Raw genomic sequence first — 57671 nt, forward strand, 5'->3', positions numbered from 1 at the left:
CAGGTCCTGACCGAGCAGTGTGATCGTCTTCAGCGACGACGCCCCGAGCGCCGTGGGGTACTCACGATCCGTGCCGGACTCAGGCACTGGGGGATCCGTCTCGGACATATTCGGCTCCATCACGCCCCACTTCCTTCCACGGAACCGGCGGGACCGGCGGGACCGGCGGGACCGGCGGGACCGGCGGGACCGGCGGGACCGGCGAGCCACTTGCGCAGCTCCGCGCCGTGCTCGTCGAGCTCCGGTGGCGGCAGCGTATAGCGGACCGGCGTCTCTGAGAACCGGATCGGATGCCGCGTGGTCGGCACCGCCCGCTCTCCTGCCCCCACTTCGACGACGGGCTCCAGCCCGAACCGCTCGGCCATGGCGAACCCGCCGTCGATGGTGTTGATCGGCCCGCTCGGCACCCCGGCCTCGACCAGCAGCTCGAACCACTCGACCGCCCCACGGGTGGCCAGCCGCTCGACCAGGATCGGCCGCAGCTCGTCCCGGCGCGCGGTGCGGTCGGCGTTGCGGGCGAAGCGCGGGTCGTCGGCGATCTCGGGGATCCCGAGCACTTCGCACAACTTGCGGAACTGGCCGTCGTTGGCGGCGGTGACGATGAGGTCATTGTCGGCGGTCGGCAGCGGCTCGTAGGGGAACACGCTCGGATGCGCGTTCCCCATCCGGTACGGCACGACGCCACCCGCGACGTACGCGGCGCTGTGGTTCACCAGCCCGGTCAGCGCCGACGACAGCAGATTGACCTCGACCTGCTGTCCCTGCCCGGTGATCTCGCGGTGGCGCAGCGCGGCGAGGATCCCGATGACGGCGTGGTTGCCCGCCATCACGTCGAACACGGAGATCCCGGCCCGGTACGGCGGCCCGTCCGGATCGCCGGTGAGGCTCATCAGCCCCGACATGGCCTGGACCATGAGGTCATAGCCGGGCACCCGGGCCCCGGCACCCGACCCGAACCCGCTGATGGAGGCGTACACGACGCCGGGGTTCGCGGCCCTGACCGAGGCGTAGTCGAGGCCGTACTTGGCCAGCCCGCCGGGCCGGAAGTTCTCGATCAGCACGTCCGCGCGCCGGGCCAGCTCCCTGGCCGCCTCGGCGTCGGCCTCGTCCCGCAGGTCGAGCGCGATCGACCGTTTCCCCCGGTTGACCCCGAGATAGTACGTCGACACCTCGCCTCGTACCGGCGGCGTCCAGGACCGCGTGTCGTCCCCGGCAGGCCCCTCGACCTTGACCACGTCGGCGCCCAGGTCGGCCAGCAACATCGTGGCGTACGGCCCGGCCAGGATCCGGGAGAAGTCGGCCACCAGCACGCCGGACAGCGGCCCGCCCCCCGCCGGCCCGTTCGCTACGGCGTCCTCTGCCATCCGGCTCCCTTCCAGTACGAGCGTTCGCTACACGGACGACTGTCCGTAATCGTGATTCTGGCATACACCCGGACCCCGGCCCAAGCACAGAGGAGACCCTTGACACCGTTCGCGGCAACCGTAGAGTTACGGCGAACAACATGACCGTGCAGCGGACAACCGTTCGGAAGATCGGAGTTCAGCGATGAGCGAGCAAACCGGGTTCGAGGCCGGACGGCCTGTGGTGCTGCGCGGCGGCACGGTGCTGCCGATGGACGGCGGGCGCACGGTGCTCGAACGCACCGACGTCCTGGTGACCGGCGACTGGATCGCCGCCGTCGGGCCCGATCTGGAGGCGCCCGAGGACGCCGTCACGATCGACGCGTCGGACGGCATCGTCATGCCCGGCATGATCGACACCCACCGGCACATGTGGCAGACCGCGTTGCGCGGGTACGGCGCCGACTGGACGCTCACGCAGTACTTCGTCTGGTTCTACCTGGAGCACGGGAAGCTGTTCCGGCCGGAGGACATCCACGCGGGCAACACCCTCGCCGCGATCGAGGCGCTGGACGCCGGCGTCACGACCGTCGTCGACTGGTCGCACGGCCTGCAGACCGTGGACCACGCCGACGCCGCCGTCGACGCGCTGCAGTCGGTGCCGGGCCGGTACGTGCTCGCGTACGGCAACATCCAGCAGCCCCCCGCCGAGTGGACGGCCGCGCCCGAGTTCCGTGACTTCGTGCGCCGCCGGATCACCGGCGACGACCTGCTCGGCTTCCAGCTCGCCTTCGACGTGCTGGGCGACCCGGCCTTCCCGGAGAAGCCCGCGTTCGAGGTGGCGCGGGAGCTCGACGCGCCGGTCACCACGCACGCCGGCGTCTGGGGCGCGACCAGCGACGACGGCATCCGGCTCATGTACGAGCACGGCTTCATGACCCCGCGGAACATCTACGTGCACGCCGCGTCGTTGTCGGCCGACTCCTATCACCGCATCGCCGCCACCGGGGGCTCCGTCTCGGTCTCCACGGAGAGCGAGCAGAGCGCCGGCCAGGGGTACCCGCCCACGTGGGCGGTACGCGCCCACGGCATCCCGGTGTCGTTGTCCATGGACACCAGCGTGTGGTGGAGCGGCGACCTGTTCTCCGCCATGCGCACCACCCTCGGCGCCGACCGCTCCCGAGAGCACCTGGAGGCCCACGCCAAGGGCGACACCGTCACACACTGTGGTCTGCGCGCCGACCAGGTCGTCGACTGGGCCACCCGCGGCGGCGCCCACGCGCTCGGCCGCGACGACCTGGGCGTGATCGCGGCAGGCAAGAAGGCCGACCTGGTGCTCATCAAGAACGACCGTTCACCGGTCTCGTTCCCGGTGCTCCACCCGTACGGCCACGTCGCCTTCCAGGCGCAGCGCGGCGACGTGCACACTGTCCTGGTCAACGGGCGGGTGGTCAAGCACGAGCACAAATTGCTCGGCGTCGACCTGGCCACGGCGCGCCGCCAAGTCGAGCAGACGATCGACTACCTTCGCACGGAAATGGGCGAGGACGCCTGGAACAAGGGCATGAACCCAGACATCCCCGCGACGAAGATCCTCGACAATCCATACACCTACACCGACTACCGCAGCGACGCGACACACCGCCTCTAAGAGCTATCCCGTAATGGAGGGATAGTCCGGCCCGTGGGCACGTCTGTCCGGCGTGGTCCCGGGCCCGTGGGGTGCGGGTGGGGTCTCATCCGGGGTCGGCGTGGCACGGGTTGCGGAATTTCGCCGAGCAGAGGCCGCCCTTGTTGCCCGTGGCGGGGTGTGGGGATGGCTGCCGCCTGACCCGCGTCCGCCACCGTCGAGACGGCGGTGGTGGGGGTGGGATCGATCGCGGTTGACTCGGACAGGGCTTCTTGCAGCCCTTGCATCGTGTAGCTGGTGAGCAGCCGCTCCGCGTGGGAGTAGTCGACGCAGGCTGTGGCCAGGTCGGCCGGGTCGCTGTGGGTGACGCAGGAGGCCAGCAGCGCCGAGATCAGGTCACGGGGCGCGGTCAGGCCGCAGATCGGGCAGGCATGGGTGCGTTCCCGCAATGATTTGGGGACGCGGGTGCCGCAGGGGCAGTGCTGGGACATGGCGGTCGTGGTGGTGGAGGCGCGTAGCAGTGTGCCGCCCGCCGCGATGGCTTCGCGTTCAATCGCGGCGATGAGCTGACCGGGGGTGAACGCGGCCAGCGTCCGCCCCCACAGGCGGAACCAGGTGCGGATGTCACAGTCTTCGACGACCAGGCGAGTGCCGTGGACAGCGACCAGGTCGGCGGCGACCTGGCGGGCACGGGCTTTGCGGGCGGCCGTCCGGGTGACGGCGGCGGCCGCGTGTATGGCGCGCAGCTTGCGGTAGCCGCTGGACAGGGTGTCGGTGTGGTAGGCGGCGTTGCGGGGTTTCCCGGCCGCATTCGCCACCCGCCCCCCACGGGGGACGGTGATCTGGCGGGCGGGCAGGTCGGCCTCTTGACGGCGGCGAGCGCGTTTGGCCTGCCGTCTGGACGGCTCGTACCGGTCGGGGTTGCCGGCGCGGCGGGAGCGATCCAGGGCGCGGGAGCGCCGTTTGGCTTTGCGCCGATCGCCGGCGAGGCGGGCGTGTTCGGCGGGGGTGAGCGTGACCTGGTCGGCGCGAACGGGCCCATCGGCCGGGTCACCGGTGGCGGGGGCGGAGACGACCGACAGGTTGGAGACGTTGCCGTCAATGCCGGCCCGCCGCTGCAACCCCACCGCTCGCGCGCGGCGCTGCCGGGTGGCCGGGCTGGCGTATCCGGTGTCGAGGATCATCAGATGCGCCTCGTAGGTCCAGCCGCCGGGCGCGGACGGGTCGCGGCGGCGGACGAGGTCGATTTTGTGCCAAAGCTGCGGCCGGGCCAGGTAGTGGGCCAGGTAAGGCGCTCGGCCCGCGCCCTGGGGGAGGCGGACGGGCAGCACGAGGTCGCCGCGGCCGCTGCGGGGGCCGCCGGTGTAGACGACGGCCAGGGGGCCGGTGTGGTCCCACCAGGACGCGGGCCGGGTACGGGTTTTCCCGGTGGTCACGCTCCCTGTGGTCATGGTGCTCGTGGTGGTTGTGAGGGTGATGCGGCCGGTGGGGGCACCCGGCGGGCGAAGGCGCCGGGGCTGGGCGAGCACCGAGGCCGTCGGCGGGAGCGTCAGCGCCGCTGCCACCCACGCCTCCGTCCCCGGCGCCGGCCCGGATCCGGGCCTCGGCTGGGCGGTCAGGTGGGAGATGAGGTCTGGGTGTGGGTAGGCGGCCAGATGCCCGTCCAGGGTGCCGTGCAGGCGGAAGGTCTCCCATTTACGCGCCGTGGTGTGGGAGCGGGCCCGGCCGGGGATGCGGGTAAACGCCCAGAACGAGCCGGTCTTCGGCCGCCCGGCGTGCTTGCCCCTGCTGTCGGCGAACAGATGCCGGTCCACCCCCGTCCACACCTCATCCGCGATGTGCAGGGCGAGAGCCTTGGTCAGGTGGTGCAGCAGATACCCGGAGTTGTCCAGATGGGCGTAGGCGGCGTGTTCCAGGGCGACGCGGGTCAGCCCGAGCGTGGCCCGCCACTCCTTGGGGTCGGCCTGACGGCGGTAGGTGCCCGCCCAGTAGGCGTCGACCCGGGCGCGGGCGTCACGCTGCAATGCCCGTTTCAACGACCAAGCGGCGGCAAACAACTGCTCGACCCGGTCGCGAGTCTGCGGGTCGTCGACGATCAGAGGCAGGCGGATCACCGAGACCGGCTGGTCCTTGTCGCGTTTCCAAGCGCGGGTTTTGTTCTTGCCCCGGAACCGGCGGTGCGCCGGCTCGGCGCGGGGTGACCCGGGCGAGGACGAGGGCGGGACTGTCCCACCTGCCACTTGGTGCTCTCCCGTCACGCTCACATCACCCAGCGTGACACACCTGCTCGGTAAACGTCCAGCAAGTATTCGGGAACATGTTCGCGTGCCGGCCCAGCCGACGGAACCCGATCGCGATCTCTTTGCCGAAGCCCAACATGCGACTGGGTCAGCCTCGTGCGCGCCCCGGGACGTCCAGGCGTGGACCGGACTGTCCGGCCCGCAACTCCAGACATCGATCAGCCGGTTGCCCGACCGTCATCCCGACGCCGGGCGGGCCGCCCCTGGGCCTGGCCTACCCCGACCGGGTCTTCCTCGTCGTGCTCGCTTTCCGCACCAACCTCACCATGATCCAGCTCGGTACGCTGTTCGGTGTCTCCGAATCCGCGCTCTGCCAGATGATCGCCGATCTCGCTCCGCACCCGGCCGCGCTGCTCGCTCCGCCGCCACTTCCTGGCGTCAGCTCAAGGCTGCAGCATGTCAGAGCGCTTCAACGGCAGGGAGCCGTCGAGCGGCGCGGCACCAAGGTCGGCGTGAGGGAGAAGTCGACCGCCGCCGTACGGCCCTGGATGCGTTCAAGGAGCAGGCGGCCCGCCGTTCTGCCCATGATGGCGCCGTCTTGATCGACGGTGGTCAGGGAGATGTGAGCGAGGCCGGACATGCGGGTGTTGTCGTAGCCGGCCAGGGAGATGTCGGAGGGGACGGCGAGACCGGCCTCATAGAGGGCCGCGAGTGCGCCGAAGGCGGCCAGGTCGGCGCCGGCGAAGATGGCGGTGGGGCGCGGCTCGCGGGCCAGCAGGACACGCGCCGCCGCATAGCCGCCCTCCTCCGTGTAGGCGGTGGCGGCGACGGCGATCTCGCCGGCCAGGCCATGCTCGGCCATGACCCGCCGGTAGGTCCGTTCCCTGATGGTGTGCTGCAGCGCCCCGGGCCTGCCGCGGCTGGCGTCACGCTGCCCGATGTGGGCGATATGGCGGTGCCCGAGCGCGATCAGATGACTCACGACCAGTTCGGCGCCCACCTCGTCGTCATCGTGGACCGAGTCGTAGAGGGCTGACTTCTCGTGTGGGCCGAGCACGACAGTCGGCGTGCCCGTGGCTACCTCTTCCAGCTCCCCTTTGGAGCCGAGCGGCGCGATCATCAGGATGCCGTCCACCTGGCGGTCCACCAGCGCGTCGATCGCCATGCGCTCCCCCTCCGGATCCTTGCCGCCCTGGACGAGGATGGCCTGGTAGTCGGTGCCGCCGAGCTGCGTCATGAGGCCGTCGAGGATCTCGGCGAAGAACGGGTTGCTGATGTGCGGCAGGAGCACACCGATGGTGAACGTGTGGCCGCGCATGGCCCGCGCCGCGTTACGCGGGCGGTAGCCGAGCTCGTCGATGGCGACCCGGACGCGGTCGCGCATGGCCGCGCTGACGCCGTAGGCGTTACGCAGCACCTTCGACACCGCGGTGGTGGAGACTTGAGCGCGGCTCGCCACGTCGGCGATCGTGATCCGGCGCCCTCGAGCGGCCCCGCCCATACGCCCGCCTTCCCGTCGGAACCCGTTCGGACAGTACGGTTCAACCATCGGAAAGTCGTGGATAACGTTACCCATTTCCGGTAGGGAAAACCCTCCGGAGACGGAATTTCCCCGTGTCACGATTGGGAATCGTTCCCCAAATTCGCCCTTGACGACTCCCGTATGTGACGCCTACGTTAACTGGCATCGGGGGCGTTTAAAACGATTCAACGGACCCGGAGGGGCGTTGTGAAGACCTCGTACCGCGTACTGGGAGCGGCCGTGGCCGTTCTCGCGACAGCGGCCCTGACCTCCTGCGGCTCGGGCTCAGGCGCCGAGCCCGCCACAGACGGCACCACCACCCTGACGTTTCTCGTGGACAACGGCCCAGGAACCGTCAACTCGGCCAAGGCGCTCACGGAAGCCTTCATGAAGGCCAACCCCAAGATCAAGATCGAGACCGAGACGCGGCCGGGCGGCAGCGAGGGCGACAACATCGTCAAGACCCGGCTCTCGACCGGCGACATGACCGACATGTTCTGGTACAACTCCGGTTCGCTGCTCCAAGCGCTCAACCCCGCCCAGACCCTCGTCGACCTCACCGGCGATCCGGTGCTGCAGAACGTGCAGAAGGACTTCCTGCCGGTGGTGAGCCAGGCGGGCAAGGCGTACGGCGTGCCGGGCGGCACCGCCTTGGGCGGCGGCATCCTCTACAACCGCAAGATCTACGACAAGCTCGGCCTGAAGCCGCCCACGACCTGGGCGGAGTTCATGGCCAACAACGACAAGATCAAGGCGGCCGGGATCACGCCGATGATCGCCACGTTCAAGGACACCTGGACGTCACAGCTGCTCGTGCTCGGCGACTTCTACAACGTCCAGGCGGCGGACCCGACCTTCGCGCAGAACTACACCGCCAACAAGGCCAAGTTCGCCACCACCCCGGCCGCCATGGCGGGCTTCCAGCATCTGGCGGAGGTGCACAGCAAGGGCTACCTCAACAAGGGTTTCGGCTCGGCCACCAACGACCAGGGCATGAAGATGCTGATCGAGGGCCAGGGCGCGCACTACCCGATGCTCAGCGCCACGTTGCCGCCCCTGGTGGCCACCATGCCGCAGGCCGCCACCGACGTCGGCTTCTTCGCCATCCCCGGCACCGACGCCGCCAAGAACGGCGCCACGCTCTGGGAGCCGGCCGGCATCTACATCCCCAAGACCACCAAGAACCTGGAGACGGCCAAGAAGTTCCTGGCCTTCGTCGCCTCGCCTGCGGGCGCCGACGCCGTCAGCAAGCTCGTCCAGCCGTCCGGGCCGTACCGGATCCAGGGCGCCAAGCTGCCCGAGGACGCCATCCAGGTGGCCAAGGACCTGCAAGCGTACGTCGACAAGGGAGCGACCGCGCCCGCGCTGGAGTTCGTCTCCCCGGTCAAGGGCCCGTCGCTGGAGCAGATCACCGTCGCCGTCGGCTCCGGGCTGACGCCGCCCGCCGAGGGCGCCACCCAGTACGACAAGGACGTGGAGAAGCAGGCCCAGCAGTTGGGGCTCGCAGGATGGTGACCAAGCAGCACGCCGGGCCCCGCACGGGGCCCGGCCCGGCCCGCGAGAAGAAGCACGTTCACGCGTCGAAGCAGCGTGCGGCCTACCCGTACGCGCTCTACGTGCCGGCCGCCGTCGTCTACCTGGTGATCTTCCTGGTGCCGACGGTGATGGCCTTCTACTTCGCGCTGACCCGCTGGACGTTGTTCGACAGCACCTTCGTCGGGCTGCAGAACTTCCGCGACTTCTTCGCCGAGCAGAACCTGCGCATCGGCTTCGCCAACACCCTCATCTACGCGGTGGTCACCAGCGGGCTGAAGGTGGTGCTCGGGCTGCTGCTGGGCGTGCTGCTCACTTCGAGGCTGCGGCTGCGCGGCTTCCTGCGCTCGGTGGTGTTCTTCCCCGTGCTGGTGTCCACGGTGGCGGTGGGCTTCACCTTCAGCGCGCTGCTGCGGCCGGACACCGGCCTGGTCAACAAGGCCCTCGCCCTGGTCGGCGTCGACGGTCCCGACTGGCTGGGCGACGCCAACACGGCGCTGCTGTCGGTGGCGCTGGTGGACGTGTGGAAGGGCGTGGGCATCGCCACCGTCATCTACATCGCCGGCATCATGTCCATCCCGCGCGACTACTACCAGGCGGTGGCCGTGGACGGTGGCGGCGCCTGGCACCGCTTCCGGCACGTGACGCTGCCCTTGAGCTGGCCGGCCACGTATTCGGTGATCCTGCTGTCGTTCATCGGCGGCCTGCGCTCGTTCGACCTGATCTGGACGATGACGCGGGGTGGGCCCGGCTTCACCAGCGACACCATCGCCTCGATCATCTACAAGCAGTACCAGGCCGGCTTCTTCGGCCTGTCCACCGCGGGCAACGTCATCCTGTTCGTCGTCGTCACCGCCATCGTCGTGCCGCTCAACTACTTCCTCGGCAAGAGGCAGGTCGCCGCATGAGAGCGCTCAAGAGATTCAGCGCGGAGACGATCGCGCTCCTCGTGGCCACCGTGGTCTTCCTGATCCCGTTCTCGTTCATGCTGCTGACCGCGGTCAAGGACCAGGTGCAGTCCGCCGACCTGGACTTCGCCTGGCCCACCAGCTGGCCCGTGGTCCGGAACTTCATCGAGGTCATCGAGGCGCGCGACTACCTGCTGCTGCGGGCCTACGTCAACAGCACGATCCTCACCGTCGCGTCCGTCGCGCTGATCGTGGTGTTCGCCGCGATGGCCGCGTTCGTGCTGCAGCGCCGCGTCGGCAAGGTCGGCAAGGTGGCCGACTTCCTGGTGCTGTCGGGGCTGGTCATCCCGCCCGCGATCGTCCCCACGATCTGGCTGCTGCAGGGGCTCGGCCTGTTCAAGACCCTGCACGGGCTGATCCTCGTCGAGGTCGCCTACGGCCTGTCGTACGCGGTGCTGCTCTTCCGCGCCTTCATCGCGGCCATCCCGCGCGAGCTGGACGAGGCCGCCATGATCGACGGCTGCACGGGGTTCACGCTCTTCTTCCGCGTGATCTTCCCGCTGCTCAAGCCGGTCACCATCACCGTGATCCTGACCAGCTCGGTGGCCGTCTTCAACGACTTCGTCAACCCGCTGTACTTCCTGCCCGGCGACGACAACGCCACCGTGCAGCTGACCCTCTACAACTTCCAGAGCCTCTACAACACGCAGTGGAACCTGCTGTTCATGGACATCGTCCTGATCACGATCCCGCCGCTGCTGATGTTCGTCTTCTTCAACCGCAAGATCGTCGACGGCATGACCGCCGGCGCCATCAAGGGATGACATGACTTCTTCGTTTCACGTCCACGCCCCTACCTTCGAGCATCACCGGCACCCGCTCGGCATCGGCGAACCCGCCCCTCGCCTGTCCTGGGCCGTCACCACCGACATCCCCGGCTGGCGGCAGCAGGCGTACGAGATCGAGCTGAGCGACGGCACGGCGACCGGACGGGTCGAGTCCGGCGAGTCGGCGCTGGTGCCCTGGCCGGGCGCGGAGCTGGGCTCGCGCGAGCGGCGCGGCGCGCGGGTGCGCGTGCACGGCGCCGACGGCTCGGCCGGCGACTGGAGCGCCTGGTCGTACGTGGAGGCGGGGCTGCTCGAGCCCGGCGAGTGGCGTGCGGAGGCGGCGGCACCGCCCCTCGACCTGCTGGGTGTGCCGGACGGGCCCGCGCTGCTCCTCCGCCGCGACTTCACCCTGCGCGGCCCCGTCGAGCGGGCCCGCCTGTACGTCACCGCGCACGGCACGTACGAGGTCGAGCTCAACGGCCGGGTGGTCGGCGACGACGTGCTCGCCCCCGGCTGGAGCAGCTACGGCCACCGGCTGCGCTACCGCACCCACGACGTCACGGACCTCCTGCGCGAGGGAGGCAACGCCATCGGCGCGACCCTGGCCGACGGCTGGCACCGGGGCCGGCTCGGCTTCATGGGCGGCAAGACCGACATCTACGGCGACCGCACCGCGCTGATCGCCCAGCTGGAGATCACCTACGCCGACGGCGCCACCGACACCGTCGTCACCGACGGCGCATGGCGCTGCACCCCCGGCCCCGTCACGGCGGCGAGCCTGTACGACGGTGAGAAGCACGACGCCCGCCTGCTGCCGCGCGGCTGGTCGGAGCCCGGCTTCGACGACGCCTCCTGGCTGCCCGCCGACGTGCTACGGCACGACCCGGACCGGCTGGTGGCCCCGACGGGCCCGCCCGTGCGCCGGGTGGAGACGCTGAGCCCGGTCGAGGTGCTGACCGGGCCGTCCGGGGAGACGATCCTCGACTTCGGCCAGAACGTCTCCGGCCGCCTGCGCATCCGCGTGCAGGGCCCGGCCGGGCACACCGTCACGCTCCGGCACGCCGAGGTGCTGGAGAACGGCGCCCTGGCGCTGCGCCCGCTGCGTAACGCGGCCGCGCTCGACCAGTACACGCTGCGCGGCGACGGCACGCCCGAGGAGTGGGAGCCCCGCTTCACCCTGCACGGCTTCCGCTACGCGCAGGTGGACGACTGGCCGGGCGAGCTTGACCCGGCCGACGTCCAGGCCGTCGTCTGCCACACCGACATGCGGCCCATCGGCACCTTCGACTCCTCCGACCCGCTGCTGAACCGCCTGCACGACAACGTCCGGTGGAGCATGCGCGGCAACTTCGTCGACCTGCCCACCGACTGCCCGCAGCGGGACGAGCGGCTTGGCTGGACCGGTGACATCCAGGTCTTCGCCCCCGCGGCGGCCTTCCTGTACGAGTGCACGGGGCCGCTGGCGTCCTGGCTCGCCGACCTGGCCGCCGAGCAGGCCGAACTCGGCACGGTCCCGCCGTACGTGCCGTGGGTGTCGTTGTTGTTCCCGCCTGCTCCGGCCGCGGCCTGGGGCGACGCCGCGGTGATCGTCCCGTGGGTGCTCTACCAGCGCTCCGGCGACCTCGGGCTGCTGCGCGCGCAGTACCCGAGCATGACGGCGTGGGTGGACCAGGTGGCCGGGTTGACCGGCGGCGACCACCTGTGGGACGAGGGCTTCCAGTTCGGCGACTGGCTCGACCCCGCCGCTCCCCCGGACAATCCGGGCAAGGCGCGGACCGACCACGCGCTCGTCGCCACCGCCTACCACGCATGGACCGCCTCCATCGTGGCCGGCACGGCGGCGCTGCTCGGCCGCTCCTCCGACGCCGAGCACTACAACGTGCTGGCGAGGGAGGTGCGCGCGGCCTTCCGCCGCGAGTTCGTCACCCCGTCCGGGCGGCTGGCCTGCGACACCCAGACGGCCTACGCCCTCGCCCTGTCCCTGGACCTGCTGGACGGGCCGGAGCAGCGGGAGCGGGCCGGGCGCCGGCTGGTCCAGCTCGTCGCCCAGGACGACCACCGCATCGGCACGGGCTTCGTCGGCACGCCGCTCATCTGCGACGCGCTGTGCTCGGTAGGCGCGTACGACACCGCGTACGCGCTGCTCACGCAGCGCAACTGCCCGTCGTGGTTGTACCCGGTGACCATGGGCGCCACCACGATCTGGGAACGCTGGGACAGCATGCTGCCCGACGGCACGGTCAACCCGGGCGAGATGACCTCCTTCAACCACTACGCCCTCGGCGCTGTGGCCGACTTCCTGCACCGCACGGTCGCCGGCTTGGCGCCTGCCGCGCCCGGCTACCGTGAGCTGCTCGTACGGCCGTACCCCGGAGGCGGCCTGACCCGCGCGAGCGCCGCGCTGGAGACGCCCTACGGCCGGGCGGAGGCAGGCTGGGAACGCGCCGGCGGGCGGATGGAGCTGCGCGTGGTCGTCCCGCCGAACGCCACGGCCACCGTTCACCTGCCCGCGGAGCCCGAGCAGGCCATCGTCGTCGGGTCCGGGGAGCACGTCTTCGCGTGCGCTTTCCGCGACCCGGCTGACGACCCCGCGCCGGGGGCCCGAATCGGCTGACGAATCGTCATCATGGAAATTTAATGATGACCGCTTAGGTTCGTGGGCGTGCTTTTACAGGAGGCCGCCGCGAACGAGGCGGTGCCGGGCCGGCCCCGGCGAAAATGGGCCGCGCGGCTGACCGCAGGGGTCGCGGCGTTGTTCGCCGTGGGGACGGCCGTGCGGCTGGGCGGGCTGGAGTCGGGGGTCCTGCTCGTGCCGCTGGTCTCGTTCACGCCGTACTTCGCGCTCGCCGCGCTGGTCGTGCTGGCGGTGGCGGTCGCCACCCGCAGCAGGGCCGCGATCGCCGTCATGCTGGCGGTGTGCGCCTGCCTGGCCTGGTGCGTCGTGCCGCGGGCGATCGCGACGTCCGGCCCCGCCGAGGGGCGGCCGCTGCGGGTGCTGACCGCCAACCTCAACGGCGGGCGCGGGGACGCCCAGGTGATCGTCGACCTGGTGCGCAGGTTGAACGTGGATGTGCTCAGCCTGCAGGAGCTGACGTGGTCGGCGCGCGACCGGCTGGCGGCGGCGGGGCTCGAGGGGCTGCTGCCGTACCAGGTGGCCAAGCCGGAGACGTGGGGTCCGGTGGGCAGCGGCGTGTACGCGCGTTACCCATTGCGGGAACGTTCCGGGGTGTTCCAGCCGGTCGGGCACCACATGCCGGTGGCGGAGGTGGCGCTGCCCGGCGGGTCGGCCGTGGAGGTCGTGGTCGTGCACCCGGTGGCGCCGGTCCCCAGGACGGTGCCGGAGTGGGAGGCCGGGGTCGGCACGCTGCCGCCCGCGCCGTCGTCGGGCCCGCCGCGGATACTGGCGGGCGACTTCAACGCCACGCTCGACCACGCCGTGTTCCGGGGGCTGCTGGCCACCGGTTACACGGACGCGGCGGCGGCCACCGGTCAGGGATTGGTGCCGACCTGGCCGATGCGCAGGTTCCCGCCTCTGGTGGCCATCGACCATGTGCTCACCGACGGCCGGGCCGGTGCGACCGCCGTGGAGATCCACGACGTGCCGGGCTCGGACCACCGGGCGCTCTTCGCCGACCTGCGGGTACGGCCCTGAGGCACGGCCGACGGTAACGCTTCACTGAGAATCAAGTCCGCGACCACCGCTCGGGCGGCCGTCCGTGCGATGCTCTCAGCCAAACGAATCATGAGGAGACCAGGTGCCTTCGGATAGCGGGAAGTCGATGTGGGGGCGGCCGATCCGGATGATCGCCGCCTCCGCGGTCGCGGTGGTCTTAGCGAGCTGCGGATCCGCAGCCTCCCCCGGCGCGGATCCCGCGACCTCCGCGGCGAAGCAGTCGCCGGCGCAGTCGCCTTCCGAGGTCCAGAAGCCGCCGGACGTGGAGCCCGACTGGCCGCGCTGGGGGTTCACACACACGGGGACCAGCGCCAACAACATCACCCCGCAGTTCGAGCAGACCGTGGCCCAATCGCTGGCCCGCACCCCCATGTTGCAGAACCAGCACATCATGGGCTTCGGTGCGCTCAACCCACAGCCGCGGCGGCAGGAATACTTCTGGGAGGACCTCGACAGCCGCGTGGGCTTCATGAAGCAGTCCGGCGGCACGTCGATCATCACGCTCTGCTGCGCCCCCGACTGGATGAAGGGCGGCCCCGAGGGACCGACCTCGCAGGAGGGCTGGGCGGAGCACCTGGAGGACGCCCCCTACCCGCAGCACTTCGACGATTACGCCAAGCTGGCGGCGACCGTGGCCGAGCGATACAAGGACGTCGACTACTTCCTGGTCTGGAACGAGTTCAAGGGCTTCTGGAAGGACCACTCCAAGCCCGCGGACTACAAGGGCTACACGGAGCTGTACAACAAGGTCTACGACGCGGTGAAGGCGGTCCGTCCCGACGCCAAGATCGGCGGCCCGTACCTCGGGTTCGACAGCAACAAGAGTGGCGACTCCGAGCTACGCGGCGACTGGGGCGTGGTCAACCAGAACGTTCTGGACGCCTTCAACTACTGGTACGAGAACAAGAAGGGCGCCGACTTCATCGTCGTCGACGGTGCCTCGCCGACCGATGCCCACGAGCTGCTGCCTGACGAGTTCGGCGCGCTGAGCAAGTTCAGCGCGGTCACCGAGTGGCTGCGGAAGAAGACCAACGACATGCCGATCTGGTGGTCGGAGTGGTATTTCGTGCCCGAGGACGGCACCGACTGGCCCGAGGACAAGCGGCTCGCCGTCCAGGCCGCCTCCATGATCGAGTTCGCCAAGAGCGGCGCCGCCACCGCGCTGTACTGGAACCCGCAGGCCAAGGAGGGTGCCTGCCAGGGTTGCCTGTGGAACCCGAAGTCCGGCGCCCCGCTCCCGACCGGGCAGCTGGTGAGCAACTTCGCCAAGTGGTTCCCGGCCGGGGCCGAGCTCGAGGACGTCTCCCCCTCGGACCCGAAGGTCCGGGTGCTGGCCCAGCCCGAGCAGCTGCTGCTGGTCAACACGACGGACGCGCAGGTCGCCACGACGGTGGACGGCAAAGAGCACACGCTGAAGCCGTACGAGATCAAGTGGAGCGGTCGCTAGGCCCCACTGCCGCGAACCCGCCGGAATTGGCGGGTTCGCGGAAAACCGACCGTCGCTACACCTCCTTCAGCCGGGCGATCAGCGCCTGGGCGTCCCGTACGAGGGCGGCGCGGACGGCCGCGTCCCGCACGTTGTCCCGCTTCTCGGCCACCTTGACGAACTGCCGCAGTGCGTCGATCGCCGGTGCCGGCTTGCCCCGCGTCTCGTGCCATTCGGCCAGGTCGAGCAGCTTCAGCAGGTCGGCGGCGGCCTTGCGGGTCACGGAGCCGCTCTCGGCGAAGCGGGCCACGAGCGTCCGCAGGTCGGCGTACGAGGTCGTGGTCGAGAACGTCACCGTCTGCGTCGTGCTCCGCCCGGCCTTGTCCGTGGCGGTCCCGACCAGTTGGTGCTCACCGAGTGGCAGCGTCCACAGCTGGACCGGCGTGCCGGACGGGACCGACGTGCCGTCGATCTTGGCGGTGACGCCGTCGACGCCTGAGACCGCGTCCGTGGCCGTGAGGACCGGGGTGACCGAGGCCGAGTCGCCGTACGGCTTGGCCTCCACTCCGCTCATCGTCAGCACCGGATCCGACTTGTCGATCTTCACGGTGACGCTGCCGACCGGGGACACGTTGCCGCCGTTGTCGGTGGCCCGGTAGCGGACCTCCTTGGCGCCCTCGGCGCTGAGCGTCACGGGGTTGTTGGCGTTGGCCCAGGTGGCGCCGCCGTCGAGCGAGTACTGGCGGCTCGCGACGGTGCCGTCGTCGGTGGCGGTGACCGTGAGCGTGACGTTGCCGGTGTACCAGCCGTTCTGTCCGTTCGGCTGGGCCGGGTTGAGCGCGGCCGTGACGGTGGGCGGGCTGGTGTCGGCGACACCGTCGCCGAGGAAGGTGAAGACGTCCACGACCACGCCTCCTGTCGAGGTGACGTACAGCCGCCCGCTGCCCGCCGGGGCCGCCCCGAACGAGGTCGTCACCGTCTGCCACCCGTCACCGGACGGCACCTCGACGGTGGCGAACGGCTCGGCGGTCGCCGAGCCCCAGCGCAGCGAGAGCGTCCCGGCGCCGGTGGCCCTGGTGCGCAGCCCGCTGATGCCGGTGAAGTTGACCGGGTCGTAGGCGATCCAGTCGCCGGCGTCGAACGAGGTGACCTTGGCCCGGCCGGACGCGGTGTCGTCGGGCGTGGTCGTCACGCCGCTGCTCTCGTCGGCGTGTTCGGCCTGCGCCTGCTTCGGGTTGAGCACGAGGGCGGCCTCGCCGAGCGCGCCCGGGATGTCGCCGTTGCCGTTGTCGCGGTAGGTGACGACCACGACGCCGTAGATGTTCTCCGTCTCTCCGTGTTCGGGCGCGTTCGCCGGAGTCGGCCAGGCGCCGGCGCAGCCCGTGCCAGTGGTCTCCGGGTGGGCGTGCGTGTCGTGGCCGAGCCCGAACGCCCACTGGACGCGGCCGCACACGGGCGTGTTCCCGTCCTCGGCGTCCGACACCCCGACCTTGTACGGCACCGCGTCGCCCCAGTCGAAGAACGCCCCGTCCGGCGGCGTCTGAACGGTCACCTCGGGCGCGGTGTTGCCCACGGTGACCTCGGTCGAGGTGAGCCCTGCCCGGCCGCCGGAGTCGGTGACCCGCAGCCGTGCCACGTACTGCCCCAGCTCGGTGTAGGTGTGTGTGGCCGTCGCCCCGGTGGCGTCGAACGTGCCGTCGCCGTCGAAGTCCCATTCGTACGTCAACGCCCCGGGCTCAGTGTCGGTCGAGCCGCTCGCGTCGAACGCGACCGTGAGCGGCGCCCCGCTGCTCGACGTCGGCGCGGCCTCCATGCGCGCCTGAGGTGTCTTGTTGGCGGGCGTGTAGTCGATGCGGTAGAGCCCGGCGTCCGGGTTGGCGCGGAAGAACCCGTCGCCGTAGTCGAGCACGTACAGGGAGCCGTCGGGGCCGAACTCGATGTCCATCGGACTGTCGGTGATCGGCTGCGCCGCCGTCCGCAGCGCGCTGTTGGGCAGGAAGTGCTCCAGCGCGGTCACGGGCCCGTCCGGGTACGTGACAGTGAAGGCCGCCAGGTAGTCCTGCGAGAACTCGGCGAAGAACGCCTTGCCGTCCCAGTACTGCGGGAACTTGCCTGGCGCCGGATTCGCCGCGTCGTAGTGGTAGATCGGGCCGCCCATCGGCCCTTGCCCGCCCTGCGGCTCGAAGTCGGTCAGTCCGGCCCATGCGGCGGGCTGGTGGGTGTTGTTGTCCCCGTAGTACAGGTCTGCCGGCACGGCGGCCGGGATCTGGGTGAGGCCGGTGTTCCAGCGGGAGGTGTTCTGCGGCCCGGCCGCGCAGTCGAACCACGGCCCCGGCTGCACGGTCGCGAAGTCCCAGTCGTTGTAGTTGAAGTGGTTGCCCGTGCAGTACGGCCAGCCACTGTTCATGGGCTTGATGAGCGGTGTGACGTTCCACTCGACGTAGCCCAGGGGTCCCCGGTTGGGGTCGCCGGCGCCGGCATCGGGCCCGTAGTCGGCCCACGACAGGGTGCCGGTCGCCGCGTCCACGTCGATGCGGAACGGGTTGCGCACCCCCATGACGAAGATCTCCGGCCGGGTCTTGTCCGTCCCCGGCGGGAACAGGTTGCCCTCCGGGATCGTGTACGTGCCGTCGCCGGCCACCTTGAACCGAAGGATCTTGCCGCGCAGGTCGTTGGTGTTGCCCGCGCCGCGCCGGGCGTCGAAGCCGGGGTTCATGCCGGGCGCGTCGTTGTTGGGCGCGAACCCGTTGGCCCCTGGCGTGCCGGCCGGCGTGTTGTCGCCGGTGGCGAGGTAGAGGTTGCCGTCGGCGTCCCAGTCGAGGTCGCCGGCGACGTGGCAACACTGCCCGCGCTGCGTCTCGACCTTGATGATGACCTGCTCGGTGGACAGGTCCAGGGCGCTGCCCGTCCACTTGAAGCGGGACAGCTGGTTGTAGCCCTTCCACTGGTTCCAGTACGTGTCGTCGGCGCCGGCAGGCAGCGAGGTGGGCGCCGAGCCGGTCGGGGTCGTCTCCGGGTACGGCGCGGTCATGGTCTTGGGCGCGTAGTAGACGTACACCCACTTGTTGGCGGCGAAGTCCGGGTCGATCGCGATCGTCTGGAGCCCGTCCTCGGAGTTGCCGTAGACCGGGATGGTGTTGATGATCTTCGTGACGCCGGTGGCGGGGTCGGTCAGGCGGATGTCGCCGTTGCGGGCGGTGTGCAGGACTCGCCGGTCCGGCAGGACCGCGAGGTCGATGGGCTCGCCCACGTTCTTGGTCAGGGTGATCTTCTCGTAGCTCGACCACACGGTGGCCGGATCCTGCGCCCGCGCGGGCGCGGCGGGTAACGCGAGGGTCGCGGCGGCCACCAGGGCGGCCGTCATCGCTCGGGTAAAGTGCATGACGATGCTGCTCCTTGGAGGGAGGAGTGTCGGGACCCGGGCCGCTACGGTGGTCCGCAGGCAGCGGTGTCTGCGCCTACACCTGCCGCGGCAACGGCAGGGGATCACGTAGCGGTCCGGCTGTGTTCAGGCGCGCAACTCGGCCATGTTGGCGTAGCTCAGCTCTGCGTAGCGCAGGGACTGGGCCGGGTCGGCCCCGGGTGCGTTGTCCTGCTCGTACATCGGGTTGTGGAAGCCCATGTGCCGCAGTCTGGCGAAGAAGCGGCGGTAGTCGATGTCGCCGGTGCCGAACGGCACCATGTCGTAGCCGTTGGGCACGGCCGGGTTGGACGTGCCGTCCTTGGCGTGGAACAGCGGAAATCGCAGCTCCCGTGCGCGCACGGTGGCGAGCGGGTCGAAGATGTTCGTCTGTGTCGAGCCGTCGGGCGCGGTGAAGGTGCGGTGTTTGAACTGGGCGACGTGCGCCCAGAAGATGTCCATCTCGAAGTGCACGCGCCTGGGGTCGCTGATCTCGAAGAAGTACTCCAGCTTGCGCACGCCGGAGGACCGGGTGGGCCGCCCCTGCGCGTCGAGCGGGCCGCTGTCCAGCAGGAACGCGTACGCCGCGTCGTGGTTGTGGGTGTAGAGCTTGACCCCGGCCTCGCACGCGATCCGGCCGAGCTCGTTCCACTTCTCCGCCGCGACGTCCCAGTCGCTCTTGTACGGGCTGTTGGTGGGGTCGGCTCCGGTGCCCACGTGGCCCAGGCCGAGGATGTTGGCAATCTCCAGGACTTGCTTGAACCGGTCGAGGTCGGCGGTGCTCAACGGCCACGAACCGGGGATGAACCCGTGGTTGCCCTCGGCCTCGAGCCCGTTGTCGTCGAGCCAGGTCCGCAGCAGCCTGGCGCCCTCGACGGTCTCCAAGTTCGCGCCGCCTTCGGAGCCGGCGTGCTGACGGTAGCCGGCGAACTCGACCTGCTTGTAGCCGATGTCGGCGAGCGTCTCCAGCACCCGGCGGAAGCCGGACGGCAGGGTCGTGGACGCGGGGTCGCGGGAGATCGCGTCGCGGACGGTGTAGAGGATGATGCCGCGTTTGCCCGGCGGGATCAGCGGCTGTCGGGTGGCGGCCTGCGCGGGCTCCGCCAGCGATACGGCGGCCGCGGCGGCGACGCCGGTGGTGGCCGCGAACAACTGGCGGCGGTTGAGTCCTAAGCGGCGGCCAAGCGCCTCTTCGTGCTCATGGAGGTGGCTCACGCGGGGTTTCCCTTCCTTGAAGGACGCGTGCGCCGACCACGTCACGGCGGATCCGTGCCCGGCCCTCGCCGGCATGCCACCGCCGCGTGAGCCAGGAACGATCTCATTGGTACTACGCCCGCGTGACGCGGTCAATGGTGGTCATTTAGTGAGGAACCGGTCGATCGTGTCGGGCGAGAGCACATGCTCGACCACCATGGCCGCGGCGCCGATCACGCCCGACCGGTCGCCCAGCTCGCTCACCCTGATGCTGAGATGCTGCGTGGCCAGGGGCAGCGACCGGCTGTAGATCGTCTCCCGCACGCCCGCGAGCACCTGCTCCCCGGCCTCCGCGAGGTCGCCGCCGATCACAATGATCGACGGGTTGAAGAAGTTCACGATCGACGCCATGACGGTGCCGACCTCGCGGCCCGCCTGCCTGACCAGCCGAGTGGCCCTGAGGTCGCCGGCCCGCATGAGCGCCACCACGTCCCTGCTGCCCCGCGCCTCGACACCGGCGGCACGCAGCGCCGCCGCCATCGACGCGCCACCGGCCACCGCCTCCAGGCAGCCGGTGTTGCCGCACCGGCACGGCGCGTCCGAGGCCGGCACCCGTACGTGGCCGACGTCTCCCGCCGCACCCTGCGCGCCCCGGTGCAGCCGGCGGCCGGAGATGATGCCGCAGCCGATGCCGGTGCCCATCTTGATGAAGATCAAGTGATCGGCTTCCGGCCGCGCGGCCCAGTGCTCGCCGAGAGCCATGATGTTCACGTCATTGTCGACCAGGACGGGAGCGCCCAGCCTGGCGCCGAGCCACTCCGGCACGGCGAAGCCGTCCCAGCCTGGCATGATCGGCGGACTCGCCGGCCGTCCCGAGGCGTGCTCGACCGGCCCCGGCAGGCCGACGCCCACCCCGCACACCTGCACCGGGTCGCGGCCCGTCGCGGCGAGCAACTCGTGGAAGGCGTCCACGACGCAGCCGAGCGTGCGCTCGGGACCCTGGTCGACGGGTAGCTCCACGGCCCGCTCCGCGAGCACGGTCATGCCGAGGTCGAGCACGGCCAGGCGGGCATGCGTCGCGCCGAGGTCGGCCGCGAGCACGACCCGCGCTCCCCCGTTGAAGGCGAACACCGTGGCGGGCCGGCCCCCTGAGGAGATCGAGCCCTCGCCGGCCACCACCCAGCGGTGGTCCATCAGCCCGTCCAGCCGCTGCGACACCGTGGACCTGGACAGTCCCGTGAGCTCGGCGAGCTCCCCGCGGGTACGGGCCTGCCCGTCCCTGAGGATGGCCAGCAGCGCGCCCGCTCCCAGAATCTGACCATGTGCTCCACTTGGCATGCGCCCTACCTTACTTCGGATATCGACGGACTTCCGTTGACAGGAATTAAAAGTCAGATCTATCGTCGCGAAACATGCGGGACATATGCGGCCCTCGCCGATAAAGCCCCGGACGATCGGTCAACGATTCCGGAGCTGCACGTGCCGCACGGCGCGAAACCGGAGGTGATGCCCTTCCCGCATGTGGAACCTGAGCCCTCTGGAGGATTCGGGCCCGGTCCCCGCCCGCCGTCGCGCCGAGACGCGGGAGCCCGGGAATGCCACCCGGGCCGAGCCCTCCAGGGGGGTCACGGTGTCAGCCGGTGCTGCTGTTCGGCGCGCCACTCCACCAGGAGCACGGTCGCGTCGTCCTGGAGCCAGCCACGCTGGTGGTCGAGGATGGTGTTGATCAACCGGCGCAGCGTCTCGGGGGCCGGCACGCCGTCGGCTTCGCGCCTGATGACGAAGTCGATGAAACGTTCCAGCCCGAACAGCTCCCCTTGGGGGTCCTGGGCCTCGATGACGCCGTCGGTGTAGAGCAGCAGCCGGTCCCCCGGCTCCAGCTGGTACCGGCCGAGCTCGGTGGGCAGCCCAAGGCTGAGCCCCATCGGCGTGCCGAACACACCGTCCAGTGTGGCGACCGGCTGGCCGCGGCGCAGCACCACCGGCGGGGGATGGCCTCGGTTGGCCCAGATCAACCGCCCGTTACGGGTGTCCAGGTCGGCCATGATGCCGGTGGCGAACCGGGTGGCGATGAAGTGATCGGCGATCGCCTCGTCGATGGCCTCGCCGGCGGCCAGGACGTCGGCGCCCTCGCGGCGGTGTTTGCGGAAGGAGCCCATGGCGATGGTGGCGGTGAGGCCGGCCGAGGTGTCGTGTCCCATCGCGTCGAAGATCGCCAGCCGCAGCACATCGCCGTTGAGGGCGAAGTCGTACGCGTCGCCGCCCACCTCGTAAGCCGGCTCCAGCGCGGCGCTGACGACCACCCGGTCGTTGGCGAACGTCGCGCCGGGCATCAAGTTCCACAACACCTCGGCGGACAGCGCCATCGGGCGGGTCCGCACGAGCTGGGCGTACACGTCGCTGAAGGCGCGCTTGCTCTCCACCAGCAGGGCGACCAGGGCGGCCAACCGGCTCACCCGCGTCAGGACGGCCTCGTCGGTGTGGGTGACGATCACGCCGAGCACGCCGATCCGGTCCGTGCCGTCCAGCAGCGGCACCCACAGCCGCCGGGGCCCCTCCGCCGTGCAGGACTCGCCGGCCTCGGCCGAGGAGACGGTGCGGCCCTGGACCGGCTCGACACCGCGGAAGGCCTTGCCTGCGACCGTCGTATCGATGGGGATGCGCTCCAGCGGGCTGCCGACCTCGTCGCGCTGGCCCGGCAGCGGCACGAGATACTGCTGCTGCAGGTCGGCCACGTACAGCATGGCGTGTGCGAGCCCCGCCTGTGCGGCGTGCGCGGCGACCAGGGCGGGCAGGTCCTCCAGCGAGGCCAGGTGGTTGGCCCGCAGCAACCCGCCGAGCATCTCCTCGTCCACGACCCCCTCCCCCGATCAAGGAGCTCTTACCCGGCCGGACGTCTCTCAGGCATGCTTTGCGCAGGTCACATCCGCGGTGGAGCCCCGGACGATCAGCTCGGTGGCCAGCTCGACGTGGTGGGAGTCGACCTTCTCGCCGGCCGCCAGGCGCAGCGCGGTACGCAGGGCGACGCCGCCCATCTCCCGCAGCGGCTGGCGCACGGTGGTCAGCGGTGGCGAGGCCATCCGGGCGATCTGGGTGTCGTCGAAGCCGACGATGCTGAGGTCCTCGGGGATGCGCAGGCCGCGCGCCCGGGCGGCCTCCATGACGCCGAGCGCGGTCTCGTCGCAGCCGACGAAGATCGCCGTCGGCGGCTCGGGGAGATCGAGCACGGCCGCGCCGTACTCCAGGCCGTCGTGGTAGCGGAAGTGCCCGAACCGCGTGTAGCCGGGCAGCACCGGCGCCCCTTCCGCCTCCATGGCGGCGCGATAGCCGTGCAGCCGTGCCTGGTTGCAGGCGGCCGTGGTGGGCCCGCCGATGTAGGCGATGCGCCGGTGCCCGAGCGAGAGCAGGTGCTGGGTGGCGGCCAGCCCGCCGGCGAAGTTGGTCGACCCGACGCTGGTCAACTGGGTGTGCGGCAGGTTGAGCGGGTCGATGACGACCAGCGGCAGCTGCACCCGCGACAGTGCGGTCAGCTGCCGGGTGGTCAGCTGACCGCTCGTGACGGAGATCAGCGCCCGGCGCCCGGCGGCGACCAGGCCGCTGGCCCACACGGTGGCGTGGTCGATCTTCTTCCTGACACTGACCACGACCCCGACGCCGAGCTCGGCCCCAGCCGTGACCACACCCTGGATGATCTCCGTGGAGTAGGCGTTGAATTCGTTGTCGAACTGCACCTCGACCGTGTCCGTCCCGACGGCCTCACCCCGGCGCTGCGCCAGCGCGACATAGTCGTGCTCCCGCAGCAGCGACTCCACCAAAGTCCGGGTGGCCGGCGCCACGTCGCTGCGACCGTTGAGCACCTTGGAGACGGTCGCCACCGACACGCCGGCCGAGGCCGCGACGGTGGCCAGCGTGGCGCGTCTAGGACTGGCCGGCATCAATTCCCTCCTGCTCCTCGACCGATACAGGAGTGACCAGGCGCCGGTCGTGGCCGACGACCCGCGTCGCACCCGTCAGTCGCACGACGCCCCGGCACGGCAGGTCGGTCGCCGACCTGCCGACGAGCACCTCGACGTCTCCCGGCTCTACGATGCGCCTCAGGTCGCGTCCAGTGAAGGCCGTCCGGTCGGCGTGCACGCGGAAGCTCACGCGGGCGCCGGCTCCGGGCTCCAGCCGGACCCGTGCGAACCCCGTCAGCTGCCGGACCGGCCGGGTGACCTGAGCGACGACGTCGTGCAGGTAGAGCTGAACGACTTCCTCTCCGGCCCGCCCGCCGGTGTTGCGCACCCGCACGCTCACCGTGAACTCGCCGTCCGTCGGCACCTCGGCGTCGCTGATCAGCAGATCGCCGACCTCGAACGTGGTGTAGGAGGCGCCGTACCCGAACGGGAACAGCGGCGTCGGGTCGAGGTTGCTGATGCCCTGGCTGTTGGTGCCCAGCGGCGGCTGGAGGTAGGTGCCGGGCTGGCCGCCGTGCCCGCGCGGGATCTGCACCGGCAGCTTGCCGGAGGGCTGGATCCGGCCGGACAACACGCCGGCGATGGCCGCGCCGCCCTCCTCGCCCGGCATGAACGCCTGCACGAGCCCGGCGGCGAGCTCATGTGCCGCACCCAGCGCGTACGGCCGGCCGGACACGACGACCACGACGACCGGCGTGCCGGTGGCGGCGAGCTCGGCGAGCAGGTCCTCCTGCACGCCGGGCAGCCGCAGGTCGTCGGCGTCACAGCCTTCCCCCGAGGTCCCGTGTCCGAACAGCCCGGCGAGGTCGCCGACGGCCACCACGCACAGGTCCGCCTCGCGGGCCGCGGCGGCCGCGGCGGCGAAGCCGGAGCGGTCGCCGTCCTGCACGTCGCAGCCCCGCTCGTGGACGATCTCGGCGTCCGGCAGCTCGGCACGCAACGCATCGAGCAGGCTGGCCGCCTCGATGCCGAGCCCGAGCCCGGGATAGCGGGGCAGCACGTGGTTGGGGAAGGCGTAGCAGCCCATGAACGTACGCGGCTCGTCGGCGCACGGCCCGACGAGCGCGATCTTCCGAAGCCCGGGACGCAGCGGCAGCGCGTCACCGGCAGAGAGCAGCACGATCGACCGTTCGGCCAGCTCACGCGCCAGCGCCCGGTTGCCCGGCGAGTCGAGGTCGACGGCGGCGGCAGCGGCCACGGACTTCTCGGGCGTCCAGTCGGGGTCGAGCAGGCCGAGCTGGGCCTTCTGGGTGAGCAGGCGACGCGCCGCCCGGTCGATCAGCGACTCGGGGATCTCGCCGTTGCGTACCCGCTCGACCAGGTGTTGCCCGAAGCCGAGCGTGTCGGGCAGCTCGACGTCGATCCCAGCGGTCAGCGCCCGCACGCCGGCTTCTTCGGTGTCGGCGGCGACGTTGTGCATGGTCGCCAGGAACGGGACCGCCCAGTAGTCCGAGACGACGGTCCCGGTGAAGCCCCACTCCTCGCGCAGTACCTCGGTCAGCAGCCAGGGGTCCGCCCCGGCCGGCACGCCGTCCACGTCGGAGTAGGAGTTCATCACCGACCGCGCCCCGCCGAGCGCGATGGCCGTCTCGAACGGCGGCAGGATCATGTCCATCAGCTCGCGCCGCCCCATGGGGACGGGGCCGTGGTTGCGTGCCGCCCGCGAGGCCGAGTATCCGGCGAAGTGCTTCAGCGTGGCGATGATCCCGGCGTTCTCCAGTCCGCGCACGTAGGCGGCGGCGAGCATCGAGACGAGGTACGGGTCCTCGCCCATCGTCTCCTCGACCCGTCCCCACCGGTAGTCGCGCACCACGTCCAAGACCGGCGACAGGCCCTGGTGCACGCCCACGGCAGCCATGTCCCGCCCGATCGCGCTCGCCATCCGCTCCACCAGGCCGGGGTCGAACGTCGCCGCCCACGCGATGGCCGCGGGATAGACGGTCGCCCCATACGTCGTGAACCCGGTCAGGCACTCCTCGTGCACGATGGCCGGGATGCCGAACCTGGACTGCTCGATGACCGCGTGCTGCAGCCTGACCACCTCGGCCGCGCCCTCCTGGGCCGTCACAGGAGCGCTGCCGTGCACCCGGGTGATGTGACCGAGCCCTTGGCGGATCGCCTGGTCGAAGGGAACCGTCCCCGAGGCCGCGAACACGTCCTGCATCGGCGCGACGTTCAACGTCTCGGCGTCGTCCACCGGCTCGTGCTGCATGTCGTTGCCGATCCACCGGCTGCCGAGCTGGCCGACCTTCTCCTCCAAGGTCATCTCCTCCAGGAGAGCGTCGACCCTGTCGGGGACGGCGAGTGCCGGGTCCTGCCACGGGCGAAGCACACCGTCCACCGCGGGCGTCCGATCTACAGCCGTCATCTGCTGCTCCTTCAAGGCGATGTCCACCGTGAGTATTTCGAAATGTTTCGACGTCGTGAGCGACCCTGTGAGCGAGACCTCCTCGACACCAGATGACCAGCTGAACGCCGCGTCAGAGTACTTTACACAGGGCCTTCGCGGATAGGGGAGATTCCCAGGTACGACGGGTCTTGACAGGCACAGACCCGAAACTTAGATTGGCGGACCACGCGGCATGTCGCAAATGTTTCGACAAGCTAACTCTGAAGGAGAAGCGCAGGCGCCGGCTCCCCAGCCGCCCGCCCACCCCATCCGACGTTCAACTAGCCGCGCGGCAACCCCCCGGCGTTCAGTTACGGAGATCAGCGTGGAGCCCAGGACAACCTCTCGCCGTACCTTCCTCAGCCTCTCCATGGGCCTTCCCCTGGGGGCCGCCCTGGCGGCCTGCGGCAGCTCCGGACCCACCCAGACGGGCGCCGGTGGCGGCACCGGCTCGACCGGCGGAACTGGTGGCGGCGCCGGCAAGGCCACTTACTGGTACCTCAGCGTTGAGCCGAACGAAGGCGTGCGCCGACGCGCGGTCGAGCGCTTCAACAAGGCCAACCCCAACAGCACGATCGCGACGACCACCCTCCAGAACGACGCCTTCAAGACGAAGATCAAGACCGCGATCGGTGCGGGCGAGGCTCCTACCATCATCTGGGGCTGGGGCGGCGGTGGCCTGCGCAGCTACGTGCAGGCGGGCCAGGTCGACGACCTCACCTCGTGGTTCGACCAGAACGCGGCCTACAAGGATCGGCTGTTCCCGTCCTCCTTCGGCGCGGCCACGGTCGACGGCAAGATCTACGCGGTGCCGGTCGAGGCCGTGACGCCGATCGTCTTCTTCTACAACAAGAAGCTCTTCGACAAGATCGGCGCGCAGCCCCCGCAGGAGTGGGGCGACATGATGGACCTGGTCAAGAAGTTCAACGCCGCGGGCATCGCGCCGTTCTCCCTCGGCGGGCAGTCGCGCTGGACGAACATGATGTGGCTGGAGTTCCTCTTCGACCGCATCGGCGGCCCCGAGGTCTTCCAGGCCATCTACGACGGCGAGAAGGACGCGTGGAACAACCCGGCCGCCATTGATGGCCTGACCAAGATTCAGGAGCTGATCAAGGCGAACGGCTTCGTCAAGGGCTTCTCGTCGATTACCGCCGACTCCAACGCCGACCAGGCGCTGCTCTACACCGGCAAGGCCGCGATGATGGTGCACGGCGGCTGGACGTACGGCTCGATGAACACCGACGGCGGCGACTTCGTCTCCGGCGGCAGCCTCGGCTACATGAACTTCCCGCCGGTGCAGGGCGGCAAGGGCGACCCCGGCAACACCGTGGGCAACCCGGCCCAGTACATGTCGATCTCCTCCAAGGCGACGCCGGAGGCGAAGGAGATCGCCAAGAAGTACTTCCTCGAAGAGATGAACTCCGATGCGCAGTCCAAGGACTGGGTCAGCATCACCCAGGTGCCGATCGTCAAGGGCATCGACGCGCAGTTCGGCTCCTCCAAGGAGGGGCCGTGGCAGAAGTTCGTCTACGACACCGCCAGCAACGCCAAGTCCTTCCAGCAGTCCTGGGACCAGGCGCTCAGCCCGACCGCGGCCGAGGTCCTCCTGGACAACATCGCCAAGCTCTTCCAGCTGTCGATCTCGCCCCAGCAGTTCGCCACGAACCTCAACGAGGTCATCGGCAAGTGACTGTTCCCCCGATCCCCGCCAGGGGGAGAGCGTCCCTGACCGCCGTGCCGGGCGGTCAGGGTCGCGGCCTGGCCTGGCTGGCCCTGCCGGCGCTGCTGTTCTTCGTCGCCTTCGGCGTCATCCCGCTCATCGGGGTCTTCGCGCTCAGCTTCACCACCTGGGACGGGCTCGGCGAGATCCGGCTGTCCGGGTTCGACAGCTGGCGGGCCGTGCTCACCGATCCCGGACTGCCGCACGCGTTGTGGGTGACGTTCCTGGTCACCGCCCTGTCGTGGGCGGTGCAGACGCCGGCGAGCATCCTGCTCGGCACGTTCCTGGCCGGCTTCCAGCGCTATCGCGCGGTGCTCGCGGTGATGTACTTCATCCCGCTGCTGCTCAGCTCGGCGGCCATCGCGATCACCTACAAGGCGCTGCTGGACCCGAACTTCGGGCTCGGCGCGGGGCTGGGGATCCCGATCCTCGTGCAGGACTGGCTCGGTGAGCCCGTCCTCGCCTTCAGCGTCGTGATCTTCGTGGTGTCGTGGCAGTTCATCCCGTTCCACTCGCTGATCTACCAAGGCGGCGTACGCCAGATCCCGCGCTCGATGTACGAGGCCGCCGAGATCGACGGCGCCGGCCGGGTCCGCATGTTCTTCAGCATCACCCTGCCCCAGCTCAAGTACACGATCATCACGTCCTCGACTCTGATGGTCGTGGGCTCGCTGGTCTTCTTCGACCTGATCTTCGTGCTCACCGTGGGTGGGCCCGGGGACGCCACCCGGGTGCTGGCGCTGGAGATGTACAAGAAGGGATTCCAGGCCAACCTGATGGGCCCCGCGAGCGCGATCGCCGTGATCCTCGTACTGGTGGGCCTGGCGCTGGCGCTGCTGCTGCGCCGGCTCGGCGGCCGCGACGCGAGCCACAGCCAGCTGGAAGGGGCCTGACATGGCGACGACCCTCACCAATGACTCCTCGCGGGTGGCGGCGGAGGACGCCGGTCCCGGCCCCAAGGGAGTGACCCGCCGCCCCAACTGGGTGGCCGGCGCGGTGTCCTTGTTCTGGCTGGCGATCGTGATCGTGCCGATCTACTGGATCGTCATCACCAGCTTCAAGTTGCAGACCAACTACTACTCCGAGAACCCTCTCGTGCCGCCGTCCGAACCCACGCTCGCCAACTACCAGATGGTCATCGAGGCGGGCTTCATCCGGTACTTCGTCAACAGCGTCGTCGTCACGGTCGGCGCGGTGGTACCGACCGTCGCGGTGTCGTTCATGGCGGCGTACGCGATCGTCCGCAGCGGCAGGGGGCGGTTCCTGCGCTACACGAACTCGCTGCTCCTCATGGGCCTGGCCATCCCGCATCAGGCCACGATCATCCCGATCTACCTGATCATCATCAAGCTCGGCCTCTACGACACGCCCATGGCGCTGATCCTGCCGTCGATCGCGTTCTCGATCCCGCTGTCGGTGCTGGTGTTGTCGAACTTCATCAGGGACGTGCCCAAGGAGCTGTTCGAGTCGATGCGGCTGGACGGCGCCAGCGAGCTCGGCACGCTCTGGAACCTGGCGCTCCCCCTGACCAGGCCGGCCGTGGTGACGGTGGTCGTCTACAACGCGCTGGCGATCTGGAACGGGTTCCTGCTGCCGCTGATCCTCACGCAGAGCCCCGAGCAGCGCACGCTGCCGTTGGCGCTGTGGAGCTTCCAGGGCCAGTACGGCATCAACGTCCCGGCGGTGCTCGCCTCCGTCGTCCTCACCACGCTGCCCATCCTCGTCCTGTACGTGGTGGGCCGCCGCCAGCTGCTGGCCGGCCTGACCGCCGGATTCGGCAAGTAACCGCCATGGTGCCCGGGGGGCGTTGGCCAGGTGCCGCAGCTGCTCGGGGGCTGGCGGTTCTCAAGTCACAGGTTCATTGATGTCATGCAGTGCCGGCGCAGCCGGGAGCGTCAGGCCGACTGGGGATGTTTGCGACTCGCCGCAACGTGCCCGGTCAGCCGCTCCCAGTTGCCGGACCCGATAGCGCACTTCTCCTCCTCGGTGAACGGAGCTTGCTCGAGGAACGACCGCGCGACTCCGCCGCTCGTATCGAGGAACGGGAAGCCGCCCGGCCGTGTCCCGTAGGTGTACGGGTAGTCGGTCGAATACAGCATGCGTTCGGTCCCGACGACCTCCGCCGTCCACCGCAGGTAGCGCTCGCTCACCGTGCCGCTGCCCGCCACCCAGAAGTTCTGGCGGAAGTAGTCGGCGAGGGGCCGCTCCAGCTTGGCATTATGAGCCATGATCCCCGTGTGGTCGAGGTAGAAGAGGACGACCTCGCCCCAGTGTCCGGCGATCACCTGCAGCTCGGGGTGGCGGTCGAACACGCCGGAGAAGATCATCCGCAGGTATTGAATGCCCAGGTCGTAGTACCAGCCCAGCCCTGCGGTGGCCAGCCCCATGCCGACGCCGCCCAACCCTGAGTAGTACGCGTCCAGGACCGGCTGCACGGGGGTCTGCGGGTGGAAGTGCAGGGGCACCCGGAGTCGTTCGGCGGCTGCGTAGAGGTCGTCGAACTCCGGCGCGTCGGCCAGCCTGTCGCCCGTGCGCCCGTACAGCATCGCGCCGCGGAAGCCGAGCTGCGTTACCGCGCGCTCCAGTTCCTCAACGGCGGCTTCGGGCACCGGCGTCGGGATGGCCGCGAGCCCCTGGAACCGCTCCGGGTGGGCGGCGACCACCTCCGCGAGCGCGTCGTTGGCCTCGCGTGCGACGCTCACGGCGTCGGCCGCCGCGAGGTTCTGCACGCCCGGTGAGGCCAGGGACAACACCGCGACGTCCAGACCCTGATCGTCCATGTCGGCCAGGCGCCGATCGCCGACGTCCCGCAGCCGCTGCGCGAACGGCTCGTCGCCGTAGCCGAGCTGCGGGATCTGCGGCACCCCCGCCCGAGCCCAGGCCTCGAGCAGTACTGGCAGAGCGACGTGTTCCTCAAGACCGACGATTCTCATCTTCTCCAGCATTTCCGTTCTCCTCCGGGGATTATTTCCACTGAAAACATGGAGACGATATCACTGATACTATCAGTGGTCTAGCCATGGGCGTATCATCGATCCACGCATCGAGGAACGGAGGTTGGCGTCACTCCTGCCTCCACGTCGGAGGCGCGATCTATCGTCACTTCAACGACATGGACGGGCTGCTCGAGGCGGTGGCCGAGCACGGCTACGCCACGTTCCTCGCGGCCGCTTGGCGATGGCCAGGAAGCCGACCTCCGCCATCTTGTCGCTGTGCGCGTGCCAGTCGGGGAGGGTGATTTCGCCGAGCTCCAAGGGCTCGTCAGGCTACCGTGAGCGCGCCCGCGAGCACCGACAGTTTCCGCGCGGCGGCGGGCAGGGAAGGGAATTAGCTCGGCGCGGTAATGCTCTCGATCGTGTCCCTGAACTCGTCGAGTGCCCGCACGTACTGGGCGGGCTTGAAGAAGTGGAGCACATGGTTGGCGTGGACGCGCAGGTAACGGGCGTGCGGGACCAGCTCCATGATCCGGGCGGCGTCCTGGTCGTCCAAGGCGCCCACCAGGCCGCGGCGGGGATCCCGGAACCAGTCGGCGTGTATGAGGAGTAGCGGGCAGCGGACTCGGGCGAGCGCCTCGGCGTGGTCAAGGCCCTCGTACATCCGTCCGTCCACGAACGCGCGCGCGAAGTCCGGGTCGAACATCGACAGCGCCATGAACATGACCCGGGCGGCCAGCGGCATGAACGGGAGGTCGACCGGCTCCCCAGGGTGTTTGTGCTGAAATTTCGCGATCCGCCGGGAGAGGTAGTTGAGGAACCACTCGGGCACCTTGCGCTCGGACCCGTTGGGCTCCGGCTTGGTGACGCCTCTGAGATAGTCGGCGAGGTCACGCCGACCCAGGTTCCCCAGCACCGCCGCGGCGTGCGCCAAGCCCTCATAGACGTAACGATCGTGCTCCTTGAACCGAGGCATCTCCGCCGAGAACACGGGGGCGTCCTCTAACACCACGGCGGACACGAGGTCGGGCGCGTTGGCCGCGCACCATAGCGCGATGAGCCCGCCCGAGGAGTTGCCCGCCACGATCGCCGGTCGCCCGACCGCACCCCGCAGGAACGCGCGCATGTCCTCGCCGACGGTACGCCAGCAGTAGTCGCCCGGCGTCCAAGTGGACTTGCCGTGACCGCGTACGTCGACCGCGTAAACCTGGAACCCGGCCGACAGCGCGGGCATGACCCGCTGATAGCTCTGCCAGATGCCGGTCTGGGCGGGCACGAGCACCAGCGGCGGCCCGTTGTCCGGGCCCACGGCGTAGTTGATCCGCACCGTGCCGGTGTCGAACTCCCGCTCCGTGAACCCCGCCCGCCGCACCTTCTTGATCGTGATGGGCGCCTGCCCGCCCTCGTACGGATTACCTTCGCCCGTCACGGCGAATCCTCCTCCCAGCGTTGGAACAGCGGCGGGATCTCGCGCTCCAGCCAGCTGAACAACCGGTGGGCGTCGCGCACCCGGCCGGCCCGCGCGGGGTCGTCGCGCAGGAGCTCCAGCCCTTCGGCGGTGATCTCGCTGAACTGGCCCAGCGCCTCGAGCTTGCGCCGCGCGACCCGTTCCCAGACGTCGTCCACGACCCGCAGGTGCACGCCGCGCTCGGCCGGCCGGGTCACCGCACGCACGAACCCGCCGGCCTCCAGCACCCGGACGGCCGTGCTCAACGACCCCTTGCTCGCACCGATCGCCGCCCCGATCTGGGCGGCGGTCTGCTCGGGCGGGTCACAGACCATCAGCCAGCCCAGCACCCGCCCCGTGATCAGCGGCAGCCCGTTGTTCCTGGCGAAGAACGCCGCGACCTGCTCCACCCAGGCCAGCAGCTCCTCGTCCCTACGTTGTTCATCCATCGTCAATCAGTTTAGTCCTTACTGAACTCACTGCTACAACGTGAACATCGCCGCGCAGAGCGGCAGCGTCACCGGGCCCGGCGACATCCGGCTCGCCGCGCGCTCGGAGTTCCCCAACACCTCGGACATCATCATCCAGAACCTGCGCGTGACCAACTCCGCCATCAGGGAGAGCCCGTGCGGTGTCAACACCACGTTCAGGAACAACACGCTGGTCAACAGCACCCAGAGCATCTGCTGAGCCGGTGCCGGGGCGAGATCGCGGCCTCGCCCCGGACCGTGTGTCCCGGTCAGGAACAGGTGTAGCCGGACGGGAGGCGGTTGTCGCCGTCCGGGCGAGTGCCCTGGAAGCCGAAGGAGGTGCTGGCCCCGGGCGCGAGCGTCCCGTTGTGCGCGACGCTCCGCGCGGTGGCGGCCTGGCCGCTCACAGACATGGAGACGTTCCACCCCCCGACGATCTGATGGCCGGACGGCACCGTGAACGTGACCGTCCAGCCGTTCAACGTGGTCGTGCCGGTGTTGGTCACGGTCACCTGGATCACGTATCCGGTGCTCCATTGGCTCTGCACGGTCGGCGTGGCCGTGCAATGCCCGGTCCCGCCGCCTGCCAGTGTGGTCACGGTGACGGTGCCGGAGCGCGGCGAGCGGTTGCCCGCGGCGTCCTTGGCGTAGACGGCGAAGGTGTACGACGTACTCGCGGTCAGGCCGGTGACGGTGGTCGAGGGGGTTGAGGACGTGGTGACCGCCGTCTCCCCCGACGACTGCACGCGTACGACGTCGTAGCCGGTCACTCCCACGTCGTCGGACGAGGCCGCCCACGACAGCCGCACCGACGAAGAGGCGACGTCCGACGCGACAGGGGTGCCGGGCGCGGTGGGCGGGCTGGTGTCGTCGCCCGGCGTCTCGTACGTCAGCCCGAAGCCCTGCGCGAACAGCGGCGTCTTGCCGTCGCCCGCGTTGATCGGCTGCTGGGAGGCGCTGCTCATCCAGGTCATGGGCAGCTTCCCGGTGGGCTGCACGGCCCCGAACAGCACGTCGGCCACACCCTGCCCCTCCGTGCCCGGCAGCCAGGCGGCCACCAGGGCGTTCCAGTTCGGCAGCTGGGCGGCGATATCGAGGGGACGTCCGGAGACCAGCACGACCACGACGGGCACCCCGGCGGCGCGCAGGGTGGCGAGGGTGTTCAGGTCCGTGGTGTCCAAGCCGAGCCCGCCGGAGCGGTCGCCCTCGCCCTCGGCGTACGGGGTCTCGCCGACCACCGCGATCGCCGCCCGGTACGAGCCGTCGATGCCGCTGCCGTCCCGGCTGTAAGTCACGGTCGTGCCCGAGCCGGCGGCGTTCCTGATGCCCTGCAGGATCGTGGTGCCGGGCGTGATGTTGCCGGACGAGCCCTGCCAGGAGACCGTCCAGCCGCCGCTCTGGTTGCCGATGTCGTCGGCGCTCTTGCCGGCCACGAAGATCTTGCCGCCCGGGGCCAGCGGCAGCACGTTCCCGCTGTTCTTCAGCACGACCTGGGACTTGGCCACCGCCTCGCGGGCCAGCGCCCGGTGCGCCGAGCTGCCCACGGTCGCGGTGTAGGACCGGTCGGTCAGGGGCTTCTCGAACAGCCCCAGCTCGAACTTCTTCGTCAGGATGCGCCGGACCGCGTCGTCCACCCGGGCGGTCGCCACCCGGCCGGCCTGCACCTCGGCCCGCAGCAGGTCGATGAACTGCCGCCAGCCCGTCGGCGCCATCACCATGTCGATCCCGGCGTTCACGGCCGTGCGCACGTCGAGCGCGGAGGTCCCGGCGGCGCCGTCGATCTGGTCGATGCCGTTCCAGTCGGAGACCACGAAGCCGGAGAAACCGAGCTCTCCCTTGAGCACAGTGGTGATCAGGTACTGGTGGCCGTGCAGTTTGGTGCCGTTCCAGCTGCTGAAGGAGATCATCACGGAGCCGACGCCGCGCTCGATCGCGGCGCGGAACGGCGGCAGGTGGATCGCCCGCAGGTCGGCATCGGACAGCTGGGTGTCCCCCTGATCGACGCCGCCCGTGGTGCCGCCGTCGCCGAGGTAGTGCTTGGCGGTGGCGAGCACGGAGGCCGGGCCGTTCAGCGCGGTCCCCTGCAGGCCGTTGATGATCGTGGCCATGGAGGAGGGCAGCTCGGGCGTCTCGCCGAAGGACTCGTACGTGCGCCCCCACCGGTCGTTGCGGGCCACGCACAGGCAGGGCGCGAAGTTCCAGTCCACGCCGGTGCCGGAGACCTCCTCGGCCACGGCCCGGCCGATCCGCTGCACGAGTGCGGGGTCCCTGGCGGCGCCGAGGCCGATGTTGTGCGGGAAGATCGTGGCGCCGACAACGTTGTTGTGGCCGTGCACGGCGTCCACGCCGTACAGGATGGGGATGCCCAGCGGGGTGGCCAGGGCCGCGTTCTGGAATCTGTCGTACATGTCCGCCCAGGAAGCGGGGGTGTTCGGGGACGGCGCGGAGCCGCCGCCCGACAACACCGAGCCGAGCCGGTAGGTCGTGACGTCGGCGGCACTGACCGAGCCGCGCTCGCCCTGCGTCATCTGGCCGAGCTTCTCGTCCAGCGACATCCGCCCCATCAGGTCGTCCACCCGGTCCGAAACGGGCAGGCTCGGATCCTGGTACGGGAGCGCCGCGGCGGCGGACGCAGGGGTGACGGCCGGTCCTGTGGCGACGAGCAGCGCCACGGCCGCCAGCCGGATCACCCATTGCCTGATCGTGATGTTCGCCATGGCACGCTGCTCCAGCTCGGCTCGGGGGGTTGGGAGCGCTCCCATTCACTACGGACTCTAGGTCCCGGCCTCCGTATTTCCCCGCCCGCCGCAGCGCGCCGGCCACCGCCACTCACCACACCAGGGCAAACAGCACAAGATCAGGTGAAACTTTCAGCGCCACTTTGCCGCTTGTGAGACAGCCCCGATACGCACTGGAAAAGCGCTGTTGGCGTCGGCACGTCGGGGCACACCACCGGTGCCGCCTGGACTTCTACCTGGGTTGTCCACGGTGCACCGACCTTTAGGCCCGGGGCGAAGCGGACCGTCCCGTGTGGCAGGGCGGGGAAGGCCAGTTCGTCCCCGAGGCGAAACGGCGTCCACGCAGCTCAGGCGGGCGATTGTGCTGCTCGATGTACTGACAGACCGTCCATGGTCTTCGCCCAGCCGCCAGTGAAGTACAGACCGGACCAGAGGGCCAAGGACTTCATCTGAATGGCGCCGTGGAGGGTCCGATTGTTCGAGCCGGGAGCAAGCGCCATGCCCCCTTTCGAAAACAGTATGGAAAACAGTGATAACGCTAGGTAATATTGCGACGGGTAATGGTTATGTGACAGAAGGTGTGCGATGGCCATCCGCTGCTCTGCCACGACAGAACACGACCTACCGTCGGCGCAACCGCGGCTCGCACCCACCCCGGCCGCGCAACCCGACCTGGAGAAGCGGATGTTCGGGCATCGCGCCCGGCTGGCGCTGACGCCGGACCAGGCTCGCCTCGTCGATGAGCAGGCGCACGCGGCCCGCGCGCTGTGGAATCTGCTGCACGGCTGGTGGAGGATGTTGGCGAAGCACCAGCGCTCTTTGGCCGCGGCCGATGCGGCCATCCGGCAGGCCCGCGCAGACATCGACTGGCTCGCCGTTCTGCCCGCCCAGGCCGCGCAGGCCGTCCTGAAGACATACTTCCAAGCGTGGAAGAACTGCTGGGACGGCTGGACTGACCCGCCCACGTTCAAGGCCCGCTTCCGCACGGTGATGTCGATAGATATCCCGCAGGGTCGCGACCTGCAGATCACGCGGGTGCACCGCCGCTGGGGCATGGTGAACATTCCCAAGGTGGGCCGGGTCCGCTTCCGCTGGACCAGGGACCTGCCCATCGGTATGAAGGCGACCGCCAGCAATCGGATCACCGGGGCCCGACTGGTCAAGGACGCGCTCGGCTGGCACATCGCCTTCCGCGTCCAAACCCTCCAGCCCAAGCCCGAACCTCACCCGGGGCCGGAAGTCGGCATCGACGCCGGCGTGAGCGTGCCTCTGGCCCTGTCGGACGGCAACCATCACACCCACGAGGAATGGAAGGCCACTAAGGACAAGCCGAACGCCTGGCTGACCGCCAAGGAGCAGGCCACGCTGCGCGCTTTGGAGCAGCGGGCGGCCCACCGCAAGAGCTTCCGCAAACCGGGCGAGCGTACCTCGCGCCGGCTGCGGGCCACCTATGACCGGATCGCGCGCCTGCGTGCAAGAGCCAAGCGCCGGGCGATCGACTGGCAGCACCAGACCACCACCTTGATCGCCCGCACCTATAGTGTGATCGTGGTGGAAGACCTGGCCATCACGAACATGACCAAGAGCGCCAAGGGAACTGTCGAGTCTCCGGGCAAGAACGTCGCGCAAAAGTCCGGCCTGAACCACACCATCATGCAGGAGGCCTGGGGCCGCACCGTGACGATGCTGACCTACAAGGCCGCACGCTATGGCGGCACCTTGTACAAGGTGCCCGCCCCGGGCACCTCCCAGCGCTGCTCGGCCTGCATGTTCACCACCCCGGGCAGCCGGGAGAGCCAGGCCGTGTTCGTGTGCAAGAACCCCGGCTGCGGCTGGTCCGGCAACGCCGACCACAACGCCGCCCGGAATACCTTGCACTTGTATCGGATGGGCCTTGCGCTCGTCCCGGCTGCCGGAAGGGCAGTCGTTAGACGCGGTCGCCGCGTCAAGCCCGCCACCGCAAGGTAGGAGGGAATCTCCTCCGTTTTTGGAAGAGAGCACTTCAATCGCGCAGCGGGTACGCGACCAGCCGGGCCGTGCAGCGCAACAACATCTTCGTGAACTCCGGCGCCCCCGAGACCAACGGGATCGTCGTCGATCCCGGCACCTACTACGGCTACACGGTCGATCCACCGCAGAACGTCCCGTCGGCGGTGCGCGCAGGCGCGGGCGTCGGCAAGATCGTTCCCCTGTAGGGCCATCAGGAACGAAGGGCCTTGAGGAGGCGGTCGGCCTCGGCGGCCAGGCGTGGGAGCTCGGCCCCCGGGTCCGGGGAGCGGGCCAGCAACATCCCGCCCTCGCACAACGCGCCGAAGACCAGCTGCGCGCGGGCGGGCACGGCCGCCTCCGCCTCGCCGCCTTCGGCCACCAGGCTGAAGCCGGCGATCAGGATGCTCAACAGGTGACTGTGCTCGACCGCCCGCACCGTCTCCCACCCCAGCACCGACGGCGCGTCCAGCATCACGATCTGCCGGAACCCGGGATCGAGACAGTGCTCAAGGAACGTGCGGGCACCGCGGCGCAGCGCCGCCCACGGGTCGCTCTCCTCGGCCGCGACCTGCTCCAGCTTCGCGGAGATCTCCGCCAGCTCGCCCTCGAAGGCCGCGCGGAACAACGGCGCCTTTCCCCCGAAGTGGTGATACGCGGCCCCCTTGGTCACCCCCGCCGCCGCGGCCACCGCGTCGATCGAGATCCCCGCATAGCCCTTGCCACCGAACAACTCCCGTGCGGCCAGCACCAACGCCGTCGTGGTCTCGTCCGAACGCTCTGCCTGGGTACGGCGGATCATCGTGCTCCCATTGACTTACATACTCGCGGTACGTAACTTCGAACACAGTTACGTACCAACAGTATGAATCATGGAGGTGAGTCGTGTCCTCACCGCACATCGCCGTCTACGGCGCCACGGGCCATACCGGGCGCCTGGTGTCGGCCGAGCTCCGGGCCCGCGGCCGGGAGATCATCCTGTCCGGAAGGGACCCCGGCGCGCTCAAGGCACTGTCCGACGAGCTCGGAGGGGCCCGCGTGCACCAGGCCACGCTCGACGATCCGGCCGCGTTACGGGAGCTGGCCGGGCAGGCGGACGTGCTGATCCACTGCGCGGGACCGTTCACGCACACCGGCAAGCCCGTCGCCTCGGCCGCGGCCGAGGCCGGCTGCCATTACGTCGATCACGCGCTCGAGCAGCACCACACCAAGTGGATGTTCGAAACCCTGCAGGAGCCGGCCAGGCAGGCCGGCATCACCATGGTCACGGCGATGAGCTTCTACGGCGGGACGGGCGACCTGCTCGCCGGCGCCGTGGCCGAGGGCCTGACCGGGATCGAGCGAGTGATCACCGCCTACGAGGTGTCGGGCTGGCGGCTGACGACGGGGGCCAAGCAGACCGCCGAGCTGCTGTTCGCCGACACCCGGCGGATCACGTATACGGACGGCGAGCAGCACGTCGGCTACGTCGAGCCGCGTAATGCCGTCTTCCCGTTCCCGCCGCCGCTCGGGCCGCGCACGATGATCGCCCCTGTCCCGTTCTCCGAGGTCGTCACCGTGCCCAGGCACGTTCGGGCACGCCGCGTGGAGGCGCAGCTCACGGCGCACACGTTCGAGGAGGAGCAGGCGTTCACCAGCGAGCACGTGGACGCCGCCACCAGGGCGGGCTCCCGCTTCACCGTCGCCGCCCAGGTGATCACCGCGGACGGAGGCAGCGCGGGCCAGGTCAGCGGGCAGGACCTGTGGCGGCTCAGCGCTCTGGCGTCGGTTGAGGCCGCGGTCCGCATCGCGGACGGCCAGGGCCCCGAGCGCCCGGGCGTCTACGGCCCGGCCGAGGCGTTCACCCCGGGCCCGTTCCTGCGCGACCTGGAACGGCTCGGCCTCTTCACACTGGCTCTCCCAGGAAAGGCGGAAGCATGATCCTCGTGACGGGCGCGGCCGGCGGGCCACAGGGAGGGACCGGGCGGCAGGTCGTTGACCTGCTGCTGGAGCGTGGCGAACAGGTGCGGGCCTTCGTGCGCACCGATGACCACCGGGCGGAGGAACTCCGCAAGATCGGCGCGGAAGTGGTCATCGGCGACCTGCGCGAGATCACCACGGTGCGCCCCGCCCTGCGCGGCGTCAGGCGGGCGTACTTCACCTACCCGGTGACGGCTGGGCTGCTCGACGCCACCGCGGCGTTCGCGGCGGCGGCCAAGGAGGCGGGGGTGGAGCGGGTCGTGGAGGTGTCCCAGTTGGACGCCTCCCCCGAGGCGGGCACCCCGCGCATGCGCCGCCATTGGCTGTCGGAGCAGGTCTTCGACTGGGCCGGGGTGGGCGCGGTGCACCTGCGTGCCGGGGTGTTCTTCGAGAACCTGGCCGTGGTGGCGGACGCGTCCGGCAACCGCGAGCTGGCCCTGCCGCTCGGCGGCAGGGACACGTTGATCCCGCTCGTCGCCGCCGCCGACGTGGCCAGGGTCGGGGCCGGGCTCCTGCTCGACCCCGGCCCGGTGGACGACCCGGTGTGCCTGGTGAACAGCCAGATGGCGACCATCGGCGAGGTGGCCGACACCTTCGGGATCCCGTACGTGGACGTGCCGCCGGAGGAGTGGGAGGCCCGCGCGATGGACATCTACCAGGACGATGTCGCGGTCGAGCACCTCACGCACCTGTGGGGGCTCTTCCGCTTCATCGGGTCCGGGCACCACCCGCTCTACGGGGTCTACGAGAGCATCGAGCGCATCGGCGGCCGGCCGCCGATGACCCTGCGCGAGTTCGCTCAGGGCTCCCGGTAGTCGGCCGCCACCCCGATCAGCGAGATCAGGCCGGTGGCGAACTCCATCGCCTCCTCGTGACCCTCGCTGAACGGCGGTTGGAAGCCCACGCCCTCCCACGTGCGCGTCTGCGAGTTCCACAGGTCGGCGCCGACCTCGAAGTCCCAGCCGAACACGCCGTAGTCGTACCAGAGCTCGTCCGCGGAGTTGCCCGCCGCCGAGTAGAGCACGTCCGTCACCGGCCCGGTCTGCTGCGGCCAGGTGACCGTGCCCCGCTCGGCGGCGATGGCCTCCTCGATGGTGCGGGCCGAGCGCAGGAAGTACGCCTCCTGCGGCGGGGTCGGCCTGGGCAGGGTGACGCGGCCGTCGAGCTTGTACGCCCCGGGCGGCCACATGAAGTACCCGCCGTAGCTGTGCACGTTCATGGCGAACCTGATGTTGCGGTACTTCTGCGCCAGCCAGATGACGTTGCGGCTCTCGGGCTCGGAGTGCTCCCCGGGTCCGGCGTACGTGCCGCTCTGGCAGTTGGCCGAGGCGCCGAAGTAGCCGTCGAACAGCGATCCCACGGCGTAGTTGCGGTTGACGTCCACGCCCCACGTGTTGCGCAGCGCCGGGTCGGACTGCGGGGGCGGGCAGTGGTTGGTCATGTTCTTCCGCTGGGCGGCGAAGTCGTAAAAGCTGTAGTTCGCGCCGTCGGGGTTGACGGTGGGCACGATGAAGACGTCGGTGCGCTCGAGCAGCCGGCGGGTGGCCGCGTCGCGAGCGTGGTTCCGCAGCAGCCGCTCGGCCGCCTCAATCGTGACCAGCGGCGTCACCCATTCCCTGGCGTGTTCCTGGGCGTAGGCGAGCACGCCGGTGCGCGAGCCGTCGCGGTGCTCGCCGATGCGCAGGGCCAGCACCTTCGCGGGTTCCCGCGAGACGTCGGACGGGGCCTTGAGGAAGTCGCTGAGCTGGGTGAGCGGCACGGGCGCCATGACCCCCGCGCCGGGGTCCGTGCGGTAGGTGGCGGCGCGGACGGGGAGGCCCGGCGTCGCGTTGATCGCGGCGGCCACCTGGGCGGCGGTGCTGATCAGGGCACCCGAGCCGTCGCTGGCCAGGCTGACGGTGATCAGCTTGCCGTTCACCGTCACCTGCAGGGCCCGGCCGGGCGCGCCGGGATCGACCAGCTCGACGGCCAGGTCGTTACCGCCCTCGGAGCCGTAGGCGGTGGAGGTGATCAGGACGGCTGCCGCAGGCGGGGTACCCAGCAGGGCCTGGGCGTGCCGCCGGTAGCCGTTCGTCGGGTACGGCAGCGTGATGAGCTCCGTCAGCTGGGGGTAGCGCCGGTGCAGGGCCTTGATGCGTTCGTTGAGCTGGGCCGGCGGCATGTACTGGGTGACGAAGTCCTTCTGGTAGCCGGGTCCGGTGCGGTCGGGCCGCTCGCCGTCCGGCCATTCCTTGACCCGGGCCTCGGCCTTGCCACCGCCCGCCGAGGTGACGATGATCCAGTGGGGCCGGCCGGTGATCGGGACCGGCGTGCTGAGCTGGTGGCCGAGGTACGCGCCGGCGTCCACGTACGCCACCATCTCGGCCTGGCCGCCCTGCCAGGTCACGGTGAGCGCGGCGGCCTGGCCGAGGCTGCTGGACGCCTCGACGGACAGGAAGTACCCGTCACGGGACTTGTACCAGACGGCCCGCTCGATCACGATCTGGTCCGCCGCCGTCGTGGGCGTCGACCGGGCCTGGGGCGGGGTCTCCGGCGCGAGGGCCGCGCCGAGGGCACGGAGCCCGGCCAGCTGGCTGGGCGTGACGACCGCGTCGACCTGGACGCTGCCGTCGGGCTGCGGGCGTACCCGGTGGGTGAGGTCGGCGCCGGAGGCGACGAGCCGCTCCATCGCGGCCCGGTCGGGGACGGAGAGAGTGACCAGCGAAGCCGGCTCGGGATCGGCCGGCCCGGCGACCGCCGGGGCGGACGGCTCCGCGACGGTCAGGGTCGCGAGGACGAGAGTCAGAACGGCTGCGGACGCACGTAGGCCACGCATCGGCTCCTCCAAAGATCGCCTTTATGAGGCCCACTCATTGAAGGCCGACTGGACGCCGACGGCAAGAACCCCGGCCGGAGAACCGGCCGGGGTTCGTCGTGCTACGTGGAGATCAGCCGGTGAAGCCGATCTGGGCGAAGTCGTAGGACTTGTAGCCCTCAGCACCGTAGTTGGCGAGCGTCTTCTTGGTCGCCATGATGTCGGGGCGCTGGTACAGCGGGATGGTGTGGACCATGTCCCAGACGAGCTTGTCGGCGGCGTTGGCCAGTTCGATGGCCTTGGCCGGGTCCATCTCACCCACCGCGGCCTCGATCGCGGCATCGACGGCGGGGTCGCTGCCCTTGGGGAAGTTGCTCTCGGAGCCGGTCTTGAAGCCCTGGGCCAGGAACCCGACCGGCTGCGGGTCGCCGATCCAGGAGAACGGCACCAGGTCGAAGTCGCCCTTGATGATGTAGTCGGTGAAGAACTTGTCATCGGGGACCGGGCGGATCTCCAGCTTGATCCCGGCCTCCTTGAGCATGGCCTGGGTGAGCTCGCCCTCCGTCTTGGCGTAGGGCACGCCGGCCGGGACGACGAACCCCAGCGAGAACTCCTTGCCGTCCTTCTTGCGGTATTCGCCCTCCTGCTTCCAGCCGGCCGCGTCGAGCAGCTGCTTGGCCTTCTCCAGGTTGTACTTGCCCAGGTCGCCGGAGTTGTCGACGTAGCCCTTGTGGTTGTTCATGAAGATGTGGTTGCCGAGCGTCTGGATCGGCCACTCCATGTCCTTCAGGTCGGACTGCGTGATCACGTCACGGTTGATCGCGTACTGGACGGCCTGCCGGACCGACTTGTCCTTCAGGAACTCGCTCTGGTTGTTGACGGTGATGTGCCGCCAGTTCGGGCTGAGCGCCTTGCGGATGTCCACGTTCGGGACTTCCTTGGCCCGCTTGAGGTCGGCCGGGCTGCCCGGCGGGATCTCCACGGCGTCGAGCTCGCCGTTGGCGAAGGCGTTGACCTGCGCGGCCGGCGTCTCGATCGTCCGGAAGATGACCTTGTCGAGCTTGGCCTTCTTGCCCCACCACTTGTCGTCACGCACGAGGGTGAGCGTCTTGGTGGCCTCGTCGATCTTCTCGACCTTGAAGGGTCCCGCGGTGACCGGGACCTTCTGCAGGTAGTCCTTGTCGTACGCCTCGGGCGTCTCCATGTGCTTGGCCGGAATGAGGTGCGGGGACCGGGCGAACAAGCCCTCCCACTCCGGGTACGGCTTGGCGAAGGTGATGACGGCGACCTTGTCCGAGTCTCCCTTGGTGACCGACTCGATCCGGTCCCAGCCGTCCGTGGAGGCCGGCTTGAACTTCTTGTTCTCGCCGCTGTTGGCCTTCCACGCGGCCTCGAGGTCCTTCCACGTGATCGGCGTGCCGTCCGACCACACAGCCTTGTCGTTGAGCGTGTAGGTGACGACCTGCTTGCCCGACGACATGTCGTTCTTCACGTCGGTCACGTAGTCCGGGTTCGCCGTGAAGTTGGCCTTCTCGTCGGACACCAGCAACTGCGGCAGGATCGGGTCCAGCATCTCCGCGGTGTCGGCCTGGTTGCCGTCGACGTGGTTGGGGTTCCACTGGCTCGGCCACTGGCCGACCGGCAGGGTCAGTGTCCCGCCGTCCTTGACCTGCTCATAGGCGACCGGGTTGACGCTGATCGCCGGGGTCTCCGCCATCTGCTGCTGCGCCTGCGACGACTGCGCCGCGTTGGGCTGCTTGTTGTCGCTGCCGCCCCCGCCGCAGGCCGCGACGGCCATGGCCAGGACCGCGATTCCCGCGGCTGCCCGGTAACGAACCTTCACTTTTCCTCCTGATCGTCCGAGGCCGTGATGACCTCGATCTCCTCCGCGTAGTGGCAGGCTGCGCCGTGGTCCACGGCGTTCGCGAGCCGAGCAACCGGGGGCTCTTCGTCGACACACAACTGCTGCTCGCCCTCGGTGAGCCGGGCGAACTTGGGGCAGCGGGTGCGGAACCGGCAACCCGATGGCGGGTCGGCCGGGCTGGGCAGGTCGCCTTCGAGCAGGATCCGCTTTCGGGTGCGCTCCATTTCGGGGTCCGGCAGCGGGATCGCCGACAACAGCGCCTGCGTGTAGGGATGCGCGGGATGGTCGTAGACGTTCTCGACGGTGCCGATCTCGGCGATCCTGCCGAGGTACATCACGGCCACCCGGTCCGCCAGGTGCCTGACGACGCCCAGGTCGTGCGCCACGAACAGGTACGACAGCCCCAGCGTGTTCTTCAGCTCCTCCAGCAGGTTGATGACACCCGCCTGGATGGAGACGTCTAGTGCCGACACCGGCTCGTCCAGGACGAGCAGCTTCGGCTCCAGTGCGAGCGCGCGGGCGATGCCGATGCGCTGGCGCTGCCCGCCGGAGAACTGCTGCGGGTAGCGCTCGGCGTGCTCGGGCGACAGCCCGACCAGCTCCAGCAACTCGGCGACCCGGGCGCGCACATCCTTCCTGCCGTGCGCGCGCAGCGGCTCGGCGATGATGTCGCCGACGGGCATGCGCGGGTCGAGCGCGGCCATGGGGTCCTGGAAGACGATCTGCAGGTCCCGGCGGAGCGCCGTGCGCCCGTCCTTGTCGAGCTTCGCGCTGTCCTTGCCGAGCACGACGACCCGGCCGCCCTGCGGCGCCGCCAGCTGCATGATCTGCTGCAGCGTAGTGGTCTTGCCGCAGCCTGACTCGCCGACCAGGGCCAGCGTCTCGCCTTCCGCGATGTCGAAGCTGATGCCGTCGACCGCGTACACGGTGCCGACGCGGCGCTTGAAGACCGCGCCCTTCATCAGCGGGTAGTGCCTGATCATGGTGTCCAGCTGCAGCACTGTGGAGCGCTCGGCACGCGGCACGCGGACCACGTCGCTCGGCGGGATGACCGGCACGGGGAACACGTCGGCCCCGGTCAGGCCCTTGTGCTCGATCTCGTGCGAGCGAATGCAGGCGACCTGCCGCCCGCCGGTGAACGGCGTGAGCGGCGGCTCCTCGTCGTCGCACATGTCCACCTTCATCGGGCAGCGCGGCGCGAACGGGCAGCCGGGCGGCAGCGCCGACGGCGAGGGCGGGTTGCCCTCGATGGGCACCAGCGGCCCCTCCTCGCCGTCGACCCTGGGGATCGAGGCGAGCAGACCCATCGTGTACGGCATCCGCGGCCGGTAGTAGATGTCGTCCACCGGCCCCTGCTCGACCGGCCGGCCCGCGTACATGACGAGCACGCGGTCGGCCATGCCTGCGATGACGCCCAGGTCATGGGTGATCATCACGATGCCGGCGCCGGTCTCCTGCTGCGCGGTCTTGAGCACCTCCAGCACCTGCGCCTGGATGGTCACGTCCAGCGCCGTGGTGGGCTCGTCGCAGATCAGCAGGTCGGGGTCATTGGCGATGGCCATGGCGATCATCGCGCGCTGGCGCATGCCGCCGGAGAACTCGTGCGGGAACGCCTTGGCCCGCAGGTTCGGGTTCGGGATGCCGACCAGGTCGAGCAGCTCCACGGCACGCTTGGCGGCCTTGTCCTTGGCCATCTTCTGGTGCACGCGCACGGCCTCGGCGATCTGGTCGCCGATGGTGTAGACGGGCGTGAAGGCCGACAGCGGATCCTGGAAGATCATGCTGATCGCCTTGCCACGTACCTTGGTCAGCTCGTCTTCATCCATGCCGAGCAGCTCGCGACCGTGCAGCTTGGCCGAGCCGCTGACCGTGGCGTTCCTCGGCAGCAGGCCCATGATGGCGAGCGAGGTGACGGACTTGCCGGAGCCGGACTCGCCGACGATGCCGAGCACCTCGCCGCGCTCGACCCCGTACGACACCCCGCGCACCGCCTGGATGCCGCCGGGGAAGGTGACGGTGAGGTCGGTGACCTCCAAGATGCTCACAAGTTGCTCCCCGGGTCGAGTGCGTCACGCAGGCCGTCGCCGATCAGGTTGATGCTCAGCACAAGGAGCACCAGCAGACCGGCGGGGAAGGCGAACAGCCAGGGATAACCGGTGGCGTTGCGGGAGCCCTCCGCGATGAGGGTGCCGAGCGAGACGTCGGGCGGCTGGATGCCGAAGCCGAAGAATGACAGCGCCGCCTCGCCGATGACCGCACCGCTGACGTTGATGGTCGCGTCGATGATCAGCAGAGAGGCCAGGTTCGGCACGATGTGCCGGGCGATGATCTTCCAGCGCGGGATGCCCATGTAGACGGCGGCCAGGACGTACTCCCGCTCGCGCAGCGAGATCGTCATGCTGCGCACCACCCTGGAGGTGATCATCCAGGCGAACGCGGCGAGCAGGGCCACGAACCAGATCCAGGACGCGCCCTTCAGCCGGGGCGAGATGATCGCGATGATGAGGAAGCTGGGGAGAACGAGCAGGAGATCGACACCCCACATGAGGACCTTGTCCACCCAGCCACCGAAGTATCCGGCGAACGCCCCCACCACGGCGGCCAGGGCGGTGGCGATGAGTGCCACCAGCAGTCCGATGACGAGGGACTTCTGCATGCCGCGCAGCGTGACGGCGTACATGTCCGCGCCGATGGAGGTGGTGCCCCACCAGTGATCGCCATCAGGGGGCGACAGGAAGGCAAGGAAGTCCTTCTCGGTCCAGTCGTAGGAGCCGATGAAGGGGCCGACGTAGGCCAGCAGGACCAGCAGGACCAGGGTGACGCCGCCGTAGCGGAACTGCCTGTTGCGAAGCAGGCGGCGGAGAACGACTTTCGAACGCACCTAGCTCACCCGCACCCGAGGATCGAGGATCGCCACCAGCACGTCGGACAGGAAGGCGGCGAAGAGGACACAAACGGCGGAGAACAGGGTCACCGCGGCGACAGCGTTGACGTCGTTCTGGTGGATCGCATCCACCAGCCAGGCGCCCATGCCGTGCCACGAGAAGATCTTCTCGGTGAAGATCGCTCCGGTGAGCAACGTGCCGAAGTTGAAGGCGAAGTACGTCGAGGCGGGGATCAGCGCGGTGCGCAGCGCGTGCTTGTAGAGCGCGGTCCTGCGCCGCAGGCCCTTGGCGATCGCGGTGCGGACGAAGTCCTGGCCGAGCACGTCGAGCATCATGTTGCGCTGGATGCGGCTGTAGAACGCGGCTCCGGTGACGCCGAGGCTGAGCGAGATCGTGGGCAAGATCAAGTGGTTCAGCCGGTTGACGAACTGGTCCCAGCCCGACAGCTGCGGGTTGTACTCGCCGGTGTACTCGATCAGCGTGAAGCCCAGCGCTCTGTTGAGGCTGATCGCGGCGATGGCCAGCAGCGTGGCCAGCAGGAACACCGGGATCGCCATGACCACGAACGAGCTGACGCTGATCACCCGGTCGGTGATGCTGTATTGCTTCACCGCGGAGATGGCCCCCAGTAACACGCCTATGACGAAGCCGACGATGGTGCCGATGAGCAGCAGCCGGAGGCTGACGAAGACGCGCCGGCCCATCTCCTGGTTGACCGAGCCGCCATTCCAGGTCTTGCCGAAGTCCCCGGTGACGACGCCCGAGGCCCAGGTCGCGTAACGCTGGAGCACAGGGGTCTTGTCGTTCAGGTTGTACGCGTCGAGCGTGGCATCGATGACGGCCTCGGGGACCGGAGGCTGGCGGCCCTCGTACGCCCCGCGCGGGCTCATGGTCGTGGCCGCGAGCATGTACGCGAGACTGGCCGCGATCGCAACCAAGATCACATTTGTTGCCAACCTGCGAAGCAGGTACTTGCCCATTACTCTCCGTTCGCGCTGTCCCGGGGGCGGCGCCTCTGGCTGGAGGGCCCCCGCAACGTAAAGCCATCCCGGATCGGGAAAGCCCGATGACCCGGAGATGGCGATCAAGCGGAGAATATATGTAAGAATATAACAGTCAGAAACGACTCAATATAACAGTAAGGTCACTCGCAATAGATCGTGACGAGTCGTCCCGCACCCCAAAATAATGGGTTTGACCTGCGGCGATACCAGCAATTCGGGGCCTTCTTACAGCGTCTCAACGGGTCGCTATGTCACAGAACCCGGACAATAATTGACGCATGGGCGGAGTGATCTACATCATTGTGTAGGTCTATAGAATGTGCGCCTTTCCCGTCTCTTTTGCCGATTCGCGGGGATCTTCGACCGGACCGGGCCCCGCCCCGGCTCCGCGTCAGCCCGCCCCGTGGCGGCAGCCAAGGAGGCTGGACGAGCTTCATCTGATGAAACTTCATCTTCATCTGATGAAGGGCTAGGAAGAAGCCGGCTTCCGCGCTAACGTGCGGAGCGTGGCAACTGATCCTCAGCGGGACGCCGCCCGGCACGTCCAGGTGGTGCAGGCCCTCGGCACCCGCATCGTCGGCGGTTCGCTCACCCCTGGCGCCTCCATCCCCATCGAGGAGGACCTCGTCGGGGAGCTGGGCGTGGGGCGGTCGGCGGTGCGGGAGGGCGTCAAGGTCCTGGCCGGCAAGGGCCTGCTGGAGACCAGGAGGAGCGCGGGCACCCGGGTACGCCCCCGCGAGTCCTGGAACCTGCTCGACGCCGACGTGCTCAGCTGGCGGTTCGAGCCCGAGCCGCGCCCCGAGGACATCCGGGTCCTGGCCGACCTGCGCGTGGCGCTGGAGCCGGGCGCGGCCAGGGTGGCGGCTGAGCGCGCCGACGCGAGCGCGGTGCGGCGCGTCGACGAGGCCCTGGCCGCCCTCTACGCCACCGCCGACGACCCCGAGCCGTTCATCGAAGCCGACCTGGCCTTTCACAAGGCCGTGTTCGCCGCGGCGGACAACGACCTGCTGCTCTACATCTACGACATGATCAGCATCGCCCTGCGGTCCGTGCGCCAGGTGCACACCCGCTCGGTGGCGCACAACAAGGAGACGCTGCCCGGCCACGAGCGCGTGGCGGTGGCGATCAGGCGCCGTCACCACCGCAAGGCCGAGGAGGCCATGCGCGAGGTGGTCGAGGTCGCTCGCGCCGACGCCGAGCAGCACATCCGCCTCTGTTGCTAGGAGCCCTCACTTGGACGTCCTCCTCGACGTCGACGGCCCGGTGGCCGTCGTCACCCTCAACAGACCCGCCAAACTCAACGCCATCACCCCCGACATGGCCGCTGCCCTGAAGACCTGCCTCGTCCGGATCGACGCCGACCCGGCCGTGCGGGTGGCCGTGCTCACCGGGGCGGGCGAGCGCTCGTTCTGCGTGGGCAGCGACATCCGGGAGCTGGACGCGTACGACACGCCGTGGGAGTTCCGCAACCGCGGCGACTACGGCGACGCCGTCCGCGCCCTGCGCAAGCCGATCGTCGCGGCCGTCAACGGCTACGCCTACGGCGGCGGCCTGGAGCTGGCCCTGGCCTGCGACATCCGGCTGGCCGCCGGCACGGCGACGTTCGCCGCGCCCGAGATCAAGCTCGGCTGGATCGGCGGCAGCGGCCAGTCCGCGTTGCTGGCCCATTCTGTCGGCCCGAGCAACGCGGCCAGCATGTTGCTGACCGGCGACCCCGTCGACGCCGCCCGCGCCCTGGCGTGGGGGTTGGTGACCGATGTGTTCCCGCAGGAGGAGCTGCTACCCGCCGCCGTCGGGCTGGCCGGTCGGATCGCGCGAAGGCCTCCGATCGCCGCGCAGAGCGCCAAGGCCAATCTGAAGGCCGCCTACTCGATGCCGCTCGACCAGGCCATCCAGTACGAGCGTGACCTGCAAACCGTCTGCTTCGCCACCGCCGACGCCGCCGAGGGCCGGGCCGCGTTCGCCGCCCGCCGCGAGCCCGTCTTCGAGGGGCGCTGATGGGCGCGCTCGACGGCTACCGCGTGATCGACCTGTCCATCGCGATGGCCGGTCCGCTGGCCGCCATGCGGCTGGGGGACCTGGGCGCGGACGTGGTCAAGGTGGAGCCGGTGACCGGTGAATGGCAGCGGCACGCCCCCGCGGGCGGCGCCACCGGCAACCAGGTCAACGCCTCGTTCCTGTCGCTCAACCGCAACAAGCGCAGCCTCGCCGTCGACCTGAAGTCCGGCGAGGGCCGCGAGATCGTGCACCGGCTGGCCGCGACGGGCGACGTGTTCCTGCAGAACTACCGGCCCGGGGTGGCCGAGCGACTCGGCATGGACTACGAGACGATCAGCGCCATCAACCCCGCCATCGTGTATGTCTCCATGTCGGGATACGGGGAGAGCGGTCCCTACGTGTCGAGGCCGGGGCAGGACATCCTGCTGCAGGCCATGAGCGGGGCCATGTTCAGCACGGGCCGCGACGGCGACCCGCCTGCGCCCGCCGGGACGTACGCGATCGACGCCGTCACCGCCTACAGCGCGTTCGAGGGCGCGCTGGCCGCGTTGCTGCACCGCGAGCGCACCGGCGAGGGCCAGCGGGTGAGCGTCAACATGCTGGACGCGGCCATCGCCGTGCAGATGCAGGAGCTGTCGATCTTCACGGTCGGCAAGGTGCCGCAGCGGCGCGGACGCCAGCCGCACGGCCACACCTACATCCGCGCCCCGTACGGCGTGTTCGCCACCAAGGACGGCTACCTCGCGCTCGGCATGCCCAGGCTCGATGTCCTGGCGGTCGCGCTCGATCTGCCCGAGGTGGCCGGCATGGACGGCCACGCCGGGCGCGACGAGATCACCGCAGCCGTGGCCCGCCGCCTGCCGGACCGCACCACGGCCGAGTGGCTGGAGGTCTGCGCCAGCCATGACCTGTGGGCGGGGCCGGTGTACGGCTACGCCGAGCTGGTGGCCGATCCGCAGGTCGCGCACAACGGCTCGTTCGTCACCTACGAGCACCACACCGAGGGCACGGTCACCACACCCGGCTTCCCCTACCGCCTGAGCGCCGCCCCGCCGTCGGTGCGCAGGGGCGCGCCGCTGGTCGGTGAGCACACGCGCGAGCTGCTCGACGAGCTCGGCTACCCGGCCGAGCGCACCGCCGAGCTGGTGGCGAGAGGCGTGCTGGCATGCGCGGACTAACCTGGGACCACCCGCGCGGGTACGGCCCGCTGGACGAGCTGACCCGGCTCGATCTGGCGGGCAGCAACCCCTTCGGCGACGTGCCCGAGCCGATCGCGTGGGATCGGCAGCCGCTCGAAGGGTTCGAGTCCGAGCCGATCGCGAAGCTCTGCGAAACGTACGACTTGCTCGTGATCGACCACCCTGGTCTTGGCGCGGCCGTGGACGCGTTGACGCCGATGGAGGAGCTGTTCGAGCCGGATGAGCTGGCCAGACTCAAGGCGGGCACGGTCGGCCGCACCTGGGACAGCTACCACCTGGAGGGCCAACAGTGGGCGCTGCCGCTCGACGCGGCCACCCAGGTCGCCGTCGCGCGCCCCGGCGTCGAGGCGCCGGCGGCCTGGCCTGAGGTGGCGGAGTTCGCCCGTGGCACCCGGATCGCCCTGTGCCTGGGCGGGCCGCACGCGTTCCTCATGTTCTGCGCCCTGTGCTCGGGCGACTTCCTTGACGAAAAGGCCGGGACCAGGGCGCTGGAGCTCATGGCCGAGTTGCTCGCGCTCGCCGACCGGGAGGTGTCGCTGCGCAACCCGATCGGCGTGCTCGACGCCATGGCCGCGGGCGGGCCTGAGTACTGCCCCCTGGTGTACGGCTACGTCACCTACCCGCTGGCGTTCTCCGACGCGCCTGCGTGGCCGGGGCGCGCGCCGGGGAGCGTGCTCGGCGGCACCGGGCTGGCGGTCTCGCGGCGGCGCGCCGGCACGATCGGCGAGTCCGTCCGCGCGCACCTGCGCCGGCTGATGTCCGAACCGGTGCAGGCCACGCTCTTTCCCGCCACCGGCGGGCAGCCGGCCGCCCGGGCCGTCTGGCAGGCCGGGGGCGGAACGCCGCCCGCAGGGTTCTACCGCGACACCCTGGCCACCGTGCAGGCCGCCTGGATCAGGCCGCGCTTCCCCGGCTACATCGCCCTGCAGGACAGGTCGTCCGCGCTGCTCCGCGACGGGCTGCTCGCCCGCGTCCCGGCCCGCGACCTGCTCAACGACCTGCACAAGGAATGGAGGCACGCATGACCACGGCGCTCGTCACCGGCGCGGCGGGAGCGCTCGGCAAGGCGATCGTCCGCCGCCTGTCCGCCGACGGCCACCAGGTGGCGGCACTCGACCTCGACGCCGGCGCGCTCGAAGGCACGCTCAACCTCAAAGTGGATCTGCGCGACCCGGCCGCCATCGAGCAGGCGTTCGCCGAGACGGCCGCGCGGCTCGGCCCGGTCGGCATCCTCGTCAACAACGCGGCCGTCTACCCCAGCAGGCCGTTCCTGGAAGTGCCGCTCGCCGAGTACGACGACGTGCACGCGGTCAACCAGCGCGCCTACTGGCTGGCGGCTCAGCACGCCGCCCGCCAGATGGGTGACACAGGCGGTGCGATCGTCAACATCGCCTCCATCACCATGCACGGCGGCTGGCCCGACCTGGCCGCCTACATCGCCACGAAAGGCGCGGCGGCCGCGCTGACCAGGGCGCTCGCCCGCGAGCTCGGCCCCCGTGAGATCCGGGTCAACTGCGTGTCGCCGGGCGCGTTCCCCACGGCGGCCGAGGAGATCCATCCGGATCCTGAGGCGTACAACCGGTTTGTCCTGGAACGGCAGTCGCTCCAGCGGCGCGGCACCCCGGAGGAGCTGGCCGCCGTGGTGTCGTTCCTCACTGGCCCGGACGCCTCGTTCGTGACCGGCCAGACCATCGAAGTCAACGGAGGGTGGGTGATGGCATGACGCCGGACCGCAGGCGGCTGGCCGAGCTGACCGGAGACCTGAGCGCGGCCGGCGGGGTCCGGCTGGTGACGCTCGGCGACGGGCTCGAGCGCGGCATCAGGACCCTGGAGTTCCGCACCGGCTCTGGGCTGGCCTTCGACGTGCTGGTCGACCGGTGCATGGACATCGGGCACGCCGAGCACGCCGGGCGCGCGTTCGGCTGGCGCTCCCCCACCGGCTTCCGCCATCCGGGGTTGCACGAGAACGCCGACGAGGACGGCTTGTCGTGGCTGCGTTCGTTCTCCGGGCTCATTGTCACGGCCGGGCTCGATCACACGCTGTTCGGCGGCGAGGTATCCGCCGACGGCTACGGCTACCCGCCCCGCCAGAGCGTGCGGCACGGGCTGCACGGCCGCGTCGGCAACATCCCGGCCCGGCTGACCGGGTACGGCGAGCGGTGGGAGGACGACCGCTGCGTGTTGTGGGCGGAAGGTGAGGTGCGCCAGGCCGCGGTGTTCGCCGAGAACCTGCGCCTGGTCCGGCGCATCGAGGCCGACCTGGGCGGCGACGAGATCAGGCTGGTGGACACGGTCACCAACGCCGGGTTCGAGCCGGCGCCGCACATGTTCCTCTACCACATCAACCTCGGCTGGCCGCTGCTCGACGAGGGCGCCAGGCTCGAGGCCGACATCCGCGAGACCCTCTGGCAGACCGACAGCGTGGCGGAGCAGAAGGCCGACCACATCACCTTCCCCGGGCCCGCTGCCGGGTTCGTGGAGCAGGTGTACGAGCACGCGCTGGTCCCCGGCGCCGACGGGATGCACCAGGTGGCGGTGGTCAACGACCGGCTCGGCATGAAAGTGAGCGTGGAGTGGCCGGCGGCGGAGTTCCCGTACTTCTTCGAGTGGCTGAACCTGCGCTCCGGCAACTACGCGGTCGGCCTGGAGCCGTCCACCCACCACGTGTCCGGCGACGCGGCGGCCAGGGAGGACGGCAGCATGATCTGGCTCGGACCGCTGGAATCCCGGGTGTACCACACGACCTTCCGCGTCACCTAATGCAGTCCGTACGCGCGCCGGGCGGTGCCGGCGAACACCTCGGCGCGCTCACCCCCCGACAGCCCTGCGCACAACTCGTCCGCGGCCTGCGCGACGCGCTGGTATTCGGCCGCGAGCAGGCACACCGGCCAGTCGGAGCCGAACATCACCCGATCAGGCCCGAACGCCTCCAGCGCGACCTCCGCGTACGGCCGCAGGTCGGACACCCGCCACGCCGCCCAGTCGGCCTCGGTGACCATGCCGGACAACTTGCAGTAGACGTTGGGGTGGGCGGCCAGCTCCTTGATCCGGCTCCGCCACGGCTCCAGCTCGCCGGCCGCGATCGGTGGCTTGGACAGGTGGTCGAGCACGAAGGTCAGCCCCGGCATGGCCCTGACCGTGTCGATGGCGGCGGGGAGCTGGTGCGGCAGCGTCAGCAGGTCGTACGCCAGCCCGGCGGCCTCCACCGCGGCGAGCCCGCGCCGCACGTCGGGCCGGTTGAGCCACGCGGGGTCGGGCTCGGACTGCACGCCGTGGCGCACGCCCACCAGCCCGCCGGGCAGGGCGGCCAGCGTGTCGGCGGCGTCCGGCGCGGTCAGGTCGATCCACCCGACCACGCCCGCGACCAGGTCGGACGCGGCCGCGAGGGCCAGGAAGTCGCGGGTCTCGCCCAGGTCGGACAGCACCTGCACGAGCACGGTGCGGGTCACCCCGGCAGCGGCGGCGGGCCCGGCCAGGTCGTCGAGGGTGAACGTGCGCCGGACGGGCGCCATCGGCTCCGGGTCCAGCCAGGTGTGGGGGCGGACGGCGAGGTCCCAGACGTGGTGGTGTGCGTCGATACGGTCCATGGGCTATTCGAGCTCCAGCTCCGTCCAGAGGTCATCGGGGATGGGGGTGGCGGCCAGGGCCAGGTCCTCGGCCACCTCCTCCGGGCTGCGGGCGCCGACCACGACGCCGGTCACGGCCGGGTGCCGCAGCGGGAACTGCAGGGCGGCCGCCGCGAGCGGCACCTCGTACGCGGCGCAGCGCTCGGCCAGGCCGCGCGCCCGCTCCAGCACCGGCCCGGCGGCAGGCGCGTAGTCGTAGTGGGCGCCGGGGCCGGGATCGGCCAGGATCCCGCCGTTGAACACGCCTGCCACGAGCACCCCGGTGCCGCGCTCGGCGCACAGTGGCAACAACTCCTTGCCCGCCGTACGGTCCAGCAGGCTGTAGCGTCCCGCCACCATCACGCAGTCCACGTCGGTCTCCCGCACGAACCTGGCCAGCATCCCGGCCTGGTTCATGCCCACGCCGACGGCCCGCACCCCGCCCTGCTCGCGCAGCCGCTCCAGCGCCGGGTACGCGTACCGCACGGCCGGCTCCCAATGGTCGTCGGGGTCGTGGATGAGCAGGATGTCGAACGCGTCGAGCCCGGTGCGCTCCAGGCTGCCGGCGAGCGAGGCGTAGACGCCCTCCACCGTGTAGTCCCGCCTGGACGGGCCGAGCAACGCGCCGACCTTGGTGGACACCGTCACCTGGGACCTGACCACACCCGCCAGGAACCGGCCGAGCCTGCGCTCCCCCAGCCCCTCGCCGTAGCGGGGGGCGGTGTCGAAGTAGCGGACGCCGCCCTCCCAGGCGGCCTCCAGGGTGGCCGCGGCCTGCTCGTCGCCGACCGGCGTGTACAGCCCCGCCAGAGGGGCGGTGCCGAGGCCGATCCTGGAAACGGTGACGCCGCTGCGACCGAGCCTCACGTCTCGGCTCTCCTCTCGGACGGGAGATCGTTTGCAGACCGAAACCTAGCAGACCTCCAATGTCCCGACTAGCCAGTCAGGTGTTTACGAAAGGTCTGGACAGAAGACGACTCATTCGCGTAGATATACATCCTACGTTCTTCAGGCGTTACACCCCTGAAGCATCTCGCACTTTGACGTACCCGCAGGTTGAGCGCATTCGGGCGCCCCTGACGGCGCGATCTTCCTCTCAACCGCTCTCGTGGTTTCCGCCATGTGTTCTGGAACAGGAGTATCGGTGATCAACGACGGCTACACACGACGGGGCGTGCTGGCGACCGGGTTAGGCGCCGCCGCCGGATCCCTGCTCACGACCGGCGTCACCGCCGGCCCCGCGCGGGCGCAGGCCCGCGGCAACCCGCTCACGCTCTGGTACACCCGCCCCGCCGCGGCCTGGCTGGAGGCGCTGCCGGTCGGCTGCGGGCGGCTCGGCGCGATGGTGTTCGGCGGCGTGGCCACCGAACGGTTCCAGCTCAACGAGGACAGCGTCTGGGCCGGCGGGCCGCACACCTACGACAGCCCCGAGGCGCTGGCCGCGCTCCCCGAGATCAGGCGGCTGGTCTGGGAGGACAAGTGGCAGGCGGCGCAGAACCTGGCCGACCGGACGTTCCTCGGCAGGCCCAGCGAGCAGGCTCCGTACCAGGTGCTCGGCGACCTGACGTTGACGTTCCCCGGCTCGGCCGAGTTCACGGACTACCGCCGCGAGCTGGACCTGACGCGGGCGGTCACCGGCGTGACGTACGTCCGCGACGGCGTGCGCCACACGCGCGAGGTCTTCGCCAGCAACCCCGACCAGGTCATCGTCGTCCGGCTCACGACCGACAAGCCGGCCTCCGTGACCTTCCAGGCGGCCTTCTCCAGCCCGCAGTCCTCCGCCGTCGCGGCCGCCGCGCGGGACACGATCGCCCTCGACGGGGTCAGCGGCGACACCCAGGGGCTCAAGGGCGAGGTGCGTTTCCGCGCCCTGGCCATGGCTCAGGCGAAGGGCGGCACGGTCCGGGTGGACGGCGGCACGCTGGCCGTCGAGGGCGCCGACGAGGTCACGCTGCTGATCTCCATGGGCTCCAGCTACCGCAGCTACAAGGACGTCGGCGGTGACCCGGCCGAGGTCGCGGGGCGGCATCTCGAGCGGGCGAGCGGGCAGCCGTACGAGGTGCTGCAGCGTAAGCACGTCCACGACTACCAGCGGCTCTTCGGCCGGGTCGAGATCGACCTGGGCACCTCGGAAGCGGTCGCGCTGCCGACCGACGAGCGCATCGCGCGCCGACAGCTCGACACCGACCCGCAGCTGGCCGCCCTGTACTTCCAGTACGGCCGCTATCTGCTGATCTCCTGCTCCCGCTCCCCCGGCTACGCCGCCAACCTGCAGGGCATCTGGAACGACTCGCTGACGCCCGCGTGGGAGTCGAAGTACACCATCAACATCAACTGCGAGATGAACTACTGGCCGGCCGGGCCCGCCAACCTCATCGAGTGCATGGACCCGCTGTTCGACCTGATCAAGGATCTGTCGGAGACGGGGGCCGGCACCGCGCGGACGCAGTACGGCGCGGGCGGCTGGGTGGCGCACCACAACACCGACGGCTGGCGCGGCACGGCGCCCGTCGACTTCGCCTTCTACGGCGTGTGGCCCACCGGGGGCGCCTGGTTGTGCCTGACGTTGTGGGAGCACTACCTCTACACCGGGGACGAGCGGCGGCTGCGCGAGCACTTCCCGCTGATCAAGGGGTCGGTGGAGTTCTTCCTCGACACGTTGCAGACCGATCCCAGGACCGGCTACCTGGTGACCAACCCGTCGCACTCGCCCGAGGTGGGGCACCACGAGGACGGCGACGAGAACGTCAGCATCTGTGCCGGGCCGACCATGGACATGCAGATCCTGCGGGACCTGTTCGAGGCCTTCGCCTCCGCGTCCGAGGTCCTGGGGCGGGAGCCGGAGATGCGCGAGAAGGCGCTGGAGGCGCGTTCCCGGCTCGTGCCGAACCAGGTCGGCCACCTCGGGCAGATCCAGGAGTGGCAGGAGGACTACCGCGGTGACGCGGCGCTGTCGCGCAGCCGGCACATCTCGCACCTATGGGGCCTGTTCCCCGGGCACCAGATCGACCCGCGCCTGTCGCCGGAG

44 protein-coding genes and 1 pseudogene (2 of these 45 only partly in view) are annotated in these 57671 nt (G+C 70.0%); 23 read left to right on the plus strand and 22 right to left on the minus strand.

All coding sequences use genetic code 11. From position 1 onward, the window contains the following. Together ACTWPT_RS31845 and ACTWPT_RS31850 are read right to left on the minus strand one after the other, a co-directional pair. Positions 1-108: the start of a citryl-CoA lyase gene (locus ACTWPT_RS31845; RefSeq protein WP_443181189.1), read on the minus strand. The gene continues 735 nt to the left of window position 1, outside the view; only the first 108 of its 843 coding nucleotides appear in the window; it begins with the start codon at positions 106-108; the stop codon falls past the left edge of the window. Positions 109-119: 11 nt separating this feature from the next. Next, entirely contained in the window at positions 120-1364 is a 1245-nt protein-coding gene (locus tag ACTWPT_RS31850; RefSeq protein ID WP_443181190.1) for a CaiB/BaiF CoA transferase family protein, read from the minus strand. Between the two features lie 184 nt (positions 1365-1548). Between ACTWPT_RS31850 and ACTWPT_RS31855 the strand changes: the two genes are divergently transcribed. Beyond that, positions 1549-2994, plus strand: coding sequence for an amidohydrolase family protein (locus ACTWPT_RS31855; protein ID WP_443181191.1), 1446 nt, complete (start codon positions 1549-1551; stop codon positions 2992-2994). Here ACTWPT_RS31855 and ACTWPT_RS31860 read toward each other — a convergent pair. Then, positions 2991-5213: a hypothetical protein gene (locus tag ACTWPT_RS31860; protein WP_443181192.1), complete on the minus strand. Its 2223-nt coding sequence runs from the start codon at positions 5211-5213 to the stop codon at positions 2991-2993. The genes ACTWPT_RS31855 and ACTWPT_RS31860 overlap by 4 nt on opposite strands. 137 nt (positions 5214-5350) lie before the next feature. On the opposite strand from ACTWPT_RS31860, the pseudogene ACTWPT_RS31865 reads away from it, so the two are divergent. Next, positions 5351-5584: pseudogene (locus ACTWPT_RS31865) on the plus strand (transposase family protein); the annotation flags it as partial. A 98-nt stretch (positions 5585-5682) separates the two neighbouring features. Here ACTWPT_RS31865 and ACTWPT_RS31870 read toward each other — a convergent pair. After that, positions 5683-6714: a LacI family DNA-binding transcriptional regulator gene (locus tag ACTWPT_RS31870; protein WP_443181193.1), complete on the minus strand. Its 1032-nt coding sequence runs from the start codon at positions 6712-6714 to the stop codon at positions 5683-5685. A gap of 261 nt (positions 6715-6975) precedes the next feature. Here ACTWPT_RS31870 and ACTWPT_RS31875 point away from each other — a divergent pair, with 261 nt between their 5' ends. The 6 genes from ACTWPT_RS31875 (at position 6976) to ACTWPT_RS31900 (ending at position 15123) form a co-directional block, all read left to right on the plus strand. Beyond that, complete coding sequence (locus ACTWPT_RS31875; RefSeq protein ID WP_443181194.1) at positions 6976-8250, plus strand: ABC transporter substrate-binding protein; 1275 nt, start codon at positions 6976-6978, stop codon at positions 8248-8250. Beyond that, positions 8244-9176 carry a carbohydrate ABC transporter permease gene (locus ACTWPT_RS31880; protein WP_443181195.1) on the plus strand — a complete coding sequence of 311 codons (933 nt, stop codon included), beginning with the start codon at positions 8244-8246 and terminating at the stop codon, positions 9174-9176. Before ACTWPT_RS31875 ends, ACTWPT_RS31880 begins: the two co-directional genes overlap by 7 nt. Further along, positions 9173-10000, plus strand: coding sequence for a carbohydrate ABC transporter permease (locus ACTWPT_RS31885; protein ID WP_443181196.1), 828 nt, complete (start codon positions 9173-9175; stop codon positions 9998-10000). Before ACTWPT_RS31880 ends, ACTWPT_RS31885 begins: the two co-directional genes overlap by 4 nt. A gap of 1 nt (position 10001) precedes the next feature. Continuing rightward, positions 10002-12617, plus strand: a complete 2616-nt coding sequence (locus ACTWPT_RS31890; RefSeq protein WP_443181197.1) for a glycoside hydrolase family 78 protein — start codon at positions 10002-10004, stop codon at positions 12615-12617. Positions 12618-12665: 48 nt separating this feature from the next. After that, positions 12666-13655, plus strand: a complete 990-nt coding sequence (locus ACTWPT_RS31895) for an endonuclease/exonuclease/phosphatase family protein (protein ID WP_443181198.1) — start codon at positions 12666-12668, stop codon at positions 13653-13655. A gap of 103 nt (positions 13656-13758) precedes the next feature. After that, on the plus strand, positions 13759-15123 hold the full coding sequence (locus ACTWPT_RS31900; RefSeq protein ID WP_443181199.1) for a xylan 1,4-beta-xylosidase: 1365 nt from the start codon (positions 13759-13761) through the stop codon (positions 15121-15123). Positions 15124-15178: 55 nt separating this feature from the next. Here the strand turns inward: ACTWPT_RS31900 and ACTWPT_RS31905 are convergent, their stop codons facing one another. The 6 genes from ACTWPT_RS31905 to ACTWPT_RS31930 form a co-directional block, all read right to left on the minus strand. Further along, on the minus strand, positions 15179-18484 hold the full coding sequence (locus ACTWPT_RS31905) for a PQQ-dependent sugar dehydrogenase (RefSeq protein ID WP_443181200.1): 3306 nt from the start codon (positions 18482-18484) through the stop codon (positions 15179-15181). A 126-nt stretch (positions 18485-18610) separates the two neighbouring features. Beyond that, entirely contained in the window at positions 18611-19717 is a 1107-nt protein-coding gene (locus tag ACTWPT_RS31910; protein WP_443181201.1) for a sugar phosphate isomerase/epimerase family protein, read from the minus strand. A 141-nt stretch (positions 19718-19858) separates the two neighbouring features. After that, positions 19859-21034 carry an ROK family protein gene (locus ACTWPT_RS31915; protein WP_443181202.1) on the minus strand — a complete coding sequence of 392 codons (1176 nt, stop codon included), beginning with the start codon at positions 21032-21034 and terminating at the stop codon, positions 19859-19861. A 287-nt stretch (positions 21035-21321) separates the two neighbouring features. Next, positions 21322-22551 (minus strand): PP2C family protein-serine/threonine phosphatase, encoded by a 1230-nt coding sequence (locus ACTWPT_RS31920; RefSeq protein ID WP_443181203.1) that lies wholly within the window; start codon positions 22549-22551, stop codon positions 21322-21324. Positions 22552-22596: 45 nt separating this feature from the next. Continuing rightward, a complete protein-coding gene (locus ACTWPT_RS31925) occupies positions 22597-23631 on the minus strand; it encodes a LacI family DNA-binding transcriptional regulator (RefSeq protein ID WP_443181204.1) in 1035 nt (344 codons plus the stop codon). Beyond that, the gene (locus ACTWPT_RS31930) at positions 23615-26020 is read right to left on the minus strand and encodes a glycoside hydrolase family 3 N-terminal domain-containing protein (RefSeq protein ID WP_443181205.1); all 2406 of its coding nucleotides are present in this window, start codon (positions 26018-26020) and stop codon (positions 23615-23617) included. The genes ACTWPT_RS31925 and ACTWPT_RS31930 overlap by 17 nt, the downstream gene beginning before the upstream one ends. 346 nt (positions 26021-26366) lie before the next feature. Between ACTWPT_RS31930 and ACTWPT_RS31935 the strand changes: the two genes are divergently transcribed. Genes ACTWPT_RS31935 through ACTWPT_RS31945 form a run of 3 tightly spaced genes read left to right on the plus strand, consistent with a single transcriptional unit; the run spans position 26367 to position 29546 of the window. Then, positions 26367-27731: an extracellular solute-binding protein gene (locus ACTWPT_RS31935; RefSeq protein WP_443181206.1), complete on the plus strand. Its 1365-nt coding sequence runs from the start codon at positions 26367-26369 to the stop codon at positions 27729-27731. Then, entirely contained in the window at positions 27728-28654 is a 927-nt protein-coding gene (locus ACTWPT_RS31940) for a carbohydrate ABC transporter permease (protein ID WP_443181207.1), read from the plus strand. Before ACTWPT_RS31935 ends, ACTWPT_RS31940 begins: the two co-directional genes overlap by 4 nt. A 1-nt stretch (position 28655) precedes the next feature. Next, positions 28656-29546: a carbohydrate ABC transporter permease gene (locus ACTWPT_RS31945; protein WP_443181208.1), complete on the plus strand. Its 891-nt coding sequence runs from the start codon at positions 28656-28658 to the stop codon at positions 29544-29546. A 110-nt stretch (positions 29547-29656) separates the two neighbouring features. On the opposite strand, the gene ACTWPT_RS31950 is transcribed toward ACTWPT_RS31945, so the two are convergent. The 3 genes from ACTWPT_RS31950 to ACTWPT_RS31960 all read right to left on the minus strand — a co-directional run bounded on the left by ACTWPT_RS31950 (position 29657) and on the right by ACTWPT_RS31960 (position 32590). After that, positions 29657-30706 carry an amidohydrolase family protein gene (locus ACTWPT_RS31950; RefSeq protein ID WP_443181209.1) on the minus strand — a complete coding sequence of 350 codons (1050 nt, stop codon included), beginning with the start codon at positions 30704-30706 and terminating at the stop codon, positions 29657-29659. Between the two features lie 382 nt (positions 30707-31088). Then, positions 31089-32123, minus strand: coding sequence for an alpha/beta fold hydrolase (locus ACTWPT_RS31955; RefSeq protein WP_443181210.1), 1035 nt, complete (start codon positions 32121-32123; stop codon positions 31089-31091). After that, positions 32120-32590, minus strand: coding sequence for a GbsR/MarR family transcriptional regulator (locus ACTWPT_RS31960; RefSeq protein WP_443181211.1), 471 nt, complete (start codon positions 32588-32590; stop codon positions 32120-32122). Before ACTWPT_RS31960 ends, ACTWPT_RS31955 begins: the two co-directional genes overlap by 4 nt. Before the next feature lie 40 nt (positions 32591-32630). Between ACTWPT_RS31960 and ACTWPT_RS31965 the strand changes: the two genes are divergently transcribed. Continuing rightward, the gene (locus ACTWPT_RS31965; protein ID WP_443181212.1) at positions 32631-32831 is read left to right on the plus strand and encodes a hypothetical protein; all 201 of its coding nucleotides are present in this window, start codon (positions 32631-32633) and stop codon (positions 32829-32831) included. A gap of 49 nt (positions 32832-32880) precedes the next feature. On the opposite strand, the gene ACTWPT_RS31970 is transcribed toward ACTWPT_RS31965, so the two are convergent. Further along, positions 32881-35328 carry a glycoside hydrolase family 3 N-terminal domain-containing protein gene (locus tag ACTWPT_RS31970; RefSeq protein ID WP_443181213.1) on the minus strand — a complete coding sequence of 816 codons (2448 nt, stop codon included), beginning with the start codon at positions 35326-35328 and terminating at the stop codon, positions 32881-32883. Between the two features lie 606 nt (positions 35329-35934). Between ACTWPT_RS31970 and ACTWPT_RS31975 the strand changes: the two genes are divergently transcribed. Together ACTWPT_RS31975 and ACTWPT_RS31980 are read left to right on the plus strand one after the other, a co-directional pair. Then, positions 35935-37317, plus strand: a complete 1383-nt coding sequence (locus ACTWPT_RS31975) for an RNA-guided endonuclease InsQ/TnpB family protein (RefSeq protein WP_443181214.1) — start codon at positions 35935-35937, stop codon at positions 37315-37317. 68 nt (positions 37318-37385) lie between these two features. Beyond that, entirely contained in the window at positions 37386-37544 is a 159-nt protein-coding gene (locus tag ACTWPT_RS31980; protein ID WP_443181215.1) for a hypothetical protein, read from the plus strand. 5 nt (positions 37545-37549) lie between these two features. Here the strand turns inward: ACTWPT_RS31980 and ACTWPT_RS31985 are convergent, their stop codons facing one another. Beyond that, the gene (locus ACTWPT_RS31985) at positions 37550-38137 is read right to left on the minus strand and encodes a TetR/AcrR family transcriptional regulator (protein ID WP_443181216.1); all 588 of its coding nucleotides are present in this window, start codon (positions 38135-38137) and stop codon (positions 37550-37552) included. An 83-nt stretch (positions 38138-38220) separates the two neighbouring features. On the opposite strand from ACTWPT_RS31985, the gene ACTWPT_RS31990 reads away from it, so the two are divergent. Both ACTWPT_RS31990 and ACTWPT_RS31995 read left to right on the plus strand, forming a co-directional pair. Next, the gene (locus tag ACTWPT_RS31990; protein ID WP_443181217.1) at positions 38221-39255 is read left to right on the plus strand and encodes a saccharopine dehydrogenase NADP-binding domain-containing protein; all 1035 of its coding nucleotides are present in this window, start codon (positions 38221-38223) and stop codon (positions 39253-39255) included. Beyond that, a complete protein-coding gene (locus ACTWPT_RS31995) occupies positions 39252-40109 on the plus strand; it encodes an NAD(P)H-binding protein (protein ID WP_443181218.1) in 858 nt (285 codons plus the stop codon). The genes ACTWPT_RS31990 and ACTWPT_RS31995 overlap by 4 nt, the downstream gene beginning before the upstream one ends. Here the strand turns inward: ACTWPT_RS31995 and ACTWPT_RS32000 are convergent. The 5 genes from ACTWPT_RS32000 to ACTWPT_RS32020 form a co-directional block, all read right to left on the minus strand. Next, positions 40094-42109 carry a M14 family metallopeptidase gene (locus ACTWPT_RS32000; RefSeq protein WP_443181219.1) on the minus strand — a complete coding sequence of 672 codons (2016 nt, stop codon included), beginning with the start codon at positions 42107-42109 and terminating at the stop codon, positions 40094-40096. The two genes, ACTWPT_RS31995 and ACTWPT_RS32000, sit on opposite strands and share 16 nt — an antisense overlap. A gap of 112 nt (positions 42110-42221) precedes the next feature. Next, positions 42222-43931, minus strand: a complete 1710-nt coding sequence (locus ACTWPT_RS32005) for an ABC transporter family substrate-binding protein (RefSeq protein ID WP_443181220.1) — start codon at positions 43929-43931, stop codon at positions 42222-42224. Then, entirely contained in the window at positions 43928-45997 is a 2070-nt protein-coding gene (locus ACTWPT_RS32010) for an ABC transporter ATP-binding protein (protein WP_443181221.1), read from the minus strand. Before ACTWPT_RS32010 ends, ACTWPT_RS32005 begins: the two co-directional genes overlap by 4 nt. Next, positions 45994-46833, minus strand: a complete 840-nt coding sequence (locus ACTWPT_RS32015) for an ABC transporter permease (protein WP_443181222.1) — start codon at positions 46831-46833, stop codon at positions 45994-45996. Before ACTWPT_RS32015 ends, ACTWPT_RS32010 begins: the two co-directional genes overlap by 4 nt. After that, positions 46834-47817, minus strand: coding sequence for an ABC transporter permease (locus ACTWPT_RS32020; RefSeq protein WP_443181223.1), 984 nt, complete (start codon positions 47815-47817; stop codon positions 46834-46836). Between the two features lie 530 nt (positions 47818-48347). On the opposite strand from ACTWPT_RS32020, the gene ACTWPT_RS32025 reads away from it, so the two are divergent. Genes ACTWPT_RS32025 through ACTWPT_RS32050 form a run of 6 tightly spaced genes read left to right on the plus strand, consistent with a single transcriptional unit; the run spans position 48348 to position 53798 of the window. Further along, positions 48348-49064: a FadR/GntR family transcriptional regulator gene (locus tag ACTWPT_RS32025; RefSeq protein WP_443181224.1), complete on the plus strand. Its 717-nt coding sequence runs from the start codon at positions 48348-48350 to the stop codon at positions 49062-49064. Between the two features lie 10 nt (positions 49065-49074). Then, positions 49075-49839, plus strand: a complete 765-nt coding sequence (locus ACTWPT_RS32030; protein WP_443181225.1) for an enoyl-CoA hydratase/isomerase family protein — start codon at positions 49075-49077, stop codon at positions 49837-49839. Continuing rightward, positions 49839-51017 carry a CaiB/BaiF CoA transferase family protein gene (locus ACTWPT_RS32035; RefSeq protein WP_443181226.1) on the plus strand — a complete coding sequence of 393 codons (1179 nt, stop codon included), beginning with the start codon at positions 49839-49841 and terminating at the stop codon, positions 51015-51017. The genes ACTWPT_RS32030 and ACTWPT_RS32035 overlap by 1 nt, the downstream gene beginning before the upstream one ends. After that, the gene (locus ACTWPT_RS32040) at positions 51005-52063 is read left to right on the plus strand and encodes a hypothetical protein (RefSeq protein WP_443181227.1); all 1059 of its coding nucleotides are present in this window, start codon (positions 51005-51007) and stop codon (positions 52061-52063) included. Before ACTWPT_RS32035 ends, ACTWPT_RS32040 begins: the two co-directional genes overlap by 13 nt. Next, positions 52060-52761 (plus strand): SDR family NAD(P)-dependent oxidoreductase, encoded by a 702-nt coding sequence (locus ACTWPT_RS32045; protein ID WP_443181228.1) that lies wholly within the window; start codon positions 52060-52062, stop codon positions 52759-52761. Before ACTWPT_RS32040 ends, ACTWPT_RS32045 begins: the two co-directional genes overlap by 4 nt. After that, positions 52758-53798 carry an aldose 1-epimerase family protein gene (locus ACTWPT_RS32050; RefSeq protein ID WP_443181229.1) on the plus strand — a complete coding sequence of 347 codons (1041 nt, stop codon included), beginning with the start codon at positions 52758-52760 and terminating at the stop codon, positions 53796-53798. The genes ACTWPT_RS32045 and ACTWPT_RS32050 overlap by 4 nt, the downstream gene beginning before the upstream one ends. Here ACTWPT_RS32050 and ACTWPT_RS32055 read toward each other — a convergent pair. Further along, on the minus strand, positions 53795-54625 hold the full coding sequence (locus tag ACTWPT_RS32055) for an amidohydrolase family protein (RefSeq protein ID WP_443181230.1): 831 nt from the start codon (positions 54623-54625) through the stop codon (positions 53795-53797). The genes ACTWPT_RS32050 and ACTWPT_RS32055 overlap by 4 nt on opposite strands. 3 nt (positions 54626-54628) lie before the next feature. Beyond that, positions 54629-55510, minus strand: coding sequence for an aldo/keto reductase (locus ACTWPT_RS32060; protein ID WP_443181231.1), 882 nt, complete (start codon positions 55508-55510; stop codon positions 54629-54631). A gap of 277 nt (positions 55511-55787) precedes the next feature. Between ACTWPT_RS32060 and ACTWPT_RS32065 the strand changes: the two genes are divergently transcribed. Then, positions 55788-57671, plus strand: partial view of a glycoside hydrolase family 95 protein gene (locus ACTWPT_RS32065; RefSeq protein WP_443181232.1) — the 5' portion only. Its footprint extends 531 nt past the window's final position; only the first 1884 of its 2415 coding nucleotides appear in the window; it begins with the start codon at positions 55788-55790; its stop codon lies beyond the right edge, outside the window.

The sequence above is a fragment of the Nonomuraea sp. 3N208 genome, from assembly GCF_052245935.1.
Classification (GTDB): domain Bacteria; phylum Actinomycetota; class Actinomycetes; order Streptosporangiales; family Streptosporangiaceae; genus Nonomuraea.

Coding starts and splice junctions, on each gene's coding strand:
- ACTWPT_RS32045 (WP_443181228.1), top strand. CDS start 52,060: ATGACCACGGCGCTCGTCACCGGCGCGGCGGGAGCGCTCGGCAAGGCG.
- ACTWPT_RS31915 (WP_443181202.1), bottom strand. CDS start 21,034: ATGCCAAGTGGAGCACATGGTCAGATTCTGGGAGCGGGCGCGCTGCTG.
- ACTWPT_RS32040 (WP_443181227.1), top strand. CDS start 51,005: ATGCGCGGACTAACCTGGGACCACCCGCGCGGGTACGGCCCGCTGGAC.
- ACTWPT_RS31930 (WP_443181205.1), bottom strand. CDS start 26,020: ATGACGGCTGTAGATCGGACGCCCGCGGTGGACGGTGTGCTTCGCCCG.
- ACTWPT_RS31925 (WP_443181204.1), bottom strand. CDS start 23,631: ATGCCGGCCAGTCCTAGACGCGCCACGCTGGCCACCGTCGCGGCCTCG.
- ACTWPT_RS31850 (WP_443181190.1), bottom strand. CDS start 1,364: ATGGCAGAGGACGCCGTAGCGAACGGGCCGGCGGGGGGCGGGCCGCTG.
- ACTWPT_RS31855 (WP_443181191.1), top strand. CDS start 1,549: ATGAGCGAGCAAACCGGGTTCGAGGCCGGACGGCCTGTGGTGCTGCGC.
- ACTWPT_RS31975 (WP_443181214.1), top strand. CDS start 35,935: ATGGCCATCCGCTGCTCTGCCACGACAGAACACGACCTACCGTCGGCG.
- ACTWPT_RS32050 (WP_443181229.1), top strand. CDS start 52,758: ATGACGCCGGACCGCAGGCGGCTGGCCGAGCTGACCGGAGACCTGAGC.
- ACTWPT_RS31945 (WP_443181208.1), top strand. CDS start 28,656: ATGGCGACGACCCTCACCAATGACTCCTCGCGGGTGGCGGCGGAGGAC.
- ACTWPT_RS31890 (WP_443181197.1), top strand. CDS start 10,002: ATGACTTCTTCGTTTCACGTCCACGCCCCTACCTTCGAGCATCACCGG.
- ACTWPT_RS32035 (WP_443181226.1), top strand. CDS start 49,839: ATGGGCGCGCTCGACGGCTACCGCGTGATCGACCTGTCCATCGCGATG.
- ACTWPT_RS31885 (WP_443181196.1), top strand. CDS start 9,173: ATGAGAGCGCTCAAGAGATTCAGCGCGGAGACGATCGCGCTCCTCGTG.
- ACTWPT_RS32000 (WP_443181219.1), bottom strand. CDS start 42,109: ATGCGTGGCCTACGTGCGTCCGCAGCCGTTCTGACTCTCGTCCTCGCG.
- ACTWPT_RS32020 (WP_443181223.1), bottom strand. CDS start 47,817: ATGGGCAAGTACCTGCTTCGCAGGTTGGCAACAAATGTGATCTTGGTT.
- ACTWPT_RS31950 (WP_443181209.1), bottom strand. CDS start 30,706: ATGCTGGAGAAGATGAGAATCGTCGGTCTTGAGGAACACGTCGCTCTG.
- ACTWPT_RS31995 (WP_443181218.1), top strand. CDS start 39,252: ATGATCCTCGTGACGGGCGCGGCCGGCGGGCCACAGGGAGGGACCGGG.
- ACTWPT_RS31970 (WP_443181213.1), bottom strand. CDS start 35,328: ATGGCGAACATCACGATCAGGCAATGGGTGATCCGGCTGGCGGCCGTG.
- ACTWPT_RS31960 (WP_443181211.1), bottom strand. CDS start 32,590: ATGGATGAACAACGTAGGGACGAGGAGCTGCTGGCCTGGGTGGAGCAG.
- ACTWPT_RS31985 (WP_443181216.1), bottom strand. CDS start 38,137: ATGATCCGCCGTACCCAGGCAGAGCGTTCGGACGAGACCACGACGGCG.
- ACTWPT_RS31870 (WP_443181193.1), bottom strand. CDS start 6,714: ATGGGCGGGGCCGCTCGAGGGCGCCGGATCACGATCGCCGACGTGGCG.
- ACTWPT_RS31905 (WP_443181200.1), bottom strand. CDS start 18,484: ATGCACTTTACCCGAGCGATGACGGCCGCCCTGGTGGCCGCCGCGACC.
- ACTWPT_RS32055 (WP_443181230.1), bottom strand. CDS start 54,625: ATGGACCGTATCGACGCACACCACCACGTCTGGGACCTCGCCGTCCGC.
- ACTWPT_RS31880 (WP_443181195.1), top strand. CDS start 8,244: ATGGTGACCAAGCAGCACGCCGGGCCCCGCACGGGGCCCGGCCCGGCC.